This is a genomic window from Bradyrhizobium sp. SZCCHNR1043 (assembly GCF_032489675.1).
Classification (GTDB): Bacteria; Pseudomonadota; Alphaproteobacteria; order Rhizobiales; family Xanthobacteraceae; genus Bradyrhizobium.
Genome location: NZ_JAUEYN010000010.1, coordinates 57,672 through 113,413 on the forward strand (window position 1 = coordinate 57,672; position 55,742 = coordinate 113,413).

The following is a 55,742-nucleotide window of genomic DNA, read 5'->3' on the forward strand; positions in this document are numbered from 1 at the left end:
CCCGCCCTACGAGTCTATGACGCCGGCTTATTCACCTTGCAGCTCTCGGCGAACGCCACCAGCTGCGCCGCATCGGTGCCCTGCCCCTGCACGTCCGCCGCAATGTGCTCGAACAGCCGGGCAAAGCCTTCGTAGATCAGCGCGGCCGGATGGTCATCACCCAGGAAGCCCGCGATCTCGCGCATTTCGGCGACCCAGCGATAGGCCTTCGGCAGCATGTCCGGCAGCGCATTGGCGAGCCGCGCCTGGACGTGCGGCAGGCTCAGCGCCAACTCGTCGCGCAGCGCGTCGGCGGCGCCGGCGCGGGTGGCGGCCAGCACCATCGCGGCGCCGAGCCCCGTCAGGCCCTTGTTGATGCCCGCATAGGACATCTTCAGCGCCGAAGCCGCGCCGATCGGCCCTTCGATCCGGCGCAGATCGAGCCCGAGTTGGCCCAGCGCGGCGACATCAACGGCCGCCTCGCCGCTCACATACAACGCCGGTCCCTTCGTGCCCGGCTTCGGCGGCAGACCGATGATGGCGGCATCGACCAGGCGCGCGCCCGAGGACAGCACGATGTCCTCGATGGTCCGGATGGTGTCGACGTTGACGGCGTTGCAGTCGACGATGATGGGCTTCTTCGAATTCCGGTTGATGACCGTCGCGAGTTGCTCCGCCAGCGCCACAGCCTCGCCCGGCGGCACGATCGACAGGATAATGTCGGCATTGGCGATCTCGGCGTCGCTGGCGCCGACCATGCCGGCGGATGCGGCCGCCCTCGCCCGCGTCGCCGCGCTGCGCTCCTCGAGCGAAGTCAGAACCTTGCAGCCGTGCTCCACGAGACGGGCGGCGATGGCGCTGCCCATGGCGCCGGGCGCGATGACGGCAATGCTGGGAGGCATGATGACGCTCCGATTCCAACGATGGTCTCTAAAACTATGCCCACCCCATGACAAAACTGAAGGCACGAAAACGAAGGGCAGCCCTTCCGGGCTGCCCTCGCCTTGGCCGCAACGTCAGCGCCCCCTCAGAGCCCCCGAGAACGCTGGTCGCCGCGGCAGACCTCAGAACGCGATCTTCAAGCCTCCGCTGCCGAAGAAATCGTCTCCCCCCGTGCGTCCGATGGTGCGCGATACGTTCACCGTCAGCGCCACATTGCTCCAGAACGGCGCCACGACGCCGGCGCTCACCCGGCCGTAGACGTTGTGCGAGGTGCCGTTCGGAACCGTCCAGTTGTTGACGATGACGGGCGCCGAGGTCGCGTTGTACTGGATCAGGCGGCCGTTGCCGATGATGTCGTCATCGAGCGTCAGGTTCAGGTACGGATTGATGACGTTGCCCTGCACCTGGAACGGGGTGCGCAGCTGCACGCCGACGCTGCCGATCAGGGTCTCGGCGGTCTGCGAGCCGACCGCGAGCGTCAGCGCAGGATCGCCGGTCTCGGTGAAGCCGTCGACACGGGCGCGGGCATAGGTCAGCCCGCCGATCGGGCCGAGCTTCGCCGTGCCTGCATCGAACAGGTAACCGGCCTTGCCGGCCGCGACGAAGGTGGTGCCGCCGGGACTGGAGGTGATGGTGTCGACCACGCCCGGCCGCGTGTTGTGATAGTCCTGACGGCCGATCGTCGCCAGGCCCTCGGCAAACAGGTTGCTGCTCGCCCAGGCGCCGTAGAGGCCGAACTGATAGGAGTTGGCATCCGTGGTGCCGGCGCTGTTGAACAGCCTCGCCTTCGGATTGGAATAGTCGAAGGCGGTACCGATCATGGCGTTCGCCGACAGCCGGTACTCGACGCCAATTGTGCCGCCGATGCTGTCGAGATTGAAGCCGTTCGAGGCGGCGCTGCCCTGGCGGTCGCTGACGCCGCCATTGCCCTGCATGTAGAACGACCATGGGCTGACCGGCGCCAGCGGCGGCGCCTTGGTGTAAGGGGACTTGGCGTAAGGCGCCTTCGTCACGGCGGCAAAGGAATTCATCGTCGACGGCGCGAAGCCGGTGGTCTCGCGGAACTGATCCAGCTTGCCGAACAGCGTCGAGGCAAACCCCATCGCCGTGATCGAGGCCACCTCGCCCTGCGGCGCGAAGGTCAGCGGCGCGTTGAGGCGGTTGACGATGTACTGGCCCAGCACCTCGAAGCCGTGCGAGGTCAGGTGCACGCCGTCGACATAGAACAGATACTGGCTCTGCAGCGCCGGATTGCCGATGCACGCCACCGGACAGGCGCCGACATTGGTGAAGCCATAGCGCTGTGGATTGGCCTGGATTAGCGTCCCCACCAGTCCGGTGTCGACATACTCGACACGTACGCCCGAACGCGCGACGCCAGCGAGCGACTGCTGCATCAGGCTGTTATAGGTCGTGCTGTAGGCCTTGCCGGCCGGCGCATTGGCGTTGCCGACGGCCTCCGGCAAGGTGCTGACATCGCCGGCCGTGAACACGATGCTGCGCGCGCCGTCCCCGACCAGCGCGTTGATGCCGGCCATGGCCTGCTGGGCCGTGACGGCCGCGGCCGTCGGCGCTCCAGCGAGCGAGCCGCCGGCGCGGTAATAGGCCCGCGCATCGTTGCCGCCGACCGAGATTTCGACCAGGTCGGTCGACGAGATCCTGCCGGAGAAGCCCGTCAGTCCGCTCCATTCCTGGAAGAAGCCGGGAATGCCGGGCGCCACCACGTTGGTGTTGCCGGCCATGGCGCCGCCGATCGCGTAGTTGAGCTGGGGAATGCCGAGCAGCGCCGAGGTCGTGTCGACGAAATTCGTGCCGCCGCTGAAGCGGCCGGTGGGATAGAGCGGCAGCTTGCCGGCGCCGCCGGTGAAGGTCCAGAGATTGCCCGTGTCGGCGTAGCTGTCGCCAAATGCCTGAATGCGCGTATAGGTGGTCTGGGCTGCTGCCGGCCCCATCAGTTGCAGGGACGCTGCGGACAGCGCGACCGCGCACAACAATGTCGTCCTACTCACAGGCATCCTACGCGCCTCCCCAACGCCTTACTTTTGTTTGCCCGATGTTTCCATGGTGACCATTCGAAACACCACCGCCCGCTGGTTGTAGGAACGACGACATCCGTGGCTGTGCTTTCCCCGCATCATCATGCAGTGCAAAGCGCCGCGATGCGCACGTTTGCCCGCTGGGCGGACCGGACCGCCACCGACCATGCTCACGAAGGCTGCTGACAGAATCTGGCAGAGGGCTCGGCTAGTCGTGTGGCTGAAGCGCTGCAGACGGCGCCGCCACCGGAGAAACGACGATGCCCGACTTCAATTTCCTGATCCTCTACGTCGACAACCCGCCGAGGAGCGCCGCCTTCTATGCGGATCTGCTCGGCCGGCCCGTGATCGAACAATCGCCGACGTTCGCCATGCTGCCGCTGCGCGAGGGGGTCATGCTGGGCTTGTGGTCGCGGCACACGGTCGAGCCGACAGCGACAGGCGCAGCAGGCTTCGCCGAGGTCGCGTTCGCGGTCGGCAATGCCGGCGAGGTCCAGAGGCTGCACGACGACTGGAAGGCGCGCGGACTCTCGATCGCGCAGGCGCCGACACGGATGGATTTCGGAACGACGTTCGTCGCGCTCGATCCGGACGGGCATCGGCTGCGCGTGTTCGTTCCGCAGGATGCGGCCTAGCTCTTCCGCAGTGGCTAGCCTTTCGCGCCAGTCGGCCTTTTAGCCTAGTCTGCTTTCAGCCTAGTCCGCCTTGGCCGGCTCCGGCTCGCGATGCGGCGATGGCTGCGCGGGTGCGTTGGCGAGGCGCGCGGTGTTGGCCATGTTGGCCAGCGCCGCGACCTTTTTCTGCTGGTCGGATCCCGGCTGCACCACGCCGCATGACATGATCAACGTCGCCGCGTCCTCGGCGCTCATGTCGACCTCGATGATCTTGCTCCGCGGCAGATAGAAGAAGAAGCCCGTGGTGGGGTTCGGCGCGCACGGCAAGAACACCGAGATCTGCTCGTCGTCACCGGGCAGGCGGCTCGCAATCTCCGTGCTCGGCGGCTGCGAGATCAGGACGATCGACCACATGCCCGGCGACGGAAACTCGACCAGGCCGACTCGGCGCAGGCTCGAGCCCTTGCCCGAGAACAGCGTCTCGAACACCTGCTTGAGGCCGCGATAGATCGCCCGCACCGCCGGGATGCGGCCGAGCAGCCGCTCGCCGAGGTCGACCAGGGTGCGGCCGATCAGGTTGGCCGTCAGGAAGCCGAGCAGCGTCAGTCCGATCACGGCCACGATCAGGCCGGAGCCGGGCACGCCGAACGGCAGATAGGTTTCCGGACGATAGACCAGAGGCACGAACGGCCGGACCAGCCCGTCCACCCAGGTCACGAACCACCACGTGATGTAGAGCGTGATGGCGACGGGTCCGGCTACGACGAGGCCGGTCAGGAAATAGTTGCGAAACCGGAACATCAGCCCATGGTGGGGCGTCTCGGCCGGAGCATCGGCCAAGGGATCGGTCTCTGGCGGCAGGTCGTCGCGGGAACTCATGCGAACTTCCGGGTCGGATCAAATCTCAGCTAAGGGTCTTAGCAGATTTTTGAAGGGCAAAGGCCCTCTTTCCGACACATGCGCGCTTTGCCGCTGACCTGTGGCCCGGCAGCCGGACACCCATTTCAGGCGGAAGGTGCTTCAGGTCCGTGGCGGCGAGTTGCGACGCGGACGGCCGAACGCGGCGCCCTAGGCGCTGCGCAGCGGCAGGGCCAGCCCGACCGCCACGAAGATGCCGCCGCAGACCTGGTTGAAGCGCCGCCCAACCCGCGCGAGCCAGGGGCGAACCTGGGCCGCCGCGCTGGCGATGGCGTATTCGGTGACGAACTCGGTCACCGTATAGGTGACGGCCACGACGGCGAACTGCACCGCCAGGCTGCGATCGGGATCGATGAACTGCGGCAGCAGCGCGCTGAAGAACAGCAGGCATTTCGGGTTGGTCGCCGCGGTCAGGAAACCCTGGCGGAACAGCGCGTGTCCTCTGGCCGTCACGGCTTGGTCGGCCAGATCGACGCCCACCGGCGGCGCGAGCCACAACTTGACCCCGAGCCATGCGAGATAGAGCCCGCCCACCCATTTCAGGACCACGAGCCAAGTGATCGACGACTGCACCAGCGCACCGATGCCGAACATGCACAGCGCGATGACGAGGATGAAGCCGATCAGGCCGCCCGAGATCGTGAACAGAGTCCTGCGTCCGCCGTGCAGCGCCCCGTGCGTCAAGGCGAGCAGGCCGTTCGGGCCTGGCGTCAGGGAGATCCCCACGGACGTGACGAAGAACAGCAGCCAGGTGTTGAGGGCCATCCCGATCCCCGTGATCAAGCGAACCGACCGATCCGCCGGGCCGGACGTTTGCCTATTCCACCGTGACCGACTTGGCGAGGTTGCGCGGCTGGTCGACATCGGTCCCCATCACCACGGCGGTGTGGTAGGCCAACAGCTGCACCGGGATGGCGTAGACGATCGGCGTGAACGTCGCGGCCATGTCCGGCATGGTGATCGTCACCAGCGAGTCCACGGTCGCCTCCTCGGCTCCCTTGGCGTCGGTCATCAGGATGATCTTGCCGCCGCGCGCGGCGACCTCCTGCATGTTCGACACCGTCTTCTCGAACACGCGATCATAGGGCGCGATGACGACGACCGGCATGGTCTCGTCGATCAGCGCGATCGGCCCATGCTTGAGCTCGCCGGCGGCGTAGCCCTCGGCGTGGATGTACGAGATCTCCTTCAGCTTCAGCGCGCCTTCCAGCGCCAGCGGATAGGAGGTGCCGCGGCCGAGATAGAGCACGTCCTTCGACTTCGCGATCTCGCGGGCGAGCTTCTCGATCTGCGGCTCGGTCGTCAACGCCGCCGCGATCAGGCGAGGCACTTCGACCAGGCCATGCACCAGCTTGGTCTCGTCGGCTTCGGAGAGCTCGCCGCGGCCGCGACCTGCCGCGATCGCGAGCGCCGCGAGCACCATCAACTGGCAGGTGAAGGCCTTGGTCGAGGCAACGCCGATCTCCGGGCCGGCGAGCGTCGGCATCACGATCTCGCTCTCGCGCGCAATCGTCGAGGTCGGCACGTTGACGACGGAGAGCGTGTGCACGCCTTGCGACTTCGCATAGCGCAGCGCCGCCAGGGTGTCGGCAGTCTCGCCGGACTGCGAGATGAAGATGGCGAGATCGCCCTGGCGCAGCGGCGCCTCGCGATAGCGGAACTCCGAGGCGACGTCGAGTTCGACCGGCACGCGCGCGAAGCGCTCGAACCAGTACTTGGCGACGAAGCCGGCGTAGCTCGCGGTGCCGCAGGCGGTGATCGAGATGCGCTGAATGTCCTTGAAGTCGAACGGCAGCCGCGCCGGCAGCACTACGCGCTCGGTGCCCATGTCGACGTAGCGCGCCAGCGTATGGCCGACGACCTCCGGCTGCTCGTGGATCTCCTTGGCCATGAAGTGGCGATAGTTGGCCTTGTCGACCAGGAACGACGACGCGCCGGATTTCAACACGTCGCGCTTCACCACCGCGCCCGAGGCGTCGTGGATGATGCCGGAGTCGCGGGTGATCTCGACCCAGTCGCCGTCATCGAGATAGCTGATCGTGTCGGTGAACGGCGCCAGCGCGATCGCATCCGAGCCGAGGAACATTTCACCGTCGCCGTAGCCCATCGCGAGCGGCGAGCCCTTGCGCGCACCGATCAGGAGGTTGCCATGACCCTTGAACAGGAAGGCCAGCGCGAACGCGCCCTTCAATTGCGGCAGCGACGCAGCCACGGCCTGCTGCGGCGAATGGCCTTTCAGCAAATAGGAGTTGACCAGATGGACGACGGTCTCGGTGTCCGTTTCCGACGCGAACCTGGCGCCCTGCTTTTCGAGCTCGGCCCGTAGTTCGCGAAAATTCTCGATGATGCCGTTATGCACCACGGCAACGTTATCAGTTGCGTGCGGATGCGCGTTGCTCTCGGTCGGCTTACCGTGGGTCGCCCAGCGGGTGTGACCGATGCCGGCGTGCCCCTTCAGCGGCTGCTGCCCGAGCCGCTTCTCCAGGTTCTTCAGCTTGCCCTCGGCGCGCCGCCGCTCGAGATGATCGCCCTCGAGCGTGGCAACGCCCGCGGAATCGTAGCCGCGATATTCGAGACGTTTCAAGGAATCGACGAGATGCTCGGCAACCGGCCCGCGTCCCAGGATCCCGATGATTCCGCACATCAGCGCTAGTCCCCAAATCGTCGAGAAAGATTCAAAAGCGTGGCATTGTCTTAACGAAAACCGCGCGCTTTCAGGATTCAATAATTATTGCGGATTGCGACAGGGTTAAGTGGGAGCCCTAACCGAGGGCCTGCATGCAACTCCGGTTTGATGCGGAGGTCCGGTTCGGAGCGCACTTAACGCCCGGTCAACGCTTTCGCGCAGAGACTGTCGCGTCGGAGAGGACGCCATGACCTATAGCCGCCGCCCAACTGATCCCAAAGGCACCAGCCCGCTGAGCCTGTCGCATCCGACCTCCGGAAGCCATCTGGCGCACTGGCCGCCGCCGGCCTTGAGCAACGAGCTCAAGCCGATGCCGATCAAACATCGCGCCAACGAGCCCGTCAAGCACGCCACCCGCCGCGGGTGGCGTTTGACACGTGCGATGTTCGCTGAGTTCCAGGACGACGAAAGCTGATTTCTCAGCTCACTTCTTGTGGCGTTGCTTGGCATTCCGGAAGCGCGCCGCGGCGCCCTCACGCGTCGTCTGCGGGCTCCGCTCGAGCGCCAGCGCATCATCGGGAACGTCGCGCGTGATCACCGAGCCAGAGCCGATATAGGCGCGGGCGCCGATGGTGATCGGCGCCACCAGCGAGGTGTTGGTGCCGATGAAAGCGCCCTCGCCGATATTGGTCTTGTGCTTGTTGAAGCCGTCATAGTTGCAGGTGATGGTGCCGGCACCGATATTGGCATTGGCCCCAACATGGGCGTCGCCGATATAGGACAGGTGATTGACCTTCACGCCCGCCTCCAGCACCGCGGCCTTGGCCTCGACGAAATTGCCGATCTTGGCGCCGTCTCCGAGTGTCGTACCGGGCCGCAGCCGCGCGAACGGCCCGAGCAGGCTGTTCCGGCCGAGCTTGGACTGCACGATGTGCGAAAACGAATGCACCACCGCGCCGTCGCCGATCGACACGCCGGGGCCGATCACGACGAACGGCTCGATGGTCACGTCCTTGCCGAACGTGGTATCCGCAGCGAGGTAGACGGTCTCCGGCGCGACCAGCGTCACGCCTGCATCCATCGCCGCGCGGCGCAGCCGGTTCTGCATCACCGCCTCGGCTTCGGCGAGCTGCGCCTTGGTATTGACGCCGCGCACCTCGTCCTCGGAGGTCTCGATCACGACCGCCTCGAGCCCCTGCTCGCGCGCGATCGCCACCGCATCGACCAGATAGTACTCGCCCTTGCTGTTGGCATTGCCGATCCTGTCGAGGATCGCGAGCGCGCGACGGCCGTCCATCGCCATCACCCCGGCATTGCACAGCGTGATCGCCCGCTCCGCTTCGCTTGCATCGGCCTGCTCGCGGATCGCGACCAGCTTCGATCCGTCGAGCAGAAGGCGTCCATAGCCGGTCGGATCGGCGGCGCGGAAGCCGAGCACGGCGAGCGCTGCGCCTTCCACGAGCGCTGCCCGCAGCCGCGCGAACGTCTCGGCCGTGATCAGCGGCGTGTCGCCGAATGCGACCAGCAGATCGTCTGCGCCGCGCGCGATCGCCTGCCGCGCCGCCAGCACCGCATGCGCCGTCCCCAGCCGCTCGCGCTGAACGAAGATATCCGCGTCGGGCCGCAGGCGCCTGGCTTCCTTCTCGACCGCTTCGTGCCCTGGCCCCACCACCACGGCGATGCTGGCGCCATCGCCTTGCGGCGCCGCCGCCAGGACGTGCGCGAGCAATGATTCGCCGGCGATGGGATGCAGCACCTTGGGGACGCTCGTGCGCATCCGCGTGCCCTCGCCTGCCGCAAGCACGATGGTCAGACTGGATCGAGCGGTCATGAAACACCTGGAATGAAGGGAGCGCATAGGTCGCGCTGTCATAATGCGTTTTCTGCGCGGGGCAAACCGCACCCGCTGAAGCCCCTGGTGGTTTTCCTGTTAATGTTCGCTTCGTGATTCGATTAAGGCAGGTTCATGGCTAAGGACTCCCGCAAATCCGCCGGCACAAATGGAGCTGAGAAGACGGGGGCGACTCTGTCCGGACTGTTTGCCGACGAGAACGAGTTCGATCGCCGCGCGCTGTGGCGGCTCGGCTGGTGGGGGGCTGGCGCCGTCGGCGCCGTCGGCCTGGCCGTTTTCACCAATCAGGCCGCACAGGGATGGCGGCAGGACCGTGTTTCCGCGGCCGATCTGTCGCGCCAGGCACAATTGCTGCAGTCGCTGGCCCGCGAGACGCAAGGCGAGGCGCGCCAGCTCGGCGCGGCCATCGAGACGCTCAACACCGATCGCGACCGGCTGTACGCGCGCGTGACCGTGCTCGAGCAGGGATTGGACTCGGTGACCGGCGCGCTGGCCAAGCAGAGCGCCCAGGCAACCGCCAATCCCGCCCCCGGCGGCAAAGTCGCACCCGCGCCGCAGATCGCGGCCGTGGAGTCCCAGGCCACGGTGGCGGCCCCATCGAGTTCCGCGGCGTCCAGCCCCTTGCCGGCCTACGCGAACGCGTCGCCGTTCATGCCGATTCCCAACGGGGCCGCCGGAATCAATCCGGCTCAGCCCGGTTCCCCGGCGGCTGCCGCGAGCGCCGACAAGACGAAACAGGAGCAGTCCAGGCCGATGTCGGCCGGGCTGTCGGGTGCTTCGTCATCGTCCGTCTCCGCCGCTCTGTCGCCGCCCCCACCTGCACCCGCCGTCGCGGCGACCGGTTCCCAGTCGCCTGGTGGCGCACCGGACCCGGCCGGCAAGCCGGCCGAGACCGACAAGCTCGCAAAGGCTGAGCCCGCAGAGGCCGCCGCCAAGGGCAATGACAGCACGGACGTCACGGTCACGGCGGTCCAGAAGACCGAATTCGCAGTCGATCTCGGCGCGGCCAGCTCGCTCGGAGGATTGCGGGCGCTGTGGCGGGATCTCGTGAAGACCCATGCCGACCTCGCCTCGCTCAGGCCGATCATCATCCTGAAGGAAGGCCGGAGCGGTCCGGGCATGCAGCTGCGACTCGGCGCCGGCCCATTGGGCGACGCGGCCACGGCGGCGAAGATCTGCGCGGTGCTCGCCGAGAGCCGGCGCGCTTGCGAGACCACCGTCTATGACGGCCAGCGCCTCGCAGTCCGTGAGGAGCCGGAGGGGGCCGAGGCGGCCAAGCCGGGCGCTCCGGCGGCTGCCGCCCTGAAGCCGGTGCAGCGTCGGCGCACGTTTCAGCCGCAGGCCCAGCAGCAGCGCCACGGCAAGCGCGAGGAGCCGCCGCCCACAGCAGCAGCACCAGCGCCGCCGCCGGCAGAGGCGCCCAAGCCCGAGCAACCGTCGGCGCTGTCGTCGTTCTTCCGCCGCTCCTGAGCCTCAAATCATCGTGCAGCCAAAGCCGGTTGGGACGGATTGTGAAAGCAGTCCGCGAACCGGCTTTGCGGCTTGTCCGACGATCCTTTCCGCAGCATAGTCCCGCGCATGAAAAAGACCCCGTTCCGCCTCTCGCCCTATCAGGTGCAATGGCTCCTGATCATAGGCTTCGTCACCGTCGGCTATGCCCTCTATCTGCGCTATCTCGCGATCGAGCTGTCGAGCGTCGCGCTGGCCTGCGATGCCGGCCTGCAGACGCTGGCCTGCAAGAGCCGGGCGGTCGCGACCACGCTGTTCAAGAATTCGGTGTTCGGCGCCACCGCGCTGGTGATCGCGGTGCTGCACGTGATGCGGCCGTCGATCGTGCTCTTGACCGGCGGACTGATCGCCGCCGGCCTCGGCATCGTGCTCTACAACATCGTGCTGTCGGGGCTGGCGATCGGCCTGCTCATTCTCGGATTTGCGCGGCCCGCGCCCGCCACAGCGTGAACGCCAGCAGCAGATACATCGCGCAGGTCCACATCGCCTGCCAGTTGTCGCGGCCCTCGTTGTAGATCACGTAGACCGAGGAGATCGCGAGCAGGCCGGCGAAGCTGGCCTCGGCGATCGGGCGCGCGCCCTGCGCCGGACGATTGCCGAGCAGCATCGCGAACGGCACCACCGCCATGGTCAGGCTCGCGAACGGGAAATCGCGGTAGCGCGGGTCGAATACGAAGCCGAGCGCCGTCTCGGCCGCGATCAGCACCGTCACGACCAGGACCAGACCCAGCAGGTAGGTGATCTTCAACTGCTTGCGGCCGTCATTCGGTCCGAGCAGGTCGAGAAAGGTCGGCAACGGCCGCCCGGCCATCGCCGCGTTGGCGCTGAGGATGGGCGCCAGGACGCCGGCAGCGAGCAGCGCCCCCCAATGCAGCCAGCCGCCGACACCGAGGCTCTCATAGAACATCTTGTCCGCGGCCATGCCGAACAGCACGCCCGCTGTCGTCGCGGAGAACCCGACCCCGATCCAGGCCGAAACGTGCGGCGGCCAGGGCCGGCGCCGCACCGTCAGCCACCCGGCCAGGAACACCACGAACGACAGGATCATGCCGCCGCCCATCTGCAGCTTCCACAGCGGATAGTTGCTGACGGGCTCGCCCGGCGGATATTTCAGCGCGCGCTGGTCATCGCTGATCAGGCCCCAATAGCCGCCGACCGTGCCTTCGAGCTTGCGCTTCCACGGCTGGTCATAAGCCTCGATCAGGTTGACGCGGAAGTTCTCGCGCTTGGCGAGGCTGAGGATCTCCGATACCACCCGCGCCTGGTTGGCGCGCGACGGCAGCGCGCCCTCGCGCATCCGCCCCTCGCTCGGCCAGCCGGTCTCGCCGATCAGAATCTCCTTGCCCGGAAAGGCGATGCCGACCTGCTGGCGGATGGCGTCGACATGGGAGGCGGCGAATTTCGCGCGCACCGGCATGTCCTCCCAATACGGAAGGATATGAACCGTGACGAAGTCGACGATGTCGTAGAGCTCGCGGTTGCGCAGCCAGAACTCCCAGACGTCGGCATAGGTCACGGGGACCTGGACCTGGGCCTTGACGCTGCGGATGGTCGCAGCGAGATCGGCGGTCGTCATCTCACCGCGCAGCAGCACCTCGTTGCCGACCACGACCGCCGTGATCACCTTCGGATAGCGCTTGATCAGGTCGACCGCGATCGCGATCTGCTGCTCGTTCTTCAGCTTGTTGGAGCCGAGCCAGATGCCCTGGATCACCTTGATGCCGACCCGGGATGCGATTCCCGGCACCTGGTCGAGGCCGTTCTCGATCGAATAGGTGCGCACGCATTCGGAGATCTTGGCGAGCTGCACCAGGTCCTGCTCGATCTGCTCGGCGTCGATATGGGTGGTCGGATCCAGCGGGCTCTGCTGGCCGCGGAACGGCGCATAGGACACGCACTGCAGCTTCGAATCGAGCTCGATCGGCGCGCGCGCGAGCGTGATCGGCTGGGCCAGCCACCACCACGCGGCGGCGATGACACCCAAGGATATGAGCAGAAGCGCCAGCGGCGTAGGAAGGGATTTCAGTTCCGTGTCTCCAGGCAGGGTGGTGTCGATTACCCGGTCGGCGGCGATCTGCCAAGTAGGCGATCGGCCGAGCCCTCTGGCACTCTTGGCGGACCCGCTTCAAATCACCCTTTTACGATGACGCGAGAAAGTTGGTACGTTGCTGGACAAATTCCGAGATTCCGGTCATTGGGAATCCCGGTTGACCCCGGCCGTCGCAACCAGGTTTCTCGGCCCTGCGCAAGCGCCCGTCAGGAACGCTCCGCGACAGTCGGAATCAATCTCCCGCCGCAATCGGGGCCGATTTGATCGGCATCACCACTGCGTCCGTCAGGGGACGGCACGAAGGCAACAATCGGGGAATTTATGGGTCGACGCGTGCTCAAGTCCAAGTTTTCGGTTTCGCGCCTGTCCGCGGCTCTGGGCCTCGTGCTCCTCATCGGCGCGCCCGGCGCCCTCGCCCAGAGCGGCAGCGACCATCCCCAGGACCAAAAGCCGCAGGCGGCCAATCCGGCCGACGTGTCGAGGGACAACCAGCGCAAGGCCGACGAATTCACCGAAGCGTCCCAGGCGCTCAGTGGCGGCCCGGCCGGCAATCCCGAATGCGTCTGGCTCGGCCGCCGCGTCGTCCAGCTGATGTACAACGACGACCTCGATACCGCCTTCCGCCACCTCGATCTCTATGACCGGTTCGGCTGCCCCGGTGGCCACGTTCAGGCCGCCTTCCGCTGCCTGACGCGATTCATCCCGCAGATCGATCCGAAGGTGCCGAACTCGCTGAACAACCACGTCCATACCTGCTGGATCAATCCGGACGCGAAGCCGCAGGTGGCTGCGGCGCCTGCGCCGGGCCCAGCCTCGAGCCCGGCAGCGACGCCGGCCGCGCAGGCGTCTCCAGCGCCGACGCAGCAGCCCGCCCCCCAGGCTTCGCCCTCGCCCCCGCAGCCTCCGGCGAAGTGACCGGCGCCTGAGGCAGGCAGGACGCACGATCGCGGCGACCGCCCCCCATGCGTGGCGTGCGCATGACAGCGCTCCGATCACGTGGCAGGATACGATCGAGGTCGTCGACGCGCGCTTGAGCCTCGCCCCGGTTCAGGCACCGTTCAGCATGATTGGGCTCTGTTGGGATGGCATATGATGTCGCGGCCTTCGGCTGTGACGGCGTGAGAATGACCGCCTTCGTCGTTCGTCGTCGAACGTCACGCGTGAACGTGCTCCCGGTAGCATCGCATACCCGAGATGGAACGGCGATCGACCGCTCCGCTTCGCCGCTGACTTGATCCTAGGAATGGTTGCCCCTCCAATGCGTGCCGTCGTCGCCGTCCTGCTCCTCGTCACCGCTGTGCACGCCGCCCTCTGGGGACTGCTGCAGGACAAGCAGGAGGCCCCCAATTTCACCGGCCTGCTGCAGAGCGTTTCCTACGATCCGCATGAAGGAACCGGAGCCCCCGGCGCCAACACCGTGGCCTCGCCGGAACGCATCCGCGCCGACATGAAGAAGCTCGCCACGATGACGCGGGCCATCCGGCTTTACTCTTCTACCGGCGGCCTCGAGATCGTGCCGCCGCTGGCCGCGGAGGCCGGACTGAAGGTGATGCTCGGCGCCTGGATCGACAAGGATCCGGACCGCAACGAGCGCGAGATCCAGTCGGCCATCACCCTCGCCCGCCGCAACAGCAACGTCATCGGCATCGTGGTCGGCAACGAGACCATCCTCACGGCGACCCAGAAGGTCGATGAGCTGATCGAGAAGATCAAGCGCGTGAAGAAGTCGGTCAACGTGCCCGTTACCACCGGCGACGTCTGGAACAGCTGGCGCGACAACCCCGAGCTCGCGGCCAATGTCGACTTCATCGCCGCGCACGTGCTGCCCTATTGGGAATTCTTCACCGACGACCAGGCCGTCGATCAGGCGGTGGATCGCTATCAGCTCCTGAAGAAGCAGTTCCCCGGCAAGCGCATCATGATCGCCGAGTTCGGCTGGCCGAGCCAGGGCTACAGCCGCAGCGGCGACAACCGCGGGCCCGCCGTGCCGGGCCCACTCCGGCAGGCGAAGGTGTTGCGCAATTTTCTCGCCCAGGCCGCCTCGATCGGCATGGAATACAACATCGTCGAGGCCATCGATCAGCCCTGGAAATATTTCGAAGGCGGCGTCGGCCCGTATTGGGGCGTCCTGAATGCCGCGCGCGAGGCGAAATTCGCCTGGAGCGGCCCGATCGTGAATCCCGACTATTGGCAGCTCGCGGCCATCGCGCTGCTGGTCGGCGTGCTGCTGTCGCTGCCGATCGTGCGGCTGCGCCAGCCGACCGTGCTGCAGGCGATGATGCTCGCCATCACGGCACATGGCGTCGGTGCCTGGGTCTCCAACGTCTTCGCCTATTGGAACGTGCACTATTTCGTCTGGGGCTCGACCTTCGCACTGACCCTCGGCCTGATCCTCTTGGTTCCATTGATCCTCATTGCGATGGCCCGCATCGAGGAGATCGCCGCGATCGCCTTCGGCCGCGAGCCGCGCCGTCTGCTGACCCGCGACAAGGCCGCGCGCGACCGCGCCGCCATGCCGGAGGGCTATTGCCCGAAGGTGTCGATCCACGTGCCGGCCTATTTCGAGCCGGTCGACATGATGAAGCAGACGCTGGATGCGCTGGCGCGGCTCGACTACCCGAACTACGAGGTCGTCTGCATCATCAACAACACGCCCGACCCGGCGTTCTGGCAGCCGATCCAGGATCACTGCCGCATGCTCGGCGAGCGCTTCAAGTTCATCAACGCCGAGAAGGTCAAGGGCTTCAAGGCCGGCGCCTTGCGCATCGCGATGGAGCGCACCGCCGTCGACGCCGAGATCATCGGCATCATCGACGCCGACTATGTCGTGACGCCGGACTGGCTCTCCGACCTCGTGCCGGCCTTCGCCGACCCCGCCGTCGGCCTGGTGCAGGCGCCGCAGGAGCATCGCGACGAGGATCTGTCGCTGATGCACTACATCATGAATGGCGAATATGCCGGGTTCTTCGACATCGGCATGGTCCAGCGCAACGAGGAGAACGCGATCATCGTGCACGGCACGATGTGCCTGATCCGGCGCGCGGCGATGGACATGGCCGGCGGCTGGTCGAGCGACACGATCTGCGAGGACACCGATCTCGGCCTCGCCATCCAGGAGCTGGGCTGGCAGACCCACTACACCAACACCCGCTACGGCCAGGGCCTCCTGCCCGACACCTACGAGGCGTTCAAGAAGCAGCGCCATCGCTGGGCCTATGGCGGCTTCCAGATCGTCAAGAAGCACTGGCGCCGCTTCCTGCCCGGCCACAGCCGGCTGACCTCGGACCAGAAGCGCGAGTTCTCGCTCGGCTGGCTCAACTGGCTCGGTGCCGAGAGCCTCGGCGTCGTGGTCGCGATCCTCAACCTGATCTGGACGCCGATCGTTGCCTTCGCCGGCATCGCCATTCCCGACAAGATCCTGACCATCCCGATCCTCGCCGCCTTCGTGGTCTCGCTCGCTCACTTCCTGATCCTCTACCGGCTGCGGGTGGCGGTGAAGCCGTGGCAGATGCTGGGCGCGATGGTCGCGGCGATGAGCGTGCAGTGGACGGTCAGCCGCGCCGTGGCGCAGGGCCTGATCACCGAGCACCTGGCGTTCGCCCGCACGTCCAAGGGCGGCCTGTCGCGGATGTCGATCGAGTTCCAGGCGTTCTGGGAGGCCGTGATCGGCGCCCTGCTCCTGATCGGCGCCACCATCCTGATCGTGACCAACACGCTTGCCATCACCGAACTCTACATCTTCGCCGCCGTCCTGATCCTGGAGAGCCTGCCGTTCCTCTCAGCGGTCGCCATCGCGCTGCTGGAGATGTCGCGCATCAACTCCTTCGAGTTCTGGCGCTACACCACCGTCCGCACCGCCGAGCTGATCGGCCTGCGCCCGGTCTGGGTGCCCGAGCTGGCGGGGCCCGGGATGCAACCGGCGCCGCTGAGCGCGGCAGCAACGAAGGCGGCGGATAAGGCGTAGCGCCGAGCGAGGCCTGCCGAAGCCTGCACCGCGTAGCCCGGATGAGCGGACGCAAGGGCCCCGAAGGGCGCAGGCGGCAGCGACATCCGGGGTCATCGCGACGGGGCCCGTGAGACCCCGCATGTCGCCGTCGCTCTGTCGAGCGCCGGCGGCGGCTCATCACGGCGGCTCATGGCGGGCGACGGCCCCGTCATCGCCGCGCCCGAAACGATCGTCGATCTCCCGTGGTTTCCCCCGCCCGCCCTATTGACCGGAACGGACCCACCCCCTACACAGCGCCCACGACAGCATGCGGCCCAAGGTCGGGGTTTTGCCGCCCCGATTTCATGCCGCAATGAACCACGGCCACGCCGCAAGCGTTCCGATGGGTACCTGCCGACGATCCGGACAGTGACGGCCCTGCCGTCGCACCGCTTCTTGGAAGCGAGCGCGTAGCTCAGCCGGTAGAGCACGTGACTTTTAATCATGGGGTCCCGGGTTCGAGTCCCGGCGCGCTCACCAAGATCCCGAACGATCGAATAGTCAGCCTGGTAGACGCCTCCCTTGGCCACGTCGGAACATCGGTAAGACGATGCGTGGCCTCGATCGCCCGTAAGCGGCGGCCTGAATGGGTCTCGATCGGAACTCGATTTGATATTCGACGAGTCGAACGCCCTCGATCCTCATGCGGCTTTGGATCCTCAGTCATTTCCTTGGCTACGATGCTCGTGCGAACCTGACGGGACGTCTCCATGTTCTTTCCACCCAGGCGATGTAACGAGGAAGCTGCCCGATCGCGCGGTCGGACGCGCAGCGCGCCCGCTCTCGCGCGTCAGCTCGATCATGTCGGCACCTCCACGTCTGCCAGAATTGCAGTCTGCGCAAGCAGGGTGCTAAGGTCGATAACCAAAGGTATCGCAAGTCATTTTCATCGAATTCCAGTAAGGCCTTTTTGGCAAGGCGCTCGCGCGTCAGGGGAGCCAGCATGTCTGCAAGCTACGGCGCCGTAATCAACGGGCTGCTCAACGGCGTCGGCTTCCAACTCATTCGCCAATCGACGCTCGATCAGCTGATCTCGTCGGCTCGCAATGGACATGCAAGCGAGCAGGACAACGAGGCAGGACCGAACGACGCCGTCGAACTCGATCCCACGCGATTGGGCAACGAAGGTGAGGATCAAGTCCGAACGGATTTGCAAGCCAGCGAACCGACGGAGACGGTATCGGCCAGCTATCTCCAGAACCTGCAGCGCGAGAGTTTGGCGCTTCGCGAGATGTCGACCGAGCTCATCAAGCTCAAGCTGCAACTGGCCGGAGCGAACGACGGCACCAACTCGAGCGAGCCATCGACTCCGGACGTTGCCGGCCCCCGACTCTACACACCGGTATACGACCACGCGGGATTGCGAACCGATCCCGCGATCGTGCACAACCATGACTTCATGCGGGATCCCCGCTTTGTCGCCGCCTACGAACGTGGCGTCGCCGCCGAGGGCTATGAACCTCGCTATTTCTGGCGGACGCACGTTGCGCTCTGGTGCGCCAGCATCGGCGTCAGCCTTGGCGGTGATTTCGTCGAATGCGGCGTATGTCGCGGCATGCTCAGCTCTTCAATCATGCACTATCTCGACTGGAACAACATCCAACGTCGATTTTTTCTGTTTGATACGTTTACCGGTGTCGACGAGCGCCTCGTCACCGATGAGGAGGTCGCAAGCGGCAACCTCGGCTACTTCAGAGAGATGTACAAGAGCGACATCTATGAGGATGCCGTTCGCAACTTCTCCGAATACAAGAATGTCGACATCATTCGTGGCAGTGTCCCAGCGAGCCTGTCGACCGTCGACATCAATGCCGTCGCGTATCTGTCGATCGACATGAACAATGTCACGCCCGAGATCGCGGCCATCGACCACTTCTGGAGCAAGCTCCAGCCAGGCGCCCCGGTTCTGCTCGACGATTATGGTTTCGTTCGCTACGAGGCCCAGAAGCGCGCATTCGACACCTGGGCCTCTCAGCATGGCGTCACTATTCTCGCGCTTCCCACAGGACAAGGCCTGATCATCAAGCCACCATCGGCGTCAGGGGCTGTGCGTCGGAAGTGGCGCCGCATAGCTCCATTTTTGTGCACCGCCACCGTGAAGCGGTTTTTTGGGATGACGACGGCGTAAGGTTGTCCACATGCCGACTGGCTTGTTCGGCCAATCCAAGGCACAATCGAACATTGCAGTCTTTGATTTATTACCGGGGCGTTTCAATGAATTGGGCAAGAACAGTCGTCGCGATTCCGAATTACGGTGACAGTGCACAATATTAGCCGTCGCTTTCACCGAGTTAATTAGTGCACTGTCACCGTAATCCTAGCCGAAACCGGCGTGCGGCCCGCGGTCGGCTTCAACTGGAACAATGGCACCCTGACCTCCGTCATGGTGACCTACCCCAAGCTCTACACCGCCGAACCGCTCCTGGAGAAAGTCCGCGCAGCGGTGATTAAGGAATTCAAGCGAAGTCCGAGGCAAATGTGCTCGGGTTTGCGGTGAATGGGTGAGGGAGCGCGAGAGGGCTACCTAACTACGAGAGAAGTTTAGTGCAGTCCCACACCGGCCGCACGACCGCTACACTCCTGCAGCCTTAGGAAGCGCTACCTTGGGTCTTCCTCGCCTTCGGACTTGTTTCGACGGGAGTTCGATTACGTGCACGTCAGAACAATCTCTCAATAATGGATGCTCGGACCAGTCCTTGCTGTCGATTAACCGATATTCTGGAACACTCGTAGTCATCTGCGCTCGATGTTGGGCGAAGTAGTCAAGAAATTTTGGGTCGACATCCGAGGAAATAGAGTGGCGCCGATGTTCAATGGCAACTCTACTGGTAACACCGCTGCCGGCAAAGAAATCCAGCACCGTCGACTCTGGGTACGACATCGAACGGATAATTCGCTCGATCAAAGCTTTAGGCTTTTGCGTAGGGTGTCCGACGCGCTCTTTGGAGTTTCCATTCAACCGAGGGATTTTCCACACGTTCGTTGGATTAATACCCTTTTCCAAGCTTTCATGCTTCAAACGTTTGTCACGCTTGTAAAGCTCCAGAATGTGCGGCGGCAATTTTTGCCTTACCGCATCAAGATCAAAGTAATATTTGGGGCTTTTCGCGAACCAAGCTATTTCCTCATGCCTGTTGGCAAAGAAGCGCTGTGCGCCCATGCCGTTCGGATAGTTCCATATAATGAGATTCGCCAAGAGCATATTGCTGTTTTGACGCATCCAACTAATTAAACTGAGAAGATCGCCTGAACCTGCTTCCCCCTGATATTGAAGGCCACCGAAAATGACGAAATTACCGGTCGGGGATAAGACCCGTTCAACCTCTCTTATCCACTGGGACGCCCAATCAACGTAGTGGTTCATATCGTCCCATGTAGCCACGTTGATATTGTACGGAGGATCGCAGATTACGAGCTGGACCGAACTCGACGGCAGCTTCTTAAGCGTATCGAGGCAGTCAGCGACTGCAATGACGTGTGACGTCGGGTCGCTCGTCGGCTTGGCGACTGACCGTGTGGAGGAATGGGATATCCCGTTCTTCCGAAGAAGATTCATCCCAATGTGGCCGCCGTTTCTGTGTGATCTATTGGACATTTGGTGCCGGAATCTGCATTACGCTCTTCAGGTAATAGGTGTCAGTCAGGAACGAAGCGCCGAACAAATTGCGCAGGGCTTTCTGATCAGCGAGTGCAAGGGTCGATTTTTTACCCCAATCGGCCAGGATTATCGGGAGCATTTTCTCGCCTACCTTCGGATCAGTCCCCGGCGCTACGATGACATCAGGTGCTAGGGCAAGCGTACCAACGAGCACGCTTGAATTGTTCTGCCCAACGATCCTGCAGCTTTCGAGCAGGTTCAGCAGAAACGGACAACGATGTTTAGCTGATTCTACCGTCCCTGCCTCTATGCCGATTTCATCGCAGAATAGCTTTACCGCGTCCGACTCGAAGAAGGTTTCATAGATGCGCACCTTTGCTACCGTTGCAGTCCGCTCTTGCTGATAAAGCAGGATCAGCATCTGTTTGACCGCTGGCATGTTCAGCACGCATGAATGGTACAATTTTTGAAGCTCGGCCGATTCGTCGCAAGCCGTGCTGACTACTTCATTGTAATAATTGGCCTGCTGCATCGCTGTTGAATAGTCGCCGTTCTCGTCTCTTTTCAGGACCAAGTCGGCAGGCTTGACGAACGGCTTGATCAAGTTCCAAAGCTTCCGACCCGCATCGGTCAACGCTGGGACGTAGGAGATCGTATCGTCGATCAGCCGAATGTCGGTGATTAGCCCGAGCTCGATAGCAGCAAGCATCTTGTACTTAATTTGACGCCGATAGGCCGCAAGCCGCCCGCTACCCAGCGATCCATCTAGGCGGATGAACTGATCGTCAAATGCAGTGCCCGTCCGATCGCCTGCAAAATGCGACAGGATCGTTAGGATGTGACCAAGATGAGTTCCCTGGGGGTAGTGGAAGCTCTGCTCGGTGTGCCGAACGAAACGACGCCGTTCGGGCGGACTCGATGGAATTATTGCTGGCGCAACCGTAGATCCCGACTCCTCCAGCTTAACGCCCGGCAATTTGAAGATAGATTTGAGGTATACGCTCGGCTTGCCGGTCTTTGTCGCAGCTTCTTCGCCTTCTTCTTCGATCTCACGAGCGCGCTTTGTGGGGGCGAGTGCCAAGCTTCCGGCAGCCAGAAGATCATCGATATCCGCATGCTTGTTAATCCGCGACAAGCCCGCTTGAGTTCCTTTGAACCAGTTTTCGATGCGAGCTTCGATATCCTTGAGAATCGTCAGGTCGTCGCCGCTGCCAGAATCGAGTATCAACCCAGCTTCCACATTCGAGCCAGCGATACCCGACTCTGTCAAGTTCGCAGAGCCCACGTAGGCAGTCTGCGAGCCATCCTCCCGAACGAAGTGATAGACCTTTGGATGGTAAAGACAATTGTCGAAACTGACCACTCCAAGGGATACGTTCGTCTTCGGTATGCCTAAGGTCCCTGCAAGGAATGCAATGTGGCTCGCCAATGTCACGCCGCCGTTCGAACCTAACAGGAGGCGCACGATGTTTCCGTCTGACGCGCATTGTTTCAAGAGAGGCAATAGAAGGCTTGAGCCATCGAGGGTGAAGTATCCCGCTTGGCACCGAAACTCGCGAATCTTAGACTCAACGGTCGATTTCATCCAAAATCCGACCGTCTGTTCGGCTTCGCGTAAACTTGTGTCGATGTATTTCATGGTAATCGCAAACGAGGATGCTGAAGAGGTCATAACAGCACACAACCGCTTCCCGTGCCCATGGCCACGACGATTCCAACAAAGATATTCGTATGAAATCTGTAATCCCGGTTAGACCTAGACCTAACCTTGTCCTGGGGGCAAGCGTCTAAACTGTCGGCTAACGTATTGATCTCACTGGGTGAGCGCGCTGAGGCTCGAACCCAGGACCCCGAGATTAAAAGTCACGTGCTCTACCGGCTGAGCTACGCGCTAGCTTCCAGGGAAGCGGTGTGGCGGCTTGAGCCGTCACTGTCCGGATCGTCGGCAGGATACCATGAGAAGGCGCAAAGCGTCGTCGTGATTCACTGCGGCGCGCGATCGGGGCGGCAAAACCCCGGCCTTCGGCCGCATGCTGTCGCCCGCGCTGTGTAGGGGGTGGGTCAGTTTCGGTCAATAGGGCGGGCGGGTGAAACCACAGGCTGGGGGGCTTGGGCGGATTCCCTGAGCCTGGGGAGGGGCTTGCGGAGGGTCCCGCGCAGCCAGTTTCGTGCACCCTCGCCGCAACTGCCGTAACCGCCAATACCGAAAGATCCGTCCCTTACCTGCCGGGGGCAGCATCGGCCTCCAGCACGACCTTCGCGACGGGATACCGCCAATCGTTCTTCGTGTTGTCGGCGGCGGCGTCGATGCCGGCCACGATGACCGCACCAAGGATGCCGCCGTTCATGCCGCTGGCCAGACGAGCCTGGCGCGTCGAATCGAAGGGCGCGACCGTGATCATCCGCTTTTGATAGCCGGGCTTCTGGCAGGTCACGGCAAGCGTGCTCGACTGTCCGCGATAGAGCGGCACGCGCACCTTGGCGGGGCTCGTCATGGTTGCGCTGAAGCCGGAGGCTTCCAGTGAGCAGGACGCTCCGGCCATCTCGACCTCGCCTCCCCCGCCGGGATTGTGAAATGTCCGCACCTCCACGAGCTGGTCACCCGCGAGCTCGGGCACGCTTGCGTCGGTGCGGCGCTTCGGCTCGTAGACGTCGATTCCTCGGCTGCCTGTCGTCGACCTGACGTCGGTCACACTGTTGACCGCAAGCGGCGCAGCACACCCGCCAAGACACGCCGCTCCCACGATGGCCAGCCAGCCGGCCATCCGACGCAAACCGTTCATTTGAGCCCCCACAGCACCCCTACTGTCGTTACTAGCGGTAGCAGGGGCCGATCTGGGGAACAATAGTCGCAACCTCAGGGGGAATAGAAACAACTAACAAAAAGCCGACTTCGTTGCGGGCCGGCCACAATCGCTGTCGTCCCGGCACGCAATGCTCGCATGAGTTGCAGTGGTCGTTGGGCCTTCATGGCGCAGCTTCTTGGGACAGCCAGCGGATCATGGCGCGACGGCCCTGCGCATTCCAGCAGCGTTGCCGTGAGGATGCGCGGAAAAACTCATTTCATCAGGTCCCTCAAGGCGATCACCCTTGTCCAGTCCCTCCGCCAAAAATATTCGACTTCACTTTTTCCGAATTTCATGATTGACTGTCCCCAACCCGTGCTCCTCGAGAGGGGCGCTTCGCGATCGTCACGGACGTTGAGCGCGGGATGCGGTGGCCGCAGGTGGGTCGCAGCGTGCTTGATGTGCGCGGACGAACGGCTCCTTGCGGACGTGAAATCGCGTGGTCCTGGCGCCCCGAAGCTGGCGCCAAGTCCTGGGGGTGATGATCCCCGAGGGCGACGGTGGCTATCAAGCCGGACACCGGGGAGATCGCGTATAAACGTGAAGACCATCGCGCGGGGAATGCCGGATGTCGGCTGAACCTTGTATGGGGAGTAAGTTGTCGAGAGGGGCGTCGTTTGTTGGGGGCGGCCTTTGGCGCCAAGGAGAGGCGCGGTCAAGGCTGGCCGAAGGCCACCGCCGGAGGCGGCGCGTCAGCGGCCTTGAGCGCGACGAGCTTGGCGCCATCATGGCGCGCCCGCAACGCGCGGTGTCGCGATGGCAGGCCGGACGTGATGCGAGGATTGGGCCGTGAACGACAATGCGGAACGACCGCATCACCTTGTATCCGGTCGGGCGCGAGGCCCGGTACCCTGATCTTTCATGCACGGGGGAAGGTAAGGCCCAGTCAAGACGGGACCCCTCTGTGAGAGCGGGAGGTTTATGCCCCCGGTTCAGCACGGTCACGCGTCGGTCCTGGCTCACGTCGGCTGTCATGGCGCGCGCAGCCGTTTACGAAGTTGGACGCAGCACGGCGCCTTCGGGAACAACGCCGGTCACCAGATAGCGCCACAGCGCCACCATCAGCTTGCGTGCCAGAGCGACAATGGCAATTCGCCGGATGCGTCCCTTGATGTCGCGCACCCGCTCGCGGAACCAGCGTGTCAGTGCGCTGTCCGGCTGATGAACGGTCCATAGCCACGCCAGCTCGACCGCGAGCTCACGGGCGCGCCGGTTGCCGGCTTTGCTGATGCCCTGCTCACGGCTGCGCTCGCCACTGTCATAGGGCGTGCCGGTGAGACCAAAGTAGCTGCCGACCTGACGACGGTTGTCGAAGTCGCGATAGAACACCTCGTTGACCAACTTCTGGCCGCCGACCGGGCCGATGCTCCTGAGATCCATGAGCTGCATGATCCTGGCTTCCGGCGAGCCGGGCCGAGCGGCGCACAGCTCGGCTTTGCTTTTGGCCTCGAGCTCCTTGAGCTGCCGTGCCACCAGGCACAGTCGCTCGTGTTCGCGCACGATCTCTTCCTTGAGCCGCACCGGCAGTGGACGACCGTCGCCAGTGCGCAGGCTGGCAAGGCTTTCCAGGAACGAGCGATCGAGCGGGTGGACGTCGCGAATGCCCTGGCCGTGCAGCAGTCCCTTGATGCGGTTGCTGTGAGCCGTGCACTCCTGGATCAGGCGATCACGTTCACGGGTACGGCGCTTGCGATCCTCATCCTCGACGCTTGGCACGTGGACGATGCTGCAGACCCGAGGCTCGCCCCGCAAATGGGCGAGGAACGCCCGCATCAGCTTCTCCAGATCGATCCGGTCGGTCTTGGCGCGCCGGGCACGACGGTTCACCTCGATGCTGGAAGGGTCGACCTCATGATTGACGATGCCTTGTCCGCTCAGCCATCGGTGCAGCCAGTGGCCATCCAAGCCTGCTTCGTAGCATGACAGGATGCGCACCGGCCGGCCGCCCCCGGCAGCCGCAGCCTTCTTGCGCATGTCCGCAAGCCGGGCCGCCAAGGCGGCCAAGTCACCGCCGCCGATCGTGTACCGGCTCAGTTTCTGCGAGCCAGGAAGCAGCACGCCGAGCTTCCATTTCGCTTTGCTCAGTTCAAACGCGAGGTAAACCGTGGCATGCTCCGCCGCGGCGGGTGTGTCAGTGCGATCGAGCTTGATCATCTTGATCCTCCGAGGGCCGGATGGTTCAGAAATCCAATCCTAACCCTTCTTGACCACCCGCCGCCCCATAGGATCTGTGGTGACTGCCGCCTGCTTTTTCTTCTGCAGGCGGGCCATGGGTTGCGGCCCGCAGCCCGGCATTCCCCGCGCCCTCTGTTTGATGGGGGCGAGACGACCAGCAAAGCTCGGGCGCGAGATGCGTTGCGACGATGGTTGAACGCGCCCCCTGCCCTTCGTTGTCAACGCATGGTCCGCGCCGGTGCAAGCAACGCCGCGTGTCCTGATCGCCGATGCGTGAACCTGTCACGGCTATCGTCCGCCGGGGCTGTGTGGAATGCTGGCGTTCGATGTGAGAGGCGCTGTTCGCTGATGCGGCCGCGAATTTGGGAGCCCGCCGATGTCTTTTGCCTTTCTCCTGACCTCGCTGATCGTGGTGGCCTCGCCCGGCACCGGCGTGCTCTACACGCTGGCCGTGGCGTTGACCAAAGGGACGCGGATGAGCGTCGCCGCCGCGCTCGGCTGCACGCTCGGCATCATCCCGGCGATGCTCGCGGCCATCGTGGGGCTTGCCGCCGTGCTGCACACCAGCGCGCTGGCTTTTGCCGCGCTGAAATGGTGTGGCGTCGCCTATCTGCTGTACATGGCCTGGCAGACGCTCGGGGAGCGCGGCGCGCTGTCGGTCGAGGCCAAGGATGACGCAAAGAAAGAGGCGCGCTCGGCCGGGCGCGTGGTGCTGACCGGCTTTCTGATCAACATCCTCAATCCAAAGCTGTCGATCTTCTTCCTCGCCTTCCTGCCGCAGTTCATCGCGCACGACGAGGCGCATCCGCTCGCCGTGATGCTGGAGCTGTCGGCCACGTTCATGGCGATGACGTTCGCGGTGTTCGTGGTCTACGGGCTGTTCGCGTCAGCCGTGCGCGATCGCGTCGTCAGCCGGCCCCAGGTGATGGCCGGGCTGCGCCGCGCCTTCGCCGGCGGTTTCGCTGTGCTCGGCGCGAGGCTGGCGCTGAGCGAGCGCTGAGGGAGTCCGATCGGGCGAGTGACGTTTATGGCGACGGGCATACGGACTCCGCCCCTCACCCTGAGGCGCCCGCCGCAGGCGGGCGTCTCGAAGGGCTAGGCCCCCTACTGTGGCCTCATGGTTCGAGACGCGCCGCGAGGGCGGCGCTCCTCACCATGAGGGGTGGGGTCTCCGAGGCAGCCGCTGCACGTTGACCACGAGTAGCGCGTTTATGATGGGAGTATCGAGTTGCGTCCTGGAAAGCCTGCCCAAAAACAAAACCCGCCCAGAGCGGTGCCGCTCCGGACGGGTCGTGTTAGTTCAACAATTCAGCAGGACTGTATCAGCCGAACTGGTTCATCGTGTTGTGCGCGCCGCCGGCCTTCAGCGCCTTGTCACCCGCGAAGTACTCCTTGTGGTCGTCGCCGATGTCGGAGCCGGCCATGTTCTGGTGCTTGACGCAGGCGATGCCCTGGCGGATTTCGGCGCGCTGGACGTTCTTGACGTAGCCCAGCATGCCCTGCTCGCCGAAGTACTCGCGGGCGAGGTTGTCGGTCGAGAGCGCGGCCGTGTGATAGGTCGGCAGCGTGATCAGGTGGTGGAAGATGCCGGCGCGCTTGGCCGAATCCGCCTGGAAGGTGCGGATGCGCTCGTCGGCTTCCTTCGCCAGCGGGGTGTCGTCATACTCCGCCTTCATCAGCTCGGCGCGGTTGTAGCGGCTGACGTCCTGGCCCGCCTCCTTCATCGCGTCATAGACCTGCCAACGGAAGTTGAGGGTCCAGTTGAACGACGGCGAGTTGTTGTAGGCGAGCTTGGCGTTCGGGATCACCTTGCGGATGCGGTCGACCATCTTGGCGATCTGCTCGATGTGCGGCTTCTCGGTCTCGATCCACAACAGGTCGGCGCCGTTCTGCAGCGAGGTGATGCAGTCGAGCACGCAGCGGTCCTCACCGGTGCCGGGACGGAACTGGTAGAGGTTGGAGGGCAGCCGCTTCGGACGCAGCATCTTGCCGTTGCGGTTGATGACGACGTCGCCGTTGCGCGCGGTCTCCGGGGTGATCTCCTCGCAGTCGAGGAAGCTGTTGTACTGGTCGCCGAGATCGCCGGGCTGGCTGCTGTAGGCGATCTGCTGCGTCAGGCCGGCGCCGAGCGAGTCGGTGCGGGTGACGACGATGCCGTCCTCGACGCCGAGCTCCAGGAAGGCGTGGCGGCAGGCGCGGATCTTGGCCAGGAAGACGTCATGCGGCACGGTGACCTTGCCGTCCTGGTGGCCGCACTGCTTCTCGTCGGAGACCTGGTTCTCGATCTGCAGCGCGCAGGCGCCCGCCTCGATCATCTTCTTGGCGAGCAGATAGGTCGCCTCGGCATTGCCGAAGCCGGCGTCGATGTCGGCGATGACAGGGACGACGTGGGTCTGGAAGCCGTCGATCTTGGCGATGATCTCCGTCTCCTTCGCCTTGTCGCCGGCCTTGCGGGCCGCGTCCAGCGTGCGGAACAGATCATTGAGCTCGCGCGAGTCGGCCTGGCGCAGGAAGGTGTAGAGCTCCTCGATCAGCGCGGGCACCGAGGTCTTCTCGTGCATCGACTGGTCCGGCAGCGGGCCGAACTCGGAGCGCAGCGCCGCGATCATCCAGCCGGAGAGATAGAGGTAGCGGCGGTCGGTCTTGCCGAAATGCTTCTTGATCGAGATCAGCTTCTGCTGCGCGATGAAGCCGTGCCAGCAGCCCAGCGACTGGGTGTACTTGGTGCTGTCCTCGTCATAGGCGGCCATGTCGGCGCGCATCACGGCCGCGGTGTAGCGGGCAACGTCCAGGCCGGTCTTGAAGCGGTTCTGCAGGCGCATGCGCGCCACGGCCTCGGCGGTGACGCCGTTCCAGGTCGGCTGGGTCTCGAGCAGCGCACGCGCCGCCTCGACTTCGGCCTGGTAGGACGCGGGGCCCTGGAGGGCCTGATCGTGAAGTCCACGCGGTTGGAAGTTCATGTCCGTGATCCCTTCGGTGAAGACAACCTGGGACCTGTTGTAAGCACGCTGGGACGGCGGACCAGACACTGCGCGGAAAACTTGTCACACTTTACAAACTTCTCGTGTATAGCTGTAAGGAGATTACAAGACCGGGATTTGGCCATGACCACCGCCACGGCACGATCGATCTTCATGGGCCCGCGCCTGCGCCGCCTCCGGCGCGAGCTCGGCCTGACCCAGGCCGACATGGCCGCGGACCTCGAAATATCAGCGCCTTACGTGGCGCTCCTGGAGCGGAACCAGAGGCCGGTGACGGCCGACATGCTGCTGCGGCTGGCGCGGACCTACAAGATCGACCTTGCCGATCTTGCCGGCGACGGCGGTGCCGACCACACCGCGCGGATGCAGTCGGTCCTGAAGGACCCGATGTTCTCCGACATCGACATCCCCGCGCTGGAGATTTCCGACCTCGCCGTCAGCTACCCCGGCATGACCGAAGCCTTCCTGCGCCTCTACACGGCGTATCGCGAGGAGCAGCTTGCGCTGGCCGAGCAGCGCGCGCCGGCGCTGGCGGGGACTGCGCCGCGGCCGGGCAACGACGGCTTCGACGCCAACGATCCGGTCGCCGACGTCCGCCGCTTCCTCGCCGCCCGCCGCAACAATTTTGCGGGTCTCGACGATGCCGCCGAGCGGCTGGCGCAGGCGATTTTCCAGGGGCCGCCGACCGGGTCCCCGCAGGTCTCGGCGGGGCCGGCCGGCTTCATCGAGCGCTTTCGCGCGCGGCACAATCTCCAGGTCCGCTACATGCCGCCGAACGTCATGCTCGGCTCGCTGCGGCGGCTCGACCTGCACCGGCGGCAATTGCTGATCGAGGACTCGCTGGACAGCGCGAGCCTGAAATTCGAGCTCGCCCGGCAGCTCGCTTATCTCGAGCTCGATACCGAGATCGGCGCAGCCCTGGAGGACGGCAAGTTCGCCAGCAAGACCGCCGAGCTCTTGGCGCGGCGCGCGCTCGCGGCCTACGCGGCGGCTGCGATCATCATGCCCTATTCGATCTTCGCGAAGGCCGTCGATGCGAGGGCCTATGATCTTGAGGCGCTGGCGCGGCAGTTCGGCACCAGCTTCGAGCAGACGGCGCATCGCGTCACCACCCTGCAGAAGCCGGGCGCCGAGCGGATTCCGTTCTTCCTGATCCGCGTCGATCCCGCCGGCAACGTCTCAAAACTGCTCGACGGCGCCGGCTTCCCGTTCGCGCGCCACGGCGGCGCCTGCCCGCTGTGGTCGGTGCACGGCATCTTCAAGACGCCGCGCCAGATCGTGACGCAATGGCTGGAGCTGCCGGACGGCCGCCGCTTCTTCTCGATCGCGCGCACCGTGACCGCCGGCGGCGGCTCCTACGGCGCCGTCCGGGTCGAGCGGGCGATTGCGGTTGGCTGCGCGGCCGAGCACGCGGGCCAGCTGATCTACACCCGCGACGGCCACGGGCCTGATGCCGACGCGCCGACCCCGATCGGGGTCGCCTGCCGGGTCTGCCACCGGCCGAAATGCGCCGCCCGCTCGGCGCCGCCGATCGGGCGCGAGATCCTGCCGGACGATTTCAGGACGTCGTCGGTTCCGTTCGGCTTCTCGGCGGATTGAGCATGGGCCGGCAATGGAACAAGGAGCTGGTCGGCGGCCGGGATGGCGGGCGAAAATCCGCCAAAACGGGCTGCAAATCGGCTGGGACGCCATGGCCCTTGACGGAACAGCCATAAACCGGACAAAGATTGCGCCAAAATGTCGCGGCGGAGATTGGCCATGAGATACGTCGACGGCGCTGTGATGTTCCTCAGTCTGTGGCTGCTGGCATCGATGGTCCTCGACGCCGTGACGCCGCCCGAGCTGAACTTCTACATGATCGGACCGATCATTGCGCCGGCCGCGATCATCACCGGCTTCCTGTACTGGCTTCGCATCCCCTCCCGCGACTTCGTGCTGGCGTCCGCAGCCATCTGGATGGTCTGCGAGATGACGATGGAGATGATCACCCCCAAGCCGCTGTCGCCGCTGCTGGCGGTGGCCGCCGTCGCGCCGCTGTTGGTGGCCGGGATCCTCCTGCACGTCCAGCACTGGCGCCAATCGAGCGGCCGCTCGCCACCGCCCGCTTCGGCGCCGACGACCAATCTGCCGGGCTCCTCCAACGCGATGCCGGGCCGGCGCCCGTTCTGAGCCGCGCCGGCAATGGTGGATAGCGTGCAGCTTCCCGTTGTTCTACGGGACTGGATGTTTACGAGGAAATCAGAAACCCCCTCTTAAGCTCCGCCGGTCCATCAGAAGCCGACACGCAGCCGCGCGGGGACCATGCTCAACGAACTTCTCGTGATCGAAGATGCCGACGTTCATCTGTCGATCCTGCGCAAGATCGCCGTGCAGGCGGGCTTTGCGACGACCGGCGTGAACTCGGTCGACGGCGCGATGAACGTGCTGCGCCGGCGCAGCTTCGAATGCATCACGCTCGACCTGAATCTGGGCGAGCGCTCCGGCACGGAGGTGTTGCAGCTGTTGGCGGACATCAAATCCCGCACGCCGGTGCTGATCATCAGCGGCTCCGACGATCAGACCCGGGACGTCACGGTCCGCGCCGGCAAGATCCTCGGCCTCAACGTCTATCCGCCGTTCTCCAAGCCGGTCGACCTCGCTTTGCTCCGACAGACGCTGCGCCAGATCGCTGCCGATACCGACCGGCAGCGCCGCGTCAAAGCGAGCATTCGCTAGCCCGAACGCCCCCTCGTTTCCCGCTTGATCCAGATCAAGGCGCCATACCTCTGCCGCTTGTTGGCTGCAGAGGGACGAGCGGAAACGAGATGCGATGACGGCAGCGAATTCAGCCAACGAAGCAGAAGCAGTTGTGATCGAAGCGACGCCTTACGAGCTCGTGGGCGGCGAGGCTGGCGTGCGCCGTCTGGCGGAGCGCTTTTACACCATCATGGACCAAGAGCCCGGCGCCAGCCGCATCCGGGCGATGCACGACGCCGATCTTGGTCCGATCAAGCAGTTGCTGTTCGAATTTCTCAGCGGATGGCTCGGCGGGCCGGCGCTCTATTTCGAGCGGGCCGAGCATCGCTGCATCATGTCGGCGCACCGTCCGTATCCGATCGGCGATGCCGAGCGCGACGAGTGGATGACATGCATGCGCCGCGCGATGTTCGATTGCGACATCACCGGCGACATGTATGCATTGCTTGATCAAGCGTTCCTGCGGATGGCGAACGCATTCCGGAGCCGCCAGGCGAGCTGACCGGAGCTCCCATCAGTCCGACTTGGTGGCGGCCTCCCGCGCCAGACGCTCGGCCCTGAGCCGCTCGCGGTTGGCGTAAAAGGCCCGCTGGGCCGCCTCGTGATCGCGCATGGCCTGCTCGGCATCAGCCCTGCGGGTGGCGTCACGCGCCCGACGCTCTTCCGGCGTGAGGACGCGAGGCTGTCTGTCTGTGCTATCGTAAGGCATGGGCAGATAACGCCCAAGCGGCCGGGATGTTCCCAGCATACGATGGTTCAGTCCGACTTTCGTGGAAACAGCTGGTCGCGGATGTAGCGCGACGTCGGCGTCAGGCTGAGTCCGTAGGGCTTCTGCCACACCGCGCGGTCGATCTCCTTCTTGTCTCCGATCTCCAGGCGCCCTTTGGCATGCTTGGCGATGAAGATGGCGTCGCTCATCTTGCGGCCCGAGCGCTTGTTCTTGGCGGTGACTTCCTTCCACAGCCGCAGGCGCCCGAGCTTGAGCTTCGGAAGCTCCTCCTTGATCTCGCGCTTCAGGCAATCCTTCGCCGTTTCCTGCGCGCGTTTGCGGCCGCCCGGAAACATCCAGCGTCCATCGGCCCGGCGCCGGACCAGGAGAACCCTTCCGCCCTTGGCGGCAACCAGCTTGGACGCCTTGGTCATGGCCCCGAAGCTCTCACCTCTCGAACAATGAAGCGGAGTCTATCAAGATTCGCTCCCACTCCTGCTCCGGAGCTTTGCGGAGATTCGGCCAGGACCGCGCGTCCGCCGAGCAGGCTCGACCGCAGCGCTCCCCGTCGGCAGTGGCTCAGTAGCAGGAGCGCGGATCGACCGCGACATACTCTCCCGACGGATAGCGATAGTAGCAATTGCCCTGCGACAGATAATAGCCCGGTCGCGCCGCAGCCGTTGCGCCGGCGATAGCGCCGGTGGCACCACCGAGCACGGCGCCCGCCGCGGCACCGCCCGCCTTGCCGGTGAGGATGCCGCCGAGCACCCCGCCGATGATCGCGCCCCCGAGCGCGCTGGCGCCCGGATCGACTTCGGCCGGAGGCGGCGGCGCCGGTTCGTAGGCGACCGGCGGGGGCTCCTCATAGGCCGCCGACGGTGCATAGACCACATCGTCAGCATAGTCCTCCGACACGTAGGTCGGCGGTCCTTCCATGGGCTCCGGATAATAGTACCAGACGCCACCGACGTCCCACCACCAGCCGGGACGGCCGTTGTGAACCTCGTGCCGCCATCGGCCACCCTCCCAGCCGACCCGGCCGCGATAAGACTGCCCACCATAGTCGCGCACGGCGACCCGGCCGTGCGCATAACGCGCATCCGGTCCCCGCCCGATCGCCGCCGGACCCGGGCCTGCGGCGTAGCCATGGCTGGCTCCCGGCGGACGTCCTTGGGGCGCAACGGCAGCCCGCGGCGGTGCGGCCGGCTGTGCTCCCTGCGGCTGGCCGGCCATGGGGCCGGCTTGCCGCGGAATCTGGACATGGGGCTGGCCGCCCGGTTGCCCACCCTGGGCTGGCGCTTGGCGGATGACACCCGGCGAGCGGGCCTGGGGCGAATGCCCGGCGCCAGGACCAGCCTGGTCCTGGGTTTGCGCCCCGGCTTGGGCGGGGATCGCGACCGCGGTCAGGATTGCGATCGCGGGCAGCCACCGTGTGCTCTGGTTGGACAACGTCATTCTCCCCTACCCCTTTGATCGCCCGCCGTCTGCGTTGGTTGCCGCACAGGGCGGGGTGCGATGCGGACTGATGACTCCGGCTCGCCGGCTTCCGCGTGTACGGTCCGGACACACCATAATTTGCGCGACAAACGGGTAAAATCCCGACTATTTTGCGGCCAAGTCAGCCTGCCGCGTCAGGTTAGCCGAGACGCAGCCTGATTCGCCGCTCCGATCGTGCAACCTCGCTTGCGCGGTCTTACCGATCCGGTTCGAGCTGATCGGCGGTCACCGGTCGGGCACGATCACGTTGCAGTTGGTTCGTCCCGACATCAAACAATCCTGCATCCGGCTTGCGGAGGTCAGGCTGCGGGCCAACCATAAGCCGAAGGCCACCACGACCGCCGCGAACACGAGTCCCGCCACGGCGCCGCGTCGCCCGTTATCCGGCCCCTGCGTACTCATCGGTGACCTAGGCGGCCCGCAGGCCAGCGGCCTCACCGTGCGGTTGCTGCTGCTGGCGCGATGCCGGCGAGATCGACTCGATCCGCGTGCAGCTCGTCACCCAGAACAGCTGCCCGCATTCCCATTCGGAACCCAGCACACCGGCCGAAACGGGCCTCGGGCGGGCGAGGACCGCGGTCATCACGCATGCGCTGACCACGAGAGCGACGAGCGCGAGGCCGAGCGCCATGCGCCCACGGCGAACAGAGGTCATGCCGGTCAACTCCGTTGGATGTCGCACCCGGGCGGTGCGCTGGTGCCGCGAGGCGTGAACCGACTCACAGCCCGCCGACCTGCGTCAGCGACGGGGCTGCTTACATAGCCTCCGGCGAACGCCATGCAAGCGCCGGGCAGGTCGGATGTGGAGGAGCGGCGATAAAGCATTTGTCATCGACGCATGCGATCCTATACACACGGGCTCGCGTCGGCCTCCGCTCGTGTTCACGACATCGTGGAAGAATTGCCTGGCGGCGCGTGCAGCCCCTGACCGACCACACCCTGACCGAACACCCAACTAGCGAAGTGACGACGTCTCCATGAGAGGATTCAAGGAACCTGGATTTGCCGATCGGCAGAAGGCCGCACAGCAGGCCCGCCAGAGCATCGTGCAGAAGTTCAAATCGCAGCCGGGACCGGACGATCCCGAAGTCGTGAAGCGACGGCAGGAGCGCGAAGCCGCCGCCGCCCGCCGCGAGCAGCAGCGATTGGAGCGCGAGGCCGCCAAGGCCGAGCAGAAGCGTCTCGAGGAAGAGGCCAAGGCCGCCGAGAGTGCCCGGCTTGCGCGCGAGGCGGAAGAACAAGCCGCCCGCCTGGCCGAGATGGAAGCCGAGCAGAAGGCGAAGCGCGATGCGCGCTACGCCGCGCGCAAGGCCCGTGGAAAGAAGAAGTAAGCAGCGACGCTGCCACCACGAGATCTGCGTGTCGTCGCAGCCGGCATCGCTGCGATTCCTCATTCATCGGCGATGGGACTGATACGGTCGTCCCATCGCACGATGACGTGCGAAACGCGTCAGTTCTTCTTCATCATGCCGTCGTCCTTCTTCATCCCGTCCTTGGACATGGCATCGTCCTTCTTCACGGCGTCCTTCGCCATCGAGTCCTTCTTCATGCCGTCGTGGGACATCGCGCCCTTTTTCATCCCATCGTCCTTGCTCATCTTGTCCTCCGCGAATGCCGCCGGCGCGACGGCCACGTTGAACGCGAGTGCGGCAGCGGAGATTCCGAGGATGAGGCGGCTACGATTGGTCATGATGATCGCTCCTTCGTATGACGGGTTCGACGGCGACGGACGCGCCGTTCTTGGACATCGACGTTCCGATGAAGGCGATTGTTACGAGCGCGGACGAGAATCATTGTTCGATCAAATTTGACTCGAATGCGCCCTCTTCTGGAATCAACGACACAATTTTGCCCGGCAAAACCATGTTAGTACAACCAGCGCAAGGGATTCACAGGCCGGCACGTGCGCCGCAGCATTATGTCGCTTCCCATGCATTTGGCCTCGAACGAACTGTCTAGTTCGGCTAGAGGTAAGTCCGGTAAATTGGCTGGTATAGGTCACGCCAACGAACCGGGGTCGGGAACCCAACCAAAAGTTGTCCAGGGGAAATCTCATGCTATCACGCCGTCATGTCATCGCATCCGCGCTCGCTGCGCCGGCCATTCTGCGTTTTGGAACCGGTACGGCCCACGCGGCAACGACGCTGAAGATCTCCCACCAGTTTCCCGGCGGCACCATCGACAAGGGCGATTTCCGCGACCGGCTCTGCCGGGTGTTCTCCGAGGCGGTTGCGAAACGCTCCGGCGGCGAGATCGCGACCGAAATCTATCCGAACTCGTCGCTGATCAAGACGGTGGCGCAGTTCTCGGCGATGCGGAAGGGCGCGCTCGACATCAGCCTCTACCCGATGCCCTATGCCGGCGGAGAGGTTCCCGAGACCAACATCGCGCTGATGCCGGGTCTGGTCACGACCTACGACCAGGGCATGCGCTGGAAGAACGAGCCAGTCGGCAAGACGCTGAGCGATTTTCTGGCGGACAAGGGCATCATCCTGCTGACCTGGGTCTGGCAGGCGGGCGGGGTCGCCAGCCGATCGCGGCCGCTGGTGACACCCGACGATGCCAAGGGCATGAAGGTGCGCGGCGGCTCGCGCGAGATGGACATGGTGCTGCAGACCGCCGGCGCCTCGGTGCTGTCGGTTCCATCGAACGAAATCTACACCGCGATGCAGACCGGTGCCTGCGATGCCGGCATCACCTCGTCGACCAGCCTGATCTCGTTCCGCCTGGAAGAGGTGTCGAAGGCCCTCACCTCCGGAGCCAAGGCGTCGTACTGGTTCATGCTCGAGCCGCTGATGATGTCCAAGGCCTCGTTCGACAAGCTGCCGAAGAACCAGCAGGACATCCTCCTCGCGGTCGGCGCGGAGATGGAGGCGTTCGGGCGCAAGGGCGCGCAGGACGACGACATCGAAGTTGCCAAGGTCTACGAAAAGGCGGGCGCCAAGGTTGTGGAGCTCGATGTCGGGACCGTCAACAAATGGCGCGACATTGCCCGTGACACGGCCTGGAAGGACTATGGCGGCAAGTCTGCGAACTGCGCCAAGCTCCTCAAGCTCGCCTCCGACGTCGCGGCCTGATTGATGCACGCGCCCGTTATCGATACCGAGGCCACGACAGCCATCGGCGCCAGCGGACCGCTGGCGCCGCTCCAGCGTGTTGTCTCGCTACTCAATCGCATCATCGTCGTTCTGGCTGCGTTTGCACTGGTCGCGGCCTGCGTCATCCTGAGCTACAGCGTGGCGGGCCGTGCACTGTTCAAGGCCGCCAACTACTGGCAGGACGAAGCCGCCGTATTCTTGCTCGTCGGCGCCACCTTCATGACTGCGGCCTATGTGCAGGAGCATCGCGGCCACGTCAGCATCGAAGCCTTCGTTGGGTTGATGTCTCCGCTCGCCAACAAGATCAGGCTCTGGCTGGTCGACGTCGCGAGCTTCTTGTTTTGTGCCTTCTTCACCTGGAAATCCTGGACCCTGACACATGAGGCCTGGGTCGATGGCCAGGTCTCGAATTCGATGTGGTCGCCGCCGCTGGCGATTCCTTACGGCCTGATGGCCGCCGGGATGACCCTGCTGTGCCTGCAGATGCTGCTGCAGATCGTGGCCCCGCTGACCGGAGCGCGTCGATGAGCGTGTTCGGAATTGGGGTTGCCTACGGACTCTCGACCCTGTTTGCGATGTTCGCGGGCATGCCGATCGCGTTCGCGCTCGGCGCCGTCGCCGTCGTATTCATGGCCATTTACATGCCGGCCGCGTCGCTCGATACCGTCACGCAGAACGTCTACGAGGAGATGGCGTCGATCACGCTGCTGTCGATCCCGCTGTTCATCCTCAAGGGTGCCGCGATCGGCCGTTCCCGCGCCGGACAGGATCTCTATTCTGCGCTGCATGCCTGGCTGCATCGCGTGCCCGGCGGATTGGGCGTCGCCAACGTGTTCGCCTGCGCGCTGTTCGCGGCAATGGCGGGATCGTCGCCCGCGACCTGCTCGGCGATCGGCTCGGCCGGCATTCCCGAGATGCGCAAGCGCGGCTATTCCGGCGGCTTCGCAGCCGGCATCATCGCCGCCGGCGGCACGCTCGGCATCCTGCTGCCGCCGTCGATCACGATGATCCTGTTCGCGATCGCCGCGGAGAAATCGCTGGGACGGCTGTTCCTGGCCGGCATCGGCCCCGGATTGCTGCTGGTCACGCTGTTCGGCGTCTATGCCGTCGTGCGCTTCCGCCAGGAATACGCGCGCGCAAAAACGGTCTATGAGAAGTCGGGCACCTGGTCGGACATCCTGATCAAGGACGAATACACGATGGCGCAGCGCTTCTCCGTGCTGCCCCGCGTGATCCCGTTCGTGCTGCTGCTGACCGGCGTCATGGTTGCGCTCTACGGCGGATTGGCCACGCCGTCGGAGACGGCAGGTCTCGGCGGCATCCTGGCGCTGGTGCTGATTGCGATCATCTACCGGGTCTGGAGCCCGACCGATCTCGCGCCGATCATGAAGGCGACGCTCCGCGAGTCGACCATGCTGATGCTGATCATCGGCATGTCGCTCTTGTACTCCTACGTGATGAGCTACCTGCACATCTCGCAGTCGGTGGCGGAATACATCGTCGCGATGCATCTGCCACGCTGGGAGCTGCTCGCCGCGATCCTGCTGATGGTGATCGTGCTCGGCTTCTTCCTGCCGCCGGTGTCGATCATCCTAATGACGGCGCCGATCATCCTGCCGCCGCTGCGCGCGGCGAACTTCGACATCATCTGGTTCGGCGTGGTGATGACGATCGTCATGGAGATGGGCCTGATCCATCCGCCGGTGGGTCTCAACATCTTCGTCATCAGAAACGTCGCGCCGGACATCCCGCTGCGGGAGGTGATCTGGGGCACGCTGCCGTTCGTGCTGCTGATGATGGCCGCCGTGCTGCTGCTCTGCTTCGTGCCGCAGATCTCGACGGCGCTGCCGGATCTCGTGATGGGGCCGGATCTGAGCCGCTGACGCGGCGGCGAATGGCGAATGGGGAGTGGCGAATAGGGGATATAGCGAATGGGCCTTCCCTATTCGCCATTCGCTACTCGCCTCATCTTCGCATTCAGTGCCGCTGCAACACGGCTGACCGGTGGCCGGCCGAGCAGCCGGCTGATTTCGTTGGTGGCGGCCAGCAGTTTCGTCATGTCGACGCCGGTGCGGATGCCCATGCCTTCGAGCATGTAGACGACGTCCTCGGTCGCGACGTTGCCGGTCGCGCCCGGCGCGAATGGGCAGCCGCCGAGGCCGCCGGCCGCGGCATCGATGACGCGGACGCCCTCCTCCATGCCCGCATAGAGATTGGCCAGCGCCTGGCCGTAGGTGTCGTGGAAATGCATCGCCAGATGCGTCACCGGCACGTCGTCGCAGACAGCGCGCAGCATCTGCCTGGCCTTGAGCGGCGTGCCGACGCCGATCGTATCGCCCAGCGATATCTCGTAGCAGCCGAGGTCCCACAGCGCCTTGGCGACATTGGCGACGGCCTGCGGCCTGATCTCGCCTTCATAGGGGCAACCCAGCGCGCAGGAGACGTAGCCGCGCACCCGGATGCCGTCGGCCTTGGCGTGGGCGATCACCGGCTTGAAGCGCTCCAGCGACTCTTCGATCGAGCAATTGATGTTGGCGCGGGAGAAGCTCTCGGAGGCCGCGGTGAAGACCGAGATCACCTTGGCGCCCGCGGCGCGCGCCGCCTCATAGCCCTTCACGTTCGGCACCAGCACGTGGAATTCGCCGGGCAACGCGGCGACGCTGCGCATCACCTCGTCCGATCCCACCATCTGCGGGATTGCCTTGGGCGAGACGAAGGCGCCGACCTCGACCGTGGTCAGCCCTGCGTCCACCAGCGCACGGACAAAGGCGATGCGATCGGCCACGCTGATCGGCATCTTCTCGTTCTGCAGGCCGTCCCGCGGGCCCATTTCGATGATGCGCACGCTTTCGCTCATGCCGACCTCTTCGGGTTCGAGGATCAGGCGGACGGTTCGAGGTCCGCCAGTTCGACGCCTTCCTGCACGATGTCGCCGACCTTGCACTTGATCGCCTTGAGCCGGCCTGCGAACGGCGCCCGCAGGGTCTGCTCCATCTTCATGACTTCGAGCGTCAGGATCGCCGCGCCCTTCTCCAGGACCGCACCTTCCTGCGCGAGCAGCGCCACCACGGTCCCCGGCAACGGCGCCACGATCTTGTCCTCGCCGGCCTGCTCCTCGTCGTCACCGCCGAACGGATCGATCCAATGCAGATCGAAACGGCCGTTGCGGGTTCGCAGGTACAGCTCGTGGCCCTCGATGACGGCCACCACATGGGATTTGACGCCGTCGCGCACAAGGTCGAAGCCGCCGTCGTCGGTCGGAAGTGCCGAGAACGAGCTCTCACGGCCCTCGATCGACAGGCGCTGCACGCCCGGACCATAGGCCAGCGTCACCGTCCGCGACTCCGCTCCGGCGCCCTGGCGGAACGAGAACATGCGCTGCCGCAGTCCCACCGGCATCCAACCGGATGCGCGCCACGGCGATCCCTGCTCCTTCACGGCCACGGTCTGCTCGTCGATGAGAATGGCCGCGACGGCGGCACAGAGCTCGACGTCGCCGGCCACCGCCCCTGACTGGGTCAGATGCGTCAGATGGCGCTCGATGAAACCGGTGTCGATCGCGTTCGCCACGACGTCGGGATGCGTCAGCAGCGCCGACAGGAACGGGATGTTGCTGACGATGCCGCGGACGTCGGTGTCCTCCAGGCCGCGGTTGAGCCGCTCGATCGCGACCTCGCGGGTCGGCGCCCAGGCAATCATCTTGGCGAGCATCGCGTCGTAATAGGGCGAGACCGCATCGCCCTCGCGATAGCCGGCATCGATGCGCAGGCCGCCGGTTTCAGCAGGAAGCCGCCAGGTCTTGATCGTGCCGACTGAGGGCATGAAGTTCTTGGCGGGATTTTCCGCGTAGACGCGGGCCTCAATGGCATGACCATGCAACCGGATCTGGTCCTGCGTCAGCGGCAGCTCTTCGCCGAAGGCGACGCGCAACTGCCATTCGACGAGATCGACGCCGGTGATCAACTCGGTGACGGGATGCTCGACCTGCAGGCGTGTATTCATCTCGATGAAGAACACGTCGCGGCCGTCGGAGACGAACTCGATGGTGCCGGCGCCGACATAGTTCACCGCGCCCGCCGCGCGCCTCGCCGCCGCGCAAACCGTCTCCCGCTGCTCCGGCGTCAGCGTCGGCGACGGCGCCTCCTCGACCACCTTCTGGTGCCGACGCTGCAAGGTGCATTCGCGCTCGAACAGCGACACCAGATTGCCGTGGCTGTCGCCGATGATCTGCACCTCGATGTGGCGCGGGTTCTGGACGAATTTCTCGATCAGCACACGGTCGTCGCCAAACGCCGCCTTGGCCTCGCGCTTGGCGCTGGTGACGGCATCAGCGAGATCGCCGGCTGCATTGACCACGCGCATGCCGCGGCCGCCGCCACCGGCGGAGGCCTTGATCAGAACGGGAAAGCCGATCCGCGCGGCTTCATTGGCGAGCGTCGCCTCGTCCTGCGCCTCGCCGTGATAGCCGGGCACCAGCGGCACGCCGGCCTGCTCCATCAGGAATTTGGAGCCGGACTTGGAGCCCATCGCGGTGATCATCGCGGCCGTCGGCCCGACGAACACCAGGCCCGCGTCGAGACAGGTCTGCGCGAATTCGGCGCTCTCGGACAGGAAGCCATAGCCGGGATGAACCGCCTCGGCGCCTGTCTGCCTTGCAGCCTCGATCAAGCGCTCGATGTTGAGATAGGAATCGCGGGCACGCGCGGGGCCGAGCAGCACGGCTTCGTCGGCGAGAGCGACATGCAGCGCGTTGCGGTCGGCCTCCGAATAGACAGCGACGGTCTTCAATCCCATCGCGCGTGCGGTGCGGATGACGCGCACGGCGATCTCGCCGCGGTTGGCGATCAGGAGCTTGCGGAAACGGCGATACAATCCGGGACGAACCATGATCACATCCTGAACAGGCCGAACCTGGTCGGCTCGACCGGGGCATTGGCGGCGGCAGACAATCCGAGGCCAAGCACGAGGCGGGTATCGGCGGGATCGATCACGCCGTCGTCCCACAGCCGCGCCGTCGCGTAGTAGGGATTGCCCTGGGCCTCGTATTGCGCACGGATGGGGCTACGGAATTTCTCTTCCTCCTCCGTGGGCCAGCTCTCGCCCTTGGCCTCGATGCCATCGCGGCGGACCTGGCTCAGCACCATCGCGGCCTGCTCGCCGCCCATCACCGAGATGCGCGCGTTCGGCCACATCCAGAGGAAACGCGGCGCATAGGCGCGGCCGCACATGCCGTAATTGCCGGCGCCGTAGGAGCCGCCGATCACCACGGTGAACTTGGGAACCGACGCGGTCGCGACCGCCGTCACCAGCTTGGCGCCGTCGCGTGCGATGCCCCCGGCCTCGTATTTCTTGCCGACCATGAAGCCGGTGATGTTCTGCAGGAACACCAGCGGGATGTTGCGCTGGCAGCACAGCTCGATGAAGTGCGCCCCCTTCAGCGAGCTCTCGCTGAACAGGATGCCGTTGTTGGCGATGATGCCGACCGGATGGCCCCAGATATGCGCGAAGCCGCACACCAGCGTCTGGCCGTAGAGCTTCTTGAACTCGTCGAACTCCGAGCCGTCGACCACCCGCGCGATGATGTCGCGCACGTCGAACGGCTTGCGGCCGTCGACCGGCACGACGCCGTAGATCTCTTCCGCCGCATAGCGCGGCTCGCGCACCTCGCGCATGTTCAGCGCGCTGCGTGCGCCCGGCGGCTTCAGCGTGCCGACGATGCGCCGCGCGATGCCGATCGCGTGCGCGTCGTTCTGCGCATAGTGATCGGTCACGCCCGACTGCCGCGAATGCACGTCGGCGCCGCCGAGCTCCTCGGCGCTGACCACCTCGCCGGTTGCCGCCTTCACCAGCGGCGGGCCGCCCAGAAAAATTGTGCCCTGGTTGCGCACGATGATGCTCTCGTCCGACATCGCCGGCACATAGGCGCCGCCCGCCGTGCACGAGCCCATCACGATCGCGATCTGCGGAATGCCGGCCGCCGACATCTGCGCCTGGTTGTAGAAGATGCGGCCGAAATGCCGCTCGTCGGGGAAGATCTCATCCTGCAGCGGCAGGAACGCGCCACCCGAGTCGACCATGTAGACGCAGGGCAGATTGTTCTGCCGGGCGATGTCCTGGGCACGCAGATGCTTCTTCACCGTCATCGGGTAGTAGGTGCCGCCCTTGATGGTGGCGTCGTTGGCGACGACGACGCATTCGCGGCCGGCAATGCGGCCGATGCCGGTGACGATGCTGGCCGAGTGGACGTCGCCGCCATAGAGCCCATGTGCGGCCAATGGCGACAGTTCGAGGAACGCCGTTCCGGGGTCGAGCAGCAGGTCGACGCGCTGGCGCGCCAGCATCTTGCCGCGCGACAGGTGCCGGTTGCGTGAGGCTTCGCCGCCGCCCTCGGCGACCTGCGCCAGCTTCATCCTGAGGTCGGTGACCAGCGCGCGCATGGCGTCGGCATTACGGGCGAAATCGGAGGACGATGGATCGATCGTGGAATGAAGCATCATGACCGGCGTCTTCGTTGCGAGGCTGGAGGGGGAAGCCGTGGGAGCACGCGTCAGAGCGGTCGCGGCCGTCCAGGCCGCTGCGAGCCCGGGTGTACCATCTTTGCCCGCATGCTGTCCTCCCTGCCCGCCGGCGGCCCGGTTTGCGGCCATCCGTCCTTCTCGAATTAAACGATCATACGTTTTTAAATTCTATTCTCAAGCGGATTGTTGTAGGGTCCGGGGCGGGCAGCATTTGCTTGAGACCACGGAATTTTCAGACTTCACTACGGGACCCCCTACCGTGGCGGATCCGCCGCGATCGGCACCGGGACGGTCCAGCGAGGACGAGATGGCGCGCACGATCGGGTCACATGGTCCGACGACGATGGAGGCGATCCGCAAGGCCGGCCTGCGGCTGATCTTCCAGCATGGCTATGAGGCCATGAGCCTGCGCCAGCTCGCCGCCGAGGTCGGCATCCAGCCAGGCTCGCTCTACAATCACATCAGCACCAAACAGGAGCTGCTGGCGGAGCTGATCCAGGACCACATCAACGACCTCCTGCGCGAGCTCGAACAGGCGCTGCGCGACACCCAGGGTCCGGTCGAACGTCTCAGGGCGTTCGTCGCCTTCCACGTCGGCTATCACATGACCCGAAAGCGCGAGGTCTTCATCGCCAACTCGGAGCTGCGCAGTCTCGAGCCCCGCAACTATGAGGCGGTGGTAGCGCTGCGCGGCGCCTATGAGCGCCGGCTGGCCGACATCCTCAGCGACGGTGTGGCGCAAGGCGTGTTCGACGTCGACGACATCCAGGTCGCGACCTTTGCCATCATCGCGCTCTTGACCGGGCTGTGCAGCTGGTACCGTCCGGGCGGCCGGCTCAGCAAGGAGACGATCATCGCGGCCCATGAGAAGCTCGTCCTCTCCGGCGTCATGCCGCGCACCGCCGGGCCTGCGCAGGCCGGCGGCGGCCGGCCTGATCAGCCGACCGGCTGAACGGGCCGCGCCGATGGCTGGCAGCCCGGAGCTCGACGCGATCGATCGCAGGATCCTGGCGGAGCTCCAGGCCGACGGCCGGATCCGCATCAATGAGCTCGCCGGCCGGGTGGGGATCTCGCATCCGAACTGCCTGCGCCGCGTGCGGACGCTGCGCAATAGCGGCGTGATCAAGTCCATCCGCGCCAGCATCGACGAGCGGTCGCTGGGCTATGAGGTGGTAGCGTTCGTGTCGATTCAGCTCGACAGCCAGCACCAGACGGCGCTGGAGGCGTTCGAGGCCGCGATCGTACCGTTGCCCTGGGTCCAGCAATGCTGGCGGCTGTCGGGAGATGCGGATTTTCTGCTGAAATGCGTGTCGACCGGGGTCGAAGGCATGAGCCGCCAGCTCCGCCAGTTCGCCGCCCTGCCCGGCGTCCGGTCCATCAGGAGCTTCCCGGTGCTCGGCCTGTCCAAGGACGCGCCGCTGCCCATCCCCGGCGGGCTGCTGAACGGATGATGGCCGTGTCGGCCCCTCAATGCGTCCAAGGCTCGCCGCGGCGGAACGAGAAATTGTCGGCATAGGCGATCTGCCGCTTCACCGGCTCCTTCGGCTCGATCACCTCATAGGGAATGCCCTTGCGTTCGCAATAGGCGATCGCCTCGTCCTTGGTGTCGAAGCGCAAGGTGACCTGCTGCTTCATGTCCGAGGACGACGTCCAGCCCATCAACGGCTCGACCGAACGCGGCTGCTCCGGCTCATAATCCAACTGCCAGTCCCGGGTCTTGGCCTTGCCCGATTGCATCGCGTTCTTGGCGGGCTTGAAAATGCGTGCGGTCATGGCTGGTAGAGCCCCTGGAAGCTGCGGTCGTCATGCGTTTGGCGGAAACGGCCGGGATGGGTTACAGGCAAGCTTCAGCACGGAACGGTGATTCCCATCCTGGACATGACCGTTTATCGTGCTCCGTATAGTCATTCTGCCGTCCCGTGACAATCTCGGTCGACTGCCACGGCGCCTCTGCCCCCCGACGTTTTCCATTCAAAACAGTGCGTTGAAGCGGCCATGAAAATCAATGCCACGCTGCCCGAGCGAGGGCGCGACCTTCGGCTCGACCTGTTTCGCGGAATCGCCAACTGGGCGATCTTTCTCGATCACATCCCGGACAATGTGGTGAACTGGATCACCACGCGGAATTACGGCTTCAGCGACGCCGCCGACCTGTTCGTCTTCATCTCCGGCTATACCGCCTCGTTCGTCTATGCGCGCATGATGATCGACCGCGGCTTCATCGTCGGCGCCACCCGGCTGTTCAAGCGGGTGTGGCAGCTCTACGTCGCCCACATCGTGCTGTTCGTGATCTATATTGTGGCCATCAGCTATCTGGCGACGCGCTTCGGCGTCTCCGAGATCATCGACGAGTTCAACGTCGCGGGCCTCGTCGACCACGCCAGCGATACGCTGGCCCAGGGGCTGATCCTGAAGTTCAAGCCGGTCAATCTCGACGTGCTGCCGCTCTACATCGTGCTGATGGGCTTCTTCCCGCCGGTGCTGTGGATGATGCTGCGCCAGCCCGACCTGACCATGATCGCCTCGATCGTGCTCTGGCTCGTGGCGCGGCAGATGGGTTGGAATTTTGCGGCCTACCCGGCCGGCACCTGGTACTTCAATCCGTATTGCTGGCAGGTGCTGTTCGTGTTCGGCTCATGGTGCGCGCTCGGCGGCGCCCGCCGCTCGATGGGCATCATCATGGCGCCGGCCACGCTCTATTTCTGCATCGCCTACATGGTGCTCGCACTGGTCATGACGATGGCCGGCCGCTTCCCTGAACTCGGATCGATGTTTCCGAACTGGCTCTATTCGGCCTTCAATCCCAACGACAAGACCAATCTCGCGCCGTACCGCTTCCTACATTTCGTGGTGATCGTCATTTTGGTCATCCGTTTCGTGCCGAAGGAATGGCCGGGCCTGGAGTGGAAGGCGCTCGATCCCCTCGTCGTCTGCGGCCAACAGTCGCTGGCGGTGTTCTGCGTCGGCGTGTTCCTGTCCTTCATCGGCCACTTCACCCTGATGCTGAGCTCAGGTTCGCTGCTGGCGCAGATCCTCGTCAGCGCGGCAGGCATCGCGATCATGACCACCGTGGCCTACTACATCTCCTGGTCGAAGCGGCAGGACAAGCCGCTGCCGAAGCCGCCTGCGCCGAAGTAAACCCCGCACATCAGGGGCGCGGGGGTGGGTTCCCGCGTCCGTTGACCTGCATCAAGCCGGCCACGATCGGGCTCGCTAAGGTTTGCATCACAAAGGGTGCCGCCTTCCGCGGCGCGCGTTCCCTGGCGAACGCACAAGGCCGCCACGCGGCGATTTGCTGACAAGGACCAGAACATGCCGACTCATTTCCATGCCGTCGTGTGGCTCGATCACAGCGAGGCCAAGGTGTTCCATATCGGACTGACCGGTGCCGACGAGCTGACGCTGCATCCACACCTGCAGACCAAGCATCTGCACCACAAGGCCAACGAGATCGGCAGCGGCCACGCGGCGCCCGACAAGAATTTCCTCGAGGAGGTCGCGCACGCGCTCGATGACGCCGGCGAGATCCTGATCATCGGTCCGGCCAGCGCCAAGACCGAGCTTGCCAAGTACCTGCACGAGAAGCATCCTGCGGTCGGAAAGCGCATCGTCGGCGTCGAGGTTGCCGATCACCCGACCGATCGCCAGATCGTCGCCTATGCCAAACAGCACTTCAAGATGGCTCCGCCCCGCGTGGCGACTGGCACTGCGGGCTAAGTATAGCCTTTCTCCCGTCGCAGGGTCCGTTCGATCATGGACATGCTGACGCCGGACCAATCCAATGCCATTGCTGCCACGCCGGCCATCGATCGCGGCCGGCGTCGTTTTCCGTGGCGCGGCCTGCTCTCGATCATCCTGCTGTTCGGCGCACTGGCTGGGTTTGCCGTATGGTGGATGCGTGGACCGCTCATCGCGACCGCCCGCATCACTCGCGGCACGGCGGCCGAGATCGTCTATGCAACCGGCGCGGTGGAGCCGGAGACGTGGTCGCGGAGCACGCCGCTGGTTCGCGGCCGCATCGTCGAGCGCTGCCGCTGCGAGGGCAAGCTGGTCAAGGCCGGCGACGTGCTGGCGCGGCTCGACGACAAGGAGGCGCTGGCCACCTTGAACGATCTGCGCGCACAGGAGGAATTCCAGCGCCTCGAATTCGAGCGGCAGACGCAGCTACTGGCGCGCGGCGCGGCCACCTCGCAAGCGTACCAGCGCTCCGAAAGCGATCTCGCCCGCATCCGCGCCCAGATCGCGGCCCAGACCCAGCGCCTCGACTACTTCAAGCTGGTGGCGCCGATGGACGGCGTCGTCCTCAAGGAGGACGGCGAGGTCGGCGACATGGTCGATCCCGGCACCATCCTCTACCGCGTCGGCCTGGAGAAGCCGCTCTGGGTCGTCGCCGACGTCAACGAAGAGGACATCCCCCGTGTCCAGGTCGGCCAGAAGGCGCTGCTGCGCGCCGATGCGTTCGGCAACCAGGCGCTGCCCGGGACGGTGAAGCAGATCACGCCGGCGGGCGATCCCGTGGCGAAGACGTTCCGCGTGCGGATCGGCTTGCCCGACAACACGCCGCTGCGCGTCGGCATGAGCGTCGAGGCCAACATCGTCAGCCGCGAGACGGCCGACACGCTGCTCGCGCCGGCCAATGCCGTCGTCAACAACAGCCTCATGGTGATCGAAGGCGGCCGTGTGCATCGGCGCGCGGTGCGGATCGGCATCCGCGGCTCCGCGGCGGTCGAGATCCTCGACGGCGCCCGCGAAGGCGAGCTGGTCGCGGCGCCCGCGACCGCCGACATCAAGGACGGCGAGCGGATCCGCGTGATCGAGCCCGAGACGTCCGCGCCATGAGCCTCGTCCTGACCATCGCCTGGACCCATGTGCGCCATCGCGCCCGGCAGACGCTGGTCGCGATCGCCGGCGTCATGACCGGGGTGGCGTTTTCGGTGATGATGGCGGCGATGATGGAGGGCTCCCAGGACGACTTCATCCGCACGCTGGTCGACGCGCTGCCGCACATTTCGATCACCGACGAGCTGCGCCAGCCGACCCGCCAGCCGGCCGACCTGGTCTATGCGGCGGCCGAATTCCACCGGTTGACCCCGAACGTCCGCCGCCCCGGCATCAAGAACCCGATGGCCACCATTGCCTCGCTGCAGGGCTGGGTGCCGGGCGCGCTGACGGCGTCGGTGCAGTCAAAGGCCGTGCTGCGCTTCGCCGGCCGCAACCTGACGGTCGCGATCATCGGCATCGATCCGCGCACGGAGGGCCAAGTCTCGACGCTGCCGAGCCACATGCGGCAGGGCAATCTCAATTCGCTGTACCGGTCCTCGCACGCGATCCTGCTCGGCGACCGGCTCGCGGCCAAGATCGGCGCGCGGGTGAACTCCAACATCACGCTCGCCTCGGCCCAGGGCATCAGCATGAACGCGACCGTAGTCGGCACCTTCCATTCCGGCTTCCGCGGCACCGACGAGACCACCGGCTACGTGCTGCTGCGCACCGCGCAGATCCTGGAGCGCCAGACCGGGATCATCAACGAGATCCGCGTCCGCACCAACGATCCGATGCAGGCGCGCCTGATCAGCGAGCGCATCGGCGAGCAGACCGGCTACAAGGCGGTCTCCTGGCAGGAGGCGCAGGAGGATCTGCTGGCGGCGATCACGCTGCGCAACGTGCTGATGTACACCATCGTCGGCGCCATCCTGCTGGTCGCGAGCTTCGGCACCTACAACATCATCTCGACCATCACCCACGAGAAGACCCGCGACATCGCCATCCTCAAGTCGCTCGGCTTCCGCGACCGCACGGTCCGCACCATCTTCATCGTCGAGGCGCTGTTCATCGGCCTCACCGGTGCCGCCCTCGGCTGGGCGCTCGGCTACCTGCTTACCCGCGGGCTCGCCTCGCTCGAGTTCAAGACGCCGTTTTCCGACTACAATCATCTGCCCGTGCTGTATTCGCTGAAGCACTATCTGCTCGCGGGCGCGGTCGCGCTGATCTCCAGCGCCGTCGCCGGCTACTTTCCGGCCCGCGCCGCAGCGCGGTTGCATCCGGTCGACATCATCCGGGGCGCGACGTGAGCCCGCCCCTGATCGAGGCGCGGCAAGTGACGAAGGTGCTGCCCGGCGAGGTGCCGGTGACGCTGGTGGCCGACATCGATCTCGTGATCCGTCCGCGCGAGCTCATCGCCATCACCGGACCGTCGGGCTCGGGAAAATCCTCCCTGCTCTACCTGCTTGGCCTGCTCGACCTGCCGAGCCGGGGCGACGTGCTGATCGACGGCCGCTCGACGACGGGCATGAACGAGGATGAGCGCGCCGAGGTGCGACTGTCGCGGCTCGGCTTCGTCTTCCAGTTTCATTTCCTGCTGCCGGAATTCTCGATCACCGAGAACGTCGCGCTGCCGATGCGCGCGCTGGCACGGCTGTCGCCGCGCGCCATCACCCAGCGCGCCGAGGAGCTGCTGGGGTCGCTCGGCCTCGCCGATCATCTGCGCAAGACGCCGGACAAATTGTCGGGCGGCCAGCGGCAGCGCGTGGCGGTGGCGCGCGCGCTCGCCAACGATCCGCCGGTGATCCTCGCCGATGAGCCGACCGGCAGCCTCGACACCGCCGCGACCGCGCAGGTGTTCGGCATCCTGCGCGATCTCGTCACGCTGCGCGGCAAGACCGTCGTCGCGGTCACGCACGATCTCAACCTCGCCGCTCAGATGCACCGGCGCGTGCACATCATCGACGGCCGGCTGGCGCAGGACGAGCTGGCGCGCTGATCCGCCCGCCGCGACCTCGGGCACGGCCGAGGGCCTCCTGCGCCTGATTTGATTTAGCGCAAAGACGCGAGATTTCGATTCAGAGGATGCTGACGACCAGCGGATGTTCCTTCCCCGGATTCACCCGCACACTTCGGATGCTCCCGGGTTTTGCCGCTGCGGGAGCATCCGAATTTTTTTATCGGCCCAGCCGCGCTCGCTCGGCGGATTGACCGCTGGCGGCCTGGCCGAAATCTTTCTCGCTATCGTGAGTATCGCGCCAGCTATCAGGCCTCGCCCGAGAAAGCCGCGCCGCTGCGGAGATGGTCGGGGCAGCTGGATTCGAACCAACGACCTGCAGTACCCAAAACTGCCGCGCTACCAGGCTGCGCTATACCCCGATGTTCTCAAGGACCATTGTCCTAGAGGACCCGTCACTACACGGTCGCGGCCTCCGCAGCAAGACCGCGGCCCGGTCCGTGAAGAGGGGCCGACATGAAAACGGCCCCAGGAAGCGCCGTTCCGGGGGCCGTCAAATACCGTGGTCGCAGGAAGCATCCGCTCAGTGCGAGGACAATGCCGGCGAGCCCGTCTCGGGGTGGATCTCGGCCGCCATCATGCCCTTGGAGCCGGGCCCGTAGCGGACCAGCACCCATTGGCCGGGGCGCAGCTCGGTCATGCCGTAGCGGCGCAGGGTCTCCATGTGGACGAAAATGTCCGGGCTCCCTTCCCCGCAGGTCACGAAGCCAAAGCCGCGCAGCCGGTTGAACCACTTGACCTGGGCTCGCTCCAGCCCGCTGGTCGGCGTCACCGTCACATGGGTCCGCGGCGGCAGCATCTGCGCCGGATGGATCGCCGTCGACTCGTCCATCGAGACGATGCGGAACGCCTGGTAGCCCTTGGAGCGCTGCACGCACTCCACCACCAGGCGAGCACCTTCATAGGCGGTCTGGTAGCCGTCGCGCCTGAGCACCGTGACGTGCAGCAGCACGTCCGGCCAGCCATTGTCGGGAACGATGAAACCGTATCCCTTCGAGGCGTCGAACCATTTGATGACACCGCTGATTTCGACGAGGTTCTCGCCAAGACCGGTCATCGCATCGATTGCCGAGTCGCGCGCGACGCCGGTTTGATATTCCGCCCCGAGCCGGGTTGGTGTCGATACACCAACGACCGGCATCCCAAGCTTCTTGGACTCAAATCCGTCCGACCCCATAACCCCGGACCTCACATATGAATTGTGAGCCGCCACCCCTGCAACGGCGCCCTCATACACGTGCTCACCACCTATACCCACGATGAGTCACGCGAATCTCTCGAATCAAAGATAACATTCCCTCGTGCCGCGCATAGATAAAAATCGGTTTCAGTGAGGCATATGAACAGAGATGCCGACAAAAATGCATCAATTTCCGTTCAATTACGGACGAACGATCCGAGTACTTCGCCGATGTCGTGGTGGATAACAAGGTCTGCAACGTCGTCCTGATCGGTCGGTTCCCGGTTGATGATCACGAGTTGCGCGCCAGCCCGCTTTGCCATCAATGGAAAGCCCGCGGCCGGCCACACAACCAGCGATGAGCCGATCGCGACGAACAGATCGCAGTGCTGCGCGAGTTCGGTGGCACGCTGCATTTCATGCTCGGGCATCGACTGACCAAAGGATACCGTCGCCGTCTTCACCGGCTCCGCGCATTCGGGACAATCCGGCGCGGCACCGTCGGCCTCGAAGCGCTCGCGCACCCAGTTGAGCTCATAGCGCTGCCCGCATCCGATGCATCGCGCGTAGGTGGTGTTGCCGTGCAGTTCGATGACGTGATCCGGGGCGAAACCGGAGTCCTGGTGCAGGTTGTCGATGTTCTGAGTGATGACGGCCGGAATTTTCCCCGCACGGTAGAGCGACGAAAGCGCCAGGTGGCCGCGGCCGGGCCGCGCCGCGGCAAACGTCTCCTGCATCGCGAAGCGCCGCCGCCAAGCCTCGTCCCGCGCCTCCTGGCTAGCGACGAATTCGTCGAAATGGATCGGCCGGTTGCGCGTCCATAGACCGCCGGGAGAACGGAAATCCGGAATGCCCGTCTCGGTCGATAGTCCAGCGCCGGTGAAGGGCACGATCGCACGCGCCGCAGCGATCATGTCTCCCAGGCGATTCACCCCGTCGTGCAGATCGGATGCAATCATCAGCGGCTGCCCCGAACCATGAGACCTCGCATCATCATTGTCCTCCCTTCATAGCACGGCAAGCTGGCTCCCGCCTCCAAGCGTGTCCGGCCCGGCTGCGTCGTCGTGCCACTCCGTATCCACCGGAACCGGCCGTGAACGACGCGGCCACAAGCAAAACGAGTCGGATTGTTCCGTGTCTACCTGAAGACGTTGGCGCCGCTCGCCTCCCGCGGTCTGTCCCCGGCAAAACGCGCGGGCCGCCTGCAGCCGGGCCGTGCGTCCGCAATCACGCCTCAATCGGACATCCACATCGCGCCAGCGATTCGCCAGGAAGTTTGTCACGCGTCTCACGGCGAGGCTCGCCGGATAGCAACCGGAGCAGAGAGGATCCGTGAGGCAGAACGAGACGCAGGACGACCGCCGCGCGAAGGAGCGCGCCGACATCACCGCAAGGATTGCACGGTTCAAGTCGACCCAGGAGAAGTTCGCGCGCGAACGCGAGGAATATGCCCGCTCGGCGTGGAAGAAGGCGCAGCGCGGCGAGGCCGCGGAATAGCAGGGATGAAACGAGAGCCCGGAGGCTTTCGCCATCCGGGCTCTCCTTCTCACGACTGACGTCTACCAGTGATGACGCCAGTGGTGGTAGCGATGATAGTACGGTCCGCCGTAATAGGCATACGGGCCGGGCGCGTAGACGTAACGCGGGCCGTAGTCATAGTAGTCGTAGCCCGGACCATAGTAATAGGGATGCGACGCCGCGATCGCGCCGGCGGTCAGCGCGCCCGCCGCGAGGCCGAGTGCGAGACCCGGACCAAGACCGCGCGCCTGTGCCGGCGCGGGTGCCGCCAATGCGGTGACGGCGACGGCACCCGCGGTCGCCAGAACTGCCAATGCCTTTCTCATGATCGTTGTCCTCCAATTCCGATGCGTCCAAACAACGCAGATGCGGGGGAATTGGTTGCAGGCTGGTCGCCCCCGCGCGCGGCGGGAACGGTAACGCTAGTCATGCGTTCACCCCTCTAGGGGGAGTCCGCGATGGCATCCTGGCTGGAACTTCTATTCAACATCATCGGCTATGGCGGCTTCGTCGTGCTTGCGTTCCTTCATCCCGGGACCGAGGCGGCCGGTACGGAAGACGGAGCGGATCTGGACCGCGACTGACGCCGAGCCGCGTGGCGATCACGCCGGAGGCTCATCCACAATCGATCCAACGCCTGTCCACAGCTCCCAGCCTGTGTCTTTTGGCTCCCGGATCAACGGCTTGCTGCGCAACATCCACCAGCTTGTCCCCAGCGCGCGCGACGACGCTGCCCGCTCGGGCGGAGGCCGCACGGGCCGGTCAAACTTCCCGGAAAAGCCCTTGAACCTTCCTGCGGCACGCCGAGACAGATCAGTACTGGGGATTTCAGGGCCCAGTGTTCGAGGGTGGCGCCACGCGACGAAGATATTCCGTCGCGCTGGCGCTGCTGTCGTTTTCCGCTCTCCCCGCGCGAGACTTCGCGATCCGCGAACGCGACACTCAGGCCCGCTGCAGCCTACACATTCCGCAACGAAAGAGGCCCCCTTCTCAGGGGGCCTCTGACGTGATCACGACCGTGGCTGACGGTCAGATCAGGCAACCGCGTCCTTGGCGGCCTTGACCGGGCGCGCGCGCACGATCTTGCGGGCCGGCTTGGCCTTGAACATCATCTCTTCGCCGGTGAAGGGGTTGGTGCCCTTGCGCGCCTTCACGGCGGGTTTCTTGACGACGACGAACTTGGCGAAGCCCGGCACCAGGAACACGCCGTTCTTCTTCAGCTCCTTGTGGCCGACGTCGGTGAGCGTCTCCATGACGTTCTTGACGTCGCGCTTGGACAGCTCGGTCGAGGTCGCAATCTTCTCGATCAGCTGCGACTTGGAAAGTTGGGTAGCCATCGTATCTCCTTGTGATTGGTACCGGTGAATGACGTGACGACTGCGCGGCTATCAGCGCATTGCTGCGCAGACTGGTCGGGGCTTTCTGGCTGCATTGCACAGCCGGGACTTCAGTCGTCTGGTGGCGTATCACCCCGCGATTTTTCGGGATTCTCCTGCATTTCAAGGGGCCCCGAAGCACCCACAGCGGCGCCAAAATTCCAACGGAGCGCGCAGAAGTCAAGCTGCGATGGCGATCGAACGGAGCATGCGATTCATTTTCCCCTATATTTCCAGGCATTTTCGATGGTCCTGCGTGATTTTGGCCTCACATTGCAGGCGAAACACGCTGAAATCCCTGCATGCGGTCGCATCGCGCCCGTTCATCCCTGCCCCGAATCACTGCCAAAACAGCGATTCGCTGGCATACGGAGAGGCTCTCGCAACACCGCGCGGCCCCGTCGAATGCGTCGCCGCGCGCACCGCACATCCGCGCGAGCCGGCATCGCCGCAGCATCAGGCTCGATACACGGGCGCACGAATTGCTGCTATGGATCGGCGTCCGCAGGCGGCCGTTGAGCATCCGCTTCGAGTTCAGGGAGAGAAGAAACGATGCGTTATCTCCACACCATGCTGCGCGTGCGCAATCTCGACGCCGCGCTCAAATTCTATTCCGATGCGCTCGGCCTCAAGGAGGTGCGCCGGATCGACAACGACAAGGGTCGCTTCACACTGGTGTTTCTCTGCGCACCCGAAGATGAACACCTGCTGAAGAGCCTGCCGTCGACGCGCGGCGCCCCGCTGGTCGAGCTCACCTACAATTGGGACGAGGAGAGCTATGGCGAGGACCGCTTCTTCGGCCATCTCGCCTATGAGGTCGACGACATCTACGCCACCTGCGACCGGCTGATGAAGCTCGGCATTACCATCAACCGGCCGCCGCGCGACGGCAACATGGCCTTCATCCGCTCGCCCGATCTGCACTCGATCGAGCTGTTGCAGAAGGGCGAGCCGAAGGCGCCGGCCGAGCCCTGGCTGTCGATGCCGAACACCGGACATTGGTGAGCCGTTCGCACTCGTCCACCTGCCGGAACATCGAGGCCATCCTCGCGTTGTCGCTCCGATTGATGGAGAGGATTCGAGGAGGCCGAGATGGGTCGAGGAATTCTACTGTGGTTGTTGGGCGTGCCGATTCCGGTGATCATTCTGCTGTGGCTGTTCTTCGGCCACTGATCGCCGCGAACGACGCGTTCGACGGAAAAGCCCCGCTTCGAGCGGGGCTTTTTGCGTAACATGCGCTAGCAATGCCGCTCGCCCAGACAGGAGCCGGACGTGTCCGCCGACGACAGACTGACGATCTGGGGCCGCCCCAATTCGGTGAACGTGCAGAAGGTGCTGTGGTGTCTCGCCGAGCTCGATGTCGCTTATGACCGTATCGACGCGGGCATGCAGTTCGGCCGCAACAACGAAGCGGACTATCTCGCGATGAATCCGAACGGCCGCATCCCGACGCTGGTCGAGGGCGATTTCGTGCTCTGGGAGAGCAACGCGATCATGCGCTATCTCTGCCTCGCCCATGGCGATGGCACGCCGCTCTATCCAACGACGCCGCGACACCGCGCCGCGGTGGAGCGCTGGCTGGACTGGACGCTGTCGACGGTGCAGCCGATCGAGCGTCCGCTGTTCTGGGGATTGGTGCGAACGCCGGCGGAGCAGCGCGACATGGCCGCCTTGCAGAAGGCGGCCGACGACGCCGCGGCGATGTGGCGCATCCTCGACACGCATCTGGTCACGCGCAGCCATGTCGAGACCGAGCGCTTCACACTCGCCGACATCGCGCTCGGGGCCTATGCCCGGCGCTGGTTCGGGGTTGAAGGTGTCGTCAAGCCGGAGCTGCCGAGCCTCGCGCGCTGGTACGGACGGATCGCGCAACGCCCGGCCTTCATCCGCCACATCGCGCCGCCGCTGTCGTGAGCACCTCAGCGGCTGGCCGAGGTGCCCATCTCGACGCGCAAGGCCCCGCCAACCTTCACGCAGGTATTGGTTCCCTCGACGCGTACGAAGTTGGCACCGTAGGACGCGCAGGGATTGTTGCTGGCGGCGCCTGAACGGGGTGCAGCCTTGTTGGGTCCAGCCGCCTTCGGCGCGGGAAGCGATGGCGCAAGAAGCGATGATCCCGGCGAGCCGGCGGTTGCCACGGTCACGGCGGCCAGCGCCGCGATGGCGCCCAGGATGAGAGATCGACACATGCCGCTTGTTAGCGCGTCTGCCGCAGGGATGC

Annotated in this window: 53 protein-coding genes and 3 tRNA genes; 28 read left to right on the plus strand and 28 right to left on the minus strand. The window is 64.8% G+C overall.

The features are described from left to right. Window positions 1-14 precede the first annotated feature (14 nt). Window positions 15-881, minus strand: a complete 867-nt coding sequence (locus QX039_RS18380; RefSeq protein WP_315772125.1) for an NAD(P)-dependent oxidoreductase — start codon at window positions 879-881, stop codon at window positions 15-17. A gap of 162 nt (window positions 882-1,043) precedes the next feature. Continuing rightward, complete coding sequence (locus tag QX039_RS18385) at window positions 1,044-2,936, minus strand: autotransporter domain-containing protein (protein WP_315772127.1); 1,893 nt, start codon at window positions 2,934-2,936, stop codon at window positions 1,044-1,046. A gap of 281 nt (window positions 2,937-3,217) precedes the next feature. Between QX039_RS18385 and QX039_RS18390 the strand changes: the two genes are divergently transcribed. Continuing rightward, the gene (locus tag QX039_RS18390; protein WP_315737900.1) at window positions 3,218-3,592 is read left to right on the plus strand and encodes a VOC family protein; all 375 of its coding nucleotides are present in this window, start codon (window positions 3,218-3,220) and stop codon (window positions 3,590-3,592) included. A 60-nt stretch (window positions 3,593-3,652) separates the two neighbouring features. On the opposite strand, the gene QX039_RS18395 is transcribed toward QX039_RS18390, so the two are convergent. From QX039_RS18395 to glmS, 3 genes are all read right to left on the minus strand, one after another. Further along, entirely contained in the window at window positions 3,653-4,450 is a 798-nt protein-coding gene (locus QX039_RS18395) for a DUF502 domain-containing protein (RefSeq protein ID WP_315737899.1), read from the minus strand. A 189-nt stretch (window positions 4,451-4,639) separates the two neighbouring features. Further along, window positions 4,640-5,254 carry a LysE family translocator gene (locus QX039_RS18400; RefSeq protein ID WP_315772128.1) on the minus strand — a complete coding sequence of 205 codons (615 nt, stop codon included), beginning with the start codon at window positions 5,252-5,254 and terminating at the stop codon, window positions 4,640-4,642. Window positions 5,255-5,306: 52 nt separating this feature from the next. After that, window positions 5,307-7,133, minus strand: coding sequence for a glutamine--fructose-6-phosphate transaminase (isomerizing) (gene glmS / locus QX039_RS18405; RefSeq protein ID WP_315772129.1), 1,827 nt, complete (start codon window positions 7,131-7,133; stop codon window positions 5,307-5,309). Between the two features lie 229 nt (window positions 7,134-7,362). Between glmS and QX039_RS18410 the strand changes: the two genes are divergently transcribed. Continuing rightward, window positions 7,363-7,590 (plus strand): hypothetical protein, encoded by a 228-nt coding sequence (locus QX039_RS18410; protein WP_315772131.1) that lies wholly within the window; start codon window positions 7,363-7,365, stop codon window positions 7,588-7,590. Window positions 7,591-7,599: 9 nt separating this feature from the next. Here the strand turns inward: QX039_RS18410 and glmU are convergent, their stop codons facing one another. Then, on the minus strand, window positions 7,600-8,946 hold the full coding sequence (gene glmU / locus QX039_RS18415) for a bifunctional UDP-N-acetylglucosamine diphosphorylase/glucosamine-1-phosphate N-acetyltransferase GlmU (protein ID WP_315772133.1): 1,347 nt from the start codon (window positions 8,944-8,946) through the stop codon (window positions 7,600-7,602). A gap of 135 nt (window positions 8,947-9,081) precedes the next feature. On the opposite strand from glmU, the gene QX039_RS18420 reads away from it, so the two are divergent. Together QX039_RS18420 and QX039_RS18425 are read left to right on the plus strand one after the other, a co-directional pair. Beyond that, the gene (locus tag QX039_RS18420) at window positions 9,082-10,437 is read left to right on the plus strand and encodes a hypothetical protein (RefSeq protein ID WP_315772136.1); all 1,356 of its coding nucleotides are present in this window, start codon (window positions 9,082-9,084) and stop codon (window positions 10,435-10,437) included. A 108-nt stretch (window positions 10,438-10,545) separates the two neighbouring features. Next, on the plus strand, window positions 10,546-10,926 hold the full coding sequence (locus QX039_RS18425; RefSeq protein WP_284416120.1) for a hypothetical protein: 381 nt from the start codon (window positions 10,546-10,548) through the stop codon (window positions 10,924-10,926). Here the strand turns inward: QX039_RS18425 and QX039_RS18430 are convergent. Further along, window positions 10,886-12,466 (minus strand): beta-(1-6) glucans synthase, encoded by a 1,581-nt coding sequence (locus QX039_RS18430; protein ID WP_315738312.1) that lies wholly within the window; start codon window positions 12,464-12,466, stop codon window positions 10,886-10,888. The two genes, QX039_RS18425 and QX039_RS18430, sit on opposite strands and share 41 nt — an antisense overlap. A gap of 381 nt (window positions 12,467-12,847) precedes the next feature. Between QX039_RS18430 and QX039_RS18435 the strand changes: the two genes are divergently transcribed. From QX039_RS18435 to QX039_RS18450, 4 genes are all read left to right on the plus strand, one after another. After that, window positions 12,848-13,441, plus strand: a complete 594-nt coding sequence (locus QX039_RS18435; protein ID WP_315737893.1) for a beta-1-3, beta-1-6-glucan biosynthesis protein — start codon at window positions 12,848-12,850, stop codon at window positions 13,439-13,441. A 343-nt stretch (window positions 13,442-13,784) separates the two neighbouring features. Further along, on the plus strand, window positions 13,785-16,490 hold the full coding sequence (locus QX039_RS18440; protein ID WP_315737892.1) for a glycosyltransferase: 2,706 nt from the start codon (window positions 13,785-13,787) through the stop codon (window positions 16,488-16,490). A 425-nt stretch (window positions 16,491-16,915) separates the two neighbouring features. Beyond that, window positions 16,916-16,991, plus strand: a tRNA-Lys gene (locus tag QX039_RS18445). A 463-nt stretch (window positions 16,992-17,454) separates the two neighbouring features. After that, window positions 17,455-18,639 (plus strand): TylF/MycF/NovP-related O-methyltransferase, encoded by a 1,185-nt coding sequence (locus tag QX039_RS18450; RefSeq protein ID WP_315737891.1) that lies wholly within the window; start codon window positions 17,455-17,457, stop codon window positions 18,637-18,639. Between the two features lie 444 nt (window positions 18,640-19,083). Here the strand turns inward: QX039_RS18450 and QX039_RS18455 are convergent, their stop codons facing one another. The 5 genes from QX039_RS18455 to QX039_RS18475 form a co-directional block, all read right to left on the minus strand. Beyond that, window positions 19,084-20,106: a site-specific DNA-methyltransferase gene (locus tag QX039_RS18455; RefSeq protein WP_315772138.1), complete on the minus strand. Its 1,023-nt coding sequence runs from the start codon at window positions 20,104-20,106 to the stop codon at window positions 19,084-19,086. Next, complete coding sequence (locus QX039_RS18460) at window positions 20,096-21,748, minus strand: phospholipase D family protein (RefSeq protein ID WP_315737889.1); 1,653 nt, start codon at window positions 21,746-21,748, stop codon at window positions 20,096-20,098. The genes QX039_RS18455 and QX039_RS18460 overlap by 11 nt, the downstream gene beginning before the upstream one ends. 182 nt (window positions 21,749-21,930) lie before the next feature. Continuing rightward, window positions 21,931-22,002 (minus strand) — tRNA-Lys (locus QX039_RS18465). 326 nt (window positions 22,003-22,328) lie between these two features. Further along, a complete protein-coding gene (locus QX039_RS18470) occupies window positions 22,329-22,874 on the minus strand; it encodes a hypothetical protein (protein WP_315737888.1) in 546 nt (181 codons plus the stop codon). A gap of 1,071 nt (window positions 22,875-23,945) precedes the next feature. Further along, entirely contained in the window at window positions 23,946-25,109 is a 1,164-nt protein-coding gene (locus QX039_RS18475; protein WP_315737887.1) for an IS110 family transposase, read from the minus strand. Window positions 25,110-25,506: 397 nt separating this feature from the next. Here QX039_RS18475 and QX039_RS18480 point away from each other — a divergent pair, with 397 nt between their 5' ends. Then, window positions 25,507-26,130 (plus strand): LysE family translocator, encoded by a 624-nt coding sequence (locus QX039_RS18480; RefSeq protein ID WP_315737886.1) that lies wholly within the window; start codon window positions 25,507-25,509, stop codon window positions 26,128-26,130. A 322-nt stretch (window positions 26,131-26,452) separates the two neighbouring features. On the opposite strand, the gene QX039_RS18485 is transcribed toward QX039_RS18480, so the two are convergent. Continuing rightward, window positions 26,453-28,090, minus strand: a complete 1,638-nt coding sequence (locus QX039_RS18485) for an isocitrate lyase (RefSeq protein ID WP_315737885.1) — start codon at window positions 28,088-28,090, stop codon at window positions 26,453-26,455. Window positions 28,091-28,234: 144 nt separating this feature from the next. Between QX039_RS18485 and QX039_RS18490 the strand changes: the two genes are divergently transcribed. The 4 genes from QX039_RS18490 (at window position 28,235) to QX039_RS18505 (ending at window position 31,349) form a co-directional block, all read left to right on the plus strand. After that, a complete protein-coding gene (locus tag QX039_RS18490; RefSeq protein ID WP_315737884.1) occupies window positions 28,235-29,710 on the plus strand; it encodes a short-chain fatty acyl-CoA regulator family protein in 1,476 nt (491 codons plus the stop codon). Window positions 29,711-29,869: 159 nt separating this feature from the next. Beyond that, on the plus strand, window positions 29,870-30,280 hold the full coding sequence (locus QX039_RS18495; RefSeq protein WP_315737883.1) for a hypothetical protein: 411 nt from the start codon (window positions 29,870-29,872) through the stop codon (window positions 30,278-30,280). A 132-nt stretch (window positions 30,281-30,412) separates the two neighbouring features. Then, window positions 30,413-30,826, plus strand: a complete 414-nt coding sequence (locus QX039_RS18500; RefSeq protein ID WP_315737882.1) for a response regulator — start codon at window positions 30,413-30,415, stop codon at window positions 30,824-30,826. Window positions 30,827-30,920: 94 nt separating this feature from the next. Next, a complete protein-coding gene (locus QX039_RS18505; protein WP_315737881.1) occupies window positions 30,921-31,349 on the plus strand; it encodes a group II truncated hemoglobin in 429 nt (142 codons plus the stop codon). A 12-nt stretch (window positions 31,350-31,361) separates the two neighbouring features. On the opposite strand, the gene QX039_RS18510 is transcribed toward QX039_RS18505, so the two are convergent. From QX039_RS18510 to QX039_RS18525, 4 genes are all read right to left on the minus strand, one after another. Beyond that, window positions 31,362-31,556 carry a hypothetical protein gene (locus tag QX039_RS18510; protein ID WP_315737880.1) on the minus strand — a complete coding sequence of 65 codons (195 nt, stop codon included), beginning with the start codon at window positions 31,554-31,556 and terminating at the stop codon, window positions 31,362-31,364. A gap of 47 nt (window positions 31,557-31,603) precedes the next feature. Beyond that, complete coding sequence (locus QX039_RS18515) at window positions 31,604-31,990, minus strand: NUDIX hydrolase (RefSeq protein WP_315712048.1); 387 nt, start codon at window positions 31,988-31,990, stop codon at window positions 31,604-31,606. Between the two features lie 145 nt (window positions 31,991-32,135). After that, window positions 32,136-33,011, minus strand: a complete 876-nt coding sequence (locus QX039_RS18520; protein ID WP_315737879.1) for a hypothetical protein — start codon at window positions 33,009-33,011, stop codon at window positions 32,136-32,138. Window positions 33,012-33,462: 451 nt separating this feature from the next. Further along, complete coding sequence (locus QX039_RS18525; RefSeq protein ID WP_315712050.1) at window positions 33,463-33,708, minus strand: hypothetical protein; 246 nt, start codon at window positions 33,706-33,708, stop codon at window positions 33,463-33,465. 322 nt (window positions 33,709-34,030) lie between these two features. Here QX039_RS18525 and QX039_RS18530 point away from each other — a divergent pair, with 322 nt between their 5' ends. Further along, on the plus strand, window positions 34,031-34,384 hold the full coding sequence (locus QX039_RS18530; protein WP_315737878.1) for a DUF6481 family protein: 354 nt from the start codon (window positions 34,031-34,033) through the stop codon (window positions 34,382-34,384). 119 nt (window positions 34,385-34,503) lie between these two features. Here the strand turns inward: QX039_RS18530 and QX039_RS18535 are convergent, their stop codons facing one another. After that, complete coding sequence (locus QX039_RS18535; RefSeq protein ID WP_315737877.1) at window positions 34,504-34,743, minus strand: pentapeptide MXKDX repeat protein; 240 nt, start codon at window positions 34,741-34,743, stop codon at window positions 34,504-34,506. 364 nt (window positions 34,744-35,107) lie between these two features. Here QX039_RS18535 and dctP point away from each other — a divergent pair, with 364 nt between their 5' ends. From dctP to QX039_RS18550, 3 genes are read left to right on the plus strand one after another with little or no spacing between them, the layout of a single operon-like run. Continuing rightward, entirely contained in the window at window positions 35,108-36,130 is a 1,023-nt protein-coding gene (dctP, locus tag QX039_RS18540) for a TRAP transporter substrate-binding protein DctP (protein WP_315737876.1), read from the plus strand. Window positions 36,131-36,133: 3 nt separating this feature from the next. Then, a complete protein-coding gene (locus QX039_RS18545) occupies window positions 36,134-36,679 on the plus strand; it encodes a TRAP transporter small permease (RefSeq protein ID WP_315737875.1) in 546 nt (181 codons plus the stop codon). Then, on the plus strand, window positions 36,676-38,034 hold the full coding sequence (locus tag QX039_RS18550) for a TRAP transporter large permease (RefSeq protein ID WP_315737874.1): 1,359 nt from the start codon (window positions 36,676-36,678) through the stop codon (window positions 38,032-38,034). Before QX039_RS18545 ends, QX039_RS18550 begins: the two co-directional genes overlap by 4 nt. Window positions 38,035-38,093: 59 nt before the next feature. Here QX039_RS18550 and QX039_RS18555 read toward each other — a convergent pair whose 3' ends face one another. Genes QX039_RS18555 through QX039_RS18565 form a run of 3 tightly spaced genes read right to left on the minus strand, consistent with a single transcriptional unit; the run spans window position 38,094 to window position 42,648 of the window. Beyond that, window positions 38,094-39,008: a hydroxymethylglutaryl-CoA lyase gene (locus QX039_RS18555; RefSeq protein ID WP_315737873.1), complete on the minus strand. Its 915-nt coding sequence runs from the start codon at window positions 39,006-39,008 to the stop codon at window positions 38,094-38,096. 23 nt (window positions 39,009-39,031) lie between these two features. Beyond that, complete coding sequence (locus tag QX039_RS18560; protein ID WP_315772141.1) at window positions 39,032-41,038, minus strand: acetyl/propionyl/methylcrotonyl-CoA carboxylase subunit alpha; 2,007 nt, start codon at window positions 41,036-41,038, stop codon at window positions 39,032-39,034. A 2-nt stretch (window positions 41,039-41,040) separates the two neighbouring features. Further along, window positions 41,041-42,648, minus strand: a complete 1,608-nt coding sequence (locus tag QX039_RS18565; protein WP_315772143.1) for a carboxyl transferase domain-containing protein — start codon at window positions 42,646-42,648, stop codon at window positions 41,041-41,043. A gap of 328 nt (window positions 42,649-42,976) precedes the next feature. Between QX039_RS18565 and QX039_RS18570 the strand changes: the two genes are divergently transcribed. Both QX039_RS18570 and QX039_RS18575 read left to right on the plus strand, forming a co-directional pair. Further along, entirely contained in the window at window positions 42,977-43,621 is a 645-nt protein-coding gene (locus QX039_RS18570) for a TetR/AcrR family transcriptional regulator (RefSeq protein WP_315772146.1), read from the plus strand. 13 nt (window positions 43,622-43,634) lie between these two features. Continuing rightward, a complete protein-coding gene (locus QX039_RS18575; protein ID WP_315772148.1) occupies window positions 43,635-44,120 on the plus strand; it encodes an Lrp/AsnC family transcriptional regulator in 486 nt (161 codons plus the stop codon). 16 nt (window positions 44,121-44,136) lie between these two features. On the opposite strand, the gene QX039_RS18580 is transcribed toward QX039_RS18575, so the two are convergent. Next, a complete protein-coding gene (locus QX039_RS18580) occupies window positions 44,137-44,442 on the minus strand; it encodes an ETC complex I subunit (RefSeq protein WP_315737868.1) in 306 nt (101 codons plus the stop codon). A 222-nt stretch (window positions 44,443-44,664) separates the two neighbouring features. On the opposite strand from QX039_RS18580, the gene QX039_RS18585 reads away from it, so the two are divergent. The 5 genes from QX039_RS18585 to QX039_RS18605 all read left to right on the plus strand — a co-directional run bounded on the left by QX039_RS18585 (window position 44,665) and on the right by QX039_RS18605 (window position 49,429). After that, the gene (locus tag QX039_RS18585) at window positions 44,665-45,807 is read left to right on the plus strand and encodes an OpgC domain-containing protein (protein ID WP_315737867.1); all 1,143 of its coding nucleotides are present in this window, start codon (window positions 44,665-44,667) and stop codon (window positions 45,805-45,807) included. A 174-nt stretch (window positions 45,808-45,981) separates the two neighbouring features. Further along, window positions 45,982-46,386 (plus strand): translational machinery protein, encoded by a 405-nt coding sequence (locus QX039_RS18590; protein WP_315772149.1) that lies wholly within the window; start codon window positions 45,982-45,984, stop codon window positions 46,384-46,386. 42 nt (window positions 46,387-46,428) lie between these two features. Further along, window positions 46,429-47,508 (plus strand): efflux RND transporter periplasmic adaptor subunit, encoded by a 1,080-nt coding sequence (locus QX039_RS18595; RefSeq protein WP_315772151.1) that lies wholly within the window; start codon window positions 46,429-46,431, stop codon window positions 47,506-47,508. Beyond that, window positions 47,505-48,740, plus strand: coding sequence for an ABC transporter permease (locus QX039_RS18600; protein WP_315772152.1), 1,236 nt, complete (start codon window positions 47,505-47,507; stop codon window positions 48,738-48,740). Before QX039_RS18595 ends, QX039_RS18600 begins: the two co-directional genes overlap by 4 nt. After that, on the plus strand, window positions 48,737-49,429 hold the full coding sequence (locus QX039_RS18605) for an ABC transporter ATP-binding protein (RefSeq protein ID WP_315772153.1): 693 nt from the start codon (window positions 48,737-48,739) through the stop codon (window positions 49,427-49,429). Before QX039_RS18600 ends, QX039_RS18605 begins: the two co-directional genes overlap by 4 nt. 303 nt (window positions 49,430-49,732) lie before the next feature. On the opposite strand, the gene QX039_RS18610 is transcribed toward QX039_RS18605, so the two are convergent. From QX039_RS18610 to QX039_RS18620, 3 genes are all read right to left on the minus strand, one after another. Then, window positions 49,733-49,809 (minus strand) — tRNA-Pro (locus QX039_RS18610). Between the two features lie 161 nt (window positions 49,810-49,970). Further along, window positions 49,971-50,624: a cold-shock protein gene (locus QX039_RS18615; protein ID WP_315737862.1), complete on the minus strand. Its 654-nt coding sequence runs from the start codon at window positions 50,622-50,624 to the stop codon at window positions 49,971-49,973. 200 nt (window positions 50,625-50,824) lie between these two features. Beyond that, window positions 50,825-51,586 carry an SIR2 family NAD-dependent protein deacylase gene (locus QX039_RS18620; protein ID WP_315772155.1) on the minus strand — a complete coding sequence of 254 codons (762 nt, stop codon included), beginning with the start codon at window positions 51,584-51,586 and terminating at the stop codon, window positions 50,825-50,827. A gap of 373 nt (window positions 51,587-51,959) precedes the next feature. Between QX039_RS18620 and QX039_RS18625 the strand changes: the two genes are divergently transcribed. Beyond that, window positions 51,960-52,124, plus strand: a complete 165-nt coding sequence (locus QX039_RS18625; RefSeq protein ID WP_315737860.1) for a hypothetical protein — start codon at window positions 51,960-51,962, stop codon at window positions 52,122-52,124. A 62-nt stretch (window positions 52,125-52,186) separates the two neighbouring features. On the opposite strand, the gene QX039_RS18630 is transcribed toward QX039_RS18625, so the two are convergent. Next, window positions 52,187-52,471 carry a hypothetical protein gene (locus QX039_RS18630; protein WP_315772157.1) on the minus strand — a complete coding sequence of 95 codons (285 nt, stop codon included), beginning with the start codon at window positions 52,469-52,471 and terminating at the stop codon, window positions 52,187-52,189. A 132-nt stretch (window positions 52,472-52,603) separates the two neighbouring features. Here QX039_RS18630 and QX039_RS18635 point away from each other — a divergent pair, with 132 nt between their 5' ends. Continuing rightward, window positions 52,604-52,729 (plus strand): hypothetical protein, encoded by a 126-nt coding sequence (locus tag QX039_RS18635; protein ID WP_315737858.1) that lies wholly within the window; start codon window positions 52,604-52,606, stop codon window positions 52,727-52,729. 450 nt (window positions 52,730-53,179) lie between these two features. Here QX039_RS18635 and QX039_RS18640 read toward each other — a convergent pair whose 3' ends face one another. Next, a complete protein-coding gene (locus QX039_RS18640; protein ID WP_172109121.1) occupies window positions 53,180-53,482 on the minus strand; it encodes an HU family DNA-binding protein in 303 nt (100 codons plus the stop codon). Between the two features lie 591 nt (window positions 53,483-54,073). Here QX039_RS18640 and QX039_RS18645 point away from each other — a divergent pair. Further along, window positions 54,074-54,526: a VOC family protein gene (locus QX039_RS18645; protein WP_315772159.1), complete on the plus strand. Its 453-nt coding sequence runs from the start codon at window positions 54,074-54,076 to the stop codon at window positions 54,524-54,526. Between the two features lie 267 nt (window positions 54,527-54,793). Beyond that, entirely contained in the window at window positions 54,794-55,435 is a 642-nt protein-coding gene (locus QX039_RS18650; protein ID WP_315772161.1) for a glutathione S-transferase family protein, read from the plus strand. A 5-nt stretch (window positions 55,436-55,440) separates the two neighbouring features. Here the strand turns inward: QX039_RS18650 and QX039_RS18655 are convergent, their stop codons facing one another. Then, window positions 55,441-55,710: a porin gene (locus tag QX039_RS18655; RefSeq protein WP_315772163.1), complete on the minus strand. Its 270-nt coding sequence runs from the start codon at window positions 55,708-55,710 to the stop codon at window positions 55,441-55,443. Between the last annotated feature and the right edge of the window lie 32 nt (window positions 55,711-55,742).

Coding starts and splice junctions, on each gene's coding strand:
- QX039_RS18645 (WP_315772159.1), top strand. CDS start 54,074: ATGCGTTATCTCCACACCATGCTGCGCGTGCGCAATCTCGACGCCGCG.
- QX039_RS18475 (WP_315737887.1), bottom strand. CDS start 25,109: ATGATCAAGCTCGATCGCACTGACACACCCGCCGCGGCGGAGCATGCC.
- dctP (WP_315737876.1), top strand. CDS start 35,108: ATGCTATCACGCCGTCATGTCATCGCATCCGCGCTCGCTGCGCCGGCC.
- QX039_RS18500 (WP_315737882.1), top strand. CDS start 30,413: ATGCTCAACGAACTTCTCGTGATCGAAGATGCCGACGTTCATCTGTCG.
- QX039_RS18470 (WP_315737888.1), bottom strand. CDS start 22,874: ATGGCCGGCTGGCTGGCCATCGTGGGAGCGGCGTGTCTTGGCGGGTGT.
- QX039_RS18525 (WP_315712050.1), bottom strand. CDS start 33,708: ATGACCTCTGTTCGCCGTGGGCGCATGGCGCTCGGCCTCGCGCTCGTC.
- QX039_RS18395 (WP_315737899.1), bottom strand. CDS start 4,450: ATGAGTTCCCGCGACGACCTGCCGCCAGAGACCGATCCCTTGGCCGAT.
- QX039_RS18590 (WP_315772149.1), top strand. CDS start 45,982: ATGCCGACTCATTTCCATGCCGTCGTGTGGCTCGATCACAGCGAGGCC.
- QX039_RS18440 (WP_315737892.1), top strand. CDS start 13,785: ATGCGTGCCGTCGTCGCCGTCCTGCTCCTCGTCACCGCTGTGCACGCC.
- QX039_RS18600 (WP_315772152.1), top strand. CDS start 47,505: ATGAGCCTCGTCCTGACCATCGCCTGGACCCATGTGCGCCATCGCGCC.
- QX039_RS18385 (WP_315772127.1), bottom strand. CDS start 2,936: ATGCCTGTGAGTAGGACGACATTGTTGTGCGCGGTCGCGCTGTCCGCA.
- QX039_RS18450 (WP_315737891.1), top strand. CDS start 17,455: ATGTCTGCAAGCTACGGCGCCGTAATCAACGGGCTGCTCAACGGCGTC.
- QX039_RS18380 (WP_315772125.1), bottom strand. CDS start 881: ATGCCTCCCAGCATTGCCGTCATCGCGCCCGGCGCCATGGGCAGCGCC.
- QX039_RS18575 (WP_315772148.1), top strand. CDS start 43,635: ATGGCTGGCAGCCCGGAGCTCGACGCGATCGATCGCAGGATCCTGGCG.
- QX039_RS18555 (WP_315737873.1), bottom strand. CDS start 39,008: ATGAGCGAAAGCGTGCGCATCATCGAAATGGGCCCGCGGGACGGCCTG.
- QX039_RS18580 (WP_315737868.1), bottom strand. CDS start 44,442: ATGACCGCACGCATTTTCAAGCCCGCCAAGAACGCGATGCAATCGGGC.
- QX039_RS18490 (WP_315737884.1), top strand. CDS start 28,235: ATGACCACCGCCACGGCACGATCGATCTTCATGGGCCCGCGCCTGCGC.
- QX039_RS18420 (WP_315772136.1), top strand. CDS start 9,082: ATGGCTAAGGACTCCCGCAAATCCGCCGGCACAAATGGAGCTGAGAAG.
- QX039_RS18425 (WP_284416120.1), top strand. CDS start 10,546: ATGAAAAAGACCCCGTTCCGCCTCTCGCCCTATCAGGTGCAATGGCTC.
- QX039_RS18595 (WP_315772151.1), top strand. CDS start 46,429: ATGCTGACGCCGGACCAATCCAATGCCATTGCTGCCACGCCGGCCATC.
- QX039_RS18545 (WP_315737875.1), top strand. CDS start 36,134: ATGCACGCGCCCGTTATCGATACCGAGGCCACGACAGCCATCGGCGCC.
- QX039_RS18505 (WP_315737881.1), top strand. CDS start 30,921: ATGACGGCAGCGAATTCAGCCAACGAAGCAGAAGCAGTTGTGATCGAA.
- QX039_RS18390 (WP_315737900.1), top strand. CDS start 3,218: ATGCCCGACTTCAATTTCCTGATCCTCTACGTCGACAACCCGCCGAGG.
- QX039_RS18550 (WP_315737874.1), top strand. CDS start 36,676: ATGAGCGTGTTCGGAATTGGGGTTGCCTACGGACTCTCGACCCTGTTT.
- QX039_RS18435 (WP_315737893.1), top strand. CDS start 12,848: ATGGGTCGACGCGTGCTCAAGTCCAAGTTTTCGGTTTCGCGCCTGTCC.
- QX039_RS18585 (WP_315737867.1), top strand. CDS start 44,665: ATGAAAATCAATGCCACGCTGCCCGAGCGAGGGCGCGACCTTCGGCTC.
- glmU (WP_315772133.1), bottom strand. CDS start 8,946: ATGACCGCTCGATCCAGTCTGACCATCGTGCTTGCGGCAGGCGAGGGC.
- QX039_RS18515 (WP_315712048.1), bottom strand. CDS start 31,990: ATGACCAAGGCGTCCAAGCTGGTTGCCGCCAAGGGCGGAAGGGTTCTC.
- QX039_RS18635 (WP_315737858.1), top strand. CDS start 52,604: ATGGCATCCTGGCTGGAACTTCTATTCAACATCATCGGCTATGGCGGC.
- QX039_RS18485 (WP_315737885.1), bottom strand. CDS start 28,090: ATGAACTTCCAACCGCGTGGACTTCACGATCAGGCCCTCCAGGGCCCC.
- QX039_RS18615 (WP_315737862.1), bottom strand. CDS start 50,624: ATGGGGTCGGACGGATTTGAGTCCAAGAAGCTTGGGATGCCGGTCGTT.
- QX039_RS18640 (WP_172109121.1), bottom strand. CDS start 53,482: ATGGCTACCCAACTTTCCAAGTCGCAGCTGATCGAGAAGATTGCGACC.
- QX039_RS18570 (WP_315772146.1), top strand. CDS start 42,977: ATGGCGCGCACGATCGGGTCACATGGTCCGACGACGATGGAGGCGATC.
- QX039_RS18455 (WP_315772138.1), bottom strand. CDS start 20,106: ATGTCCAATAGATCACACAGAAACGGCGGCCACATTGGGATGAATCTT.
- QX039_RS18520 (WP_315737879.1), bottom strand. CDS start 33,011: ATGACGTTGTCCAACCAGAGCACACGGTGGCTGCCCGCGATCGCAATC.
- QX039_RS18620 (WP_315772155.1), bottom strand. CDS start 51,586: ATGATTGCATCCGATCTGCACGACGGGGTGAATCGCCTGGGAGACATG.
- QX039_RS18560 (WP_315772141.1), bottom strand. CDS start 41,038: ATGGTTCGTCCCGGATTGTATCGCCGTTTCCGCAAGCTCCTGATCGCC.
- QX039_RS18655 (WP_315772163.1), bottom strand. CDS start 55,710: ATGTGTCGATCTCTCATCCTGGGCGCCATCGCGGCGCTGGCCGCCGTG.
- QX039_RS18530 (WP_315737878.1), top strand. CDS start 34,031: ATGAGAGGATTCAAGGAACCTGGATTTGCCGATCGGCAGAAGGCCGCA.
- glmS (WP_315772129.1), bottom strand. CDS start 7,133: ATGTGCGGAATCATCGGGATCCTGGGACGCGGGCCGGTTGCCGAGCAT.
- QX039_RS18400 (WP_315772128.1), bottom strand. CDS start 5,254: ATGGCCCTCAACACCTGGCTGCTGTTCTTCGTCACGTCCGTGGGGATC.
- QX039_RS18565 (WP_315772143.1), bottom strand. CDS start 42,648: ATGATGCTTCATTCCACGATCGATCCATCGTCCTCCGATTTCGCCCGT.
- QX039_RS18510 (WP_315737880.1), bottom strand. CDS start 31,556: ATGCCTTACGATAGCACAGACAGACAGCCTCGCGTCCTCACGCCGGAA.
- QX039_RS18410 (WP_315772131.1), top strand. CDS start 7,363: ATGACCTATAGCCGCCGCCCAACTGATCCCAAAGGCACCAGCCCGCTG.
- QX039_RS18495 (WP_315737883.1), top strand. CDS start 29,870: ATGAGATACGTCGACGGCGCTGTGATGTTCCTCAGTCTGTGGCTGCTG.
- QX039_RS18630 (WP_315772157.1), bottom strand. CDS start 52,471: ATGAGAAAGGCATTGGCAGTTCTGGCGACCGCGGGTGCCGTCGCCGTC.
- QX039_RS18460 (WP_315737889.1), bottom strand. CDS start 21,748: ATGAAATACATCGACACAAGTTTACGCGAAGCCGAACAGACGGTCGGA.
- QX039_RS18480 (WP_315737886.1), top strand. CDS start 25,507: ATGTCTTTTGCCTTTCTCCTGACCTCGCTGATCGTGGTGGCCTCGCCC.
- QX039_RS18535 (WP_315737877.1), bottom strand. CDS start 34,743: ATGACCAATCGTAGCCGCCTCATCCTCGGAATCTCCGCTGCCGCACTC.